Source organism: Streptomyces sp. NPDC107575, from assembly GCF_055657265.1.
The window spans coordinates 1,010,573-1,065,203 of record NZ_JBVKBG010000001.1; the positions used below are offsets into that span (position 1 = coordinate 1,010,573).

At 72.2% G+C, this 54,631-nt stretch carries 55 protein-coding genes and 2 pseudogenes (2 of these 57 cut by a window edge); 19 read left to right on the forward strand and 38 right to left on the reverse strand.

Translation table 11 applies throughout. The features are described from left to right. Positions 1–1,000, reverse strand: partial view of a xylulokinase gene (xylB, locus tag ACZ7L4_RS04680; RefSeq protein WP_472099661.1) — the 5' portion only. The gene continues 464 nt to the left of window position 1, outside the view; only the first 1,000 of its 1,464 coding nucleotides appear in the window; its start codon is at positions 998–1,000; its stop codon lies off the left edge, out of view. A gap of 140 nt (positions 1,001–1,140) precedes the next feature. Here xylB and xylA point away from each other — a divergent pair, with 140 nt between their 5' ends. Beyond that, positions 1,141–2,307, forward strand: a complete 1,167-nt coding sequence (gene xylA / locus ACZ7L4_RS04685) for a xylose isomerase (RefSeq protein ID WP_472099663.1) — start codon at positions 1,141–1,143, stop codon at positions 2,305–2,307. A 105-nt stretch (positions 2,308–2,412) separates the two neighbouring features. Then, entirely contained in the window at positions 2,413–2,802 is a 390-nt protein-coding gene (locus ACZ7L4_RS04690) for a hypothetical protein (protein ID WP_472099665.1), read from the forward strand. Positions 2,803–2,823: 21 nt separating this feature from the next. On the opposite strand, the gene ACZ7L4_RS04695 is transcribed toward ACZ7L4_RS04690, so the two are convergent. From ACZ7L4_RS04695 to ACZ7L4_RS04715, 5 genes are all read right to left on the reverse strand, one after another. Further along, on the reverse strand, positions 2,824–4,176 hold the full coding sequence (locus tag ACZ7L4_RS04695; protein WP_472099666.1) for an esterase-like activity of phytase family protein: 1,353 nt from the start codon (positions 4,174–4,176) through the stop codon (positions 2,824–2,826). An 89-nt stretch (positions 4,177–4,265) separates the two neighbouring features. Continuing rightward, positions 4,266–4,835: a DUF1097 domain-containing protein gene (locus ACZ7L4_RS04700; RefSeq protein ID WP_472099667.1), complete on the reverse strand. Its 570-nt coding sequence runs from the start codon at positions 4,833–4,835 to the stop codon at positions 4,266–4,268. A 1-nt stretch (position 4,836) separates the two neighbouring features. After that, on the reverse strand, positions 4,837–6,120 hold the full coding sequence (locus ACZ7L4_RS04705; RefSeq protein ID WP_472099669.1) for an amidohydrolase family protein: 1,284 nt from the start codon (positions 6,118–6,120) through the stop codon (positions 4,837–4,839). An 83-nt stretch (positions 6,121–6,203) separates the two neighbouring features. Then, positions 6,204–7,337 carry an acetamidase/formamidase family protein gene (locus tag ACZ7L4_RS04710; RefSeq protein WP_472099671.1) on the reverse strand — a complete coding sequence of 378 codons (1,134 nt, stop codon included), beginning with the start codon at positions 7,335–7,337 and terminating at the stop codon, positions 6,204–6,206. A gap of 93 nt (positions 7,338–7,430) precedes the next feature. Next, positions 7,431–8,441: a carbamate kinase gene (locus tag ACZ7L4_RS04715; RefSeq protein WP_472099673.1), complete on the reverse strand. Its 1,011-nt coding sequence runs from the start codon at positions 8,439–8,441 to the stop codon at positions 7,431–7,433. Positions 8,442–8,730: 289 nt separating this feature from the next. Between ACZ7L4_RS04715 and ACZ7L4_RS04720 the strand changes: the two genes are divergently transcribed. Next, positions 8,731–10,299 (forward strand): PucR family transcriptional regulator, encoded by a 1,569-nt coding sequence (locus ACZ7L4_RS04720; RefSeq protein WP_472099674.1) that lies wholly within the window; start codon positions 8,731–8,733, stop codon positions 10,297–10,299. Here the strand turns inward: ACZ7L4_RS04720 and ACZ7L4_RS04725 are convergent. Next, on the reverse strand, positions 10,280–11,650 hold the full coding sequence (locus ACZ7L4_RS04725) for a purine-cytosine permease family protein (protein WP_472099676.1): 1,371 nt from the start codon (positions 11,648–11,650) through the stop codon (positions 10,280–10,282). The two genes, ACZ7L4_RS04720 and ACZ7L4_RS04725, sit on opposite strands and share 20 nt — an antisense overlap. Positions 11,651–11,897: 247 nt before the next feature. Between ACZ7L4_RS04725 and ACZ7L4_RS04730 the strand changes: the two genes are divergently transcribed. From ACZ7L4_RS04730 to ACZ7L4_RS04740, 3 genes are all read left to right on the forward strand, one after another. Further along, the gene (locus ACZ7L4_RS04730) at positions 11,898–13,487 is read left to right on the forward strand and encodes an acyl-CoA synthetase FdrA (RefSeq protein WP_472099678.1); all 1,590 of its coding nucleotides are present in this window, start codon (positions 11,898–11,900) and stop codon (positions 13,485–13,487) included. A gap of 94 nt (positions 13,488–13,581) precedes the next feature. Next, complete coding sequence (locus ACZ7L4_RS04735) at positions 13,582–15,057, forward strand: YlbE family protein (protein WP_472099679.1); 1,476 nt, start codon at positions 13,582–13,584, stop codon at positions 15,055–15,057. Between the two features lie 23 nt (positions 15,058–15,080). Next, a complete protein-coding gene (locus ACZ7L4_RS04740) occupies positions 15,081–15,896 on the forward strand; it encodes an oxamate carbamoyltransferase subunit AllH family protein (protein ID WP_472099680.1) in 816 nt (271 codons plus the stop codon). On the opposite strand, the gene ACZ7L4_RS04745 is transcribed toward ACZ7L4_RS04740, so the two are convergent. Both ACZ7L4_RS04745 and ACZ7L4_RS04750 read right to left on the reverse strand, forming a co-directional pair. Next, on the reverse strand, positions 15,871–17,265 hold the full coding sequence (locus ACZ7L4_RS04745; RefSeq protein WP_472099682.1) for an NADP-dependent succinic semialdehyde dehydrogenase: 1,395 nt from the start codon (positions 17,263–17,265) through the stop codon (positions 15,871–15,873). The genes ACZ7L4_RS04740 and ACZ7L4_RS04745 overlap by 26 nt on opposite strands. A gap of 121 nt (positions 17,266–17,386) precedes the next feature. Next, positions 17,387–17,818 carry an ArsI/CadI family heavy metal resistance metalloenzyme gene (locus ACZ7L4_RS04750; protein ID WP_472099683.1) on the reverse strand — a complete coding sequence of 144 codons (432 nt, stop codon included), beginning with the start codon at positions 17,816–17,818 and terminating at the stop codon, positions 17,387–17,389. 79 nt (positions 17,819–17,897) lie between these two features. Between ACZ7L4_RS04750 and ACZ7L4_RS04755 the strand changes: the two genes are divergently transcribed. The 3 genes and pseudogenes from ACZ7L4_RS04755 to ACZ7L4_RS04765 all read left to right on the forward strand — a co-directional run bounded on the left by ACZ7L4_RS04755 (position 17,898) and on the right by ACZ7L4_RS04765 (position 19,819). Continuing rightward, entirely contained in the window at positions 17,898–18,305 is a 408-nt protein-coding gene (locus ACZ7L4_RS04755) for an ArsR/SmtB family transcription factor (RefSeq protein ID WP_472099685.1), read from the forward strand. A gap of 2 nt (positions 18,306–18,307) precedes the next feature. Next, positions 18,308–19,357: pseudogene (gene arsB, locus ACZ7L4_RS04760) on the forward strand (ACR3 family arsenite efflux transporter); the annotation flags it as partial. Positions 19,358–19,423: 66 nt separating this feature from the next. Continuing rightward, positions 19,424–19,819, forward strand: a complete 396-nt coding sequence (locus tag ACZ7L4_RS04765) for an arsenate reductase ArsC (RefSeq protein WP_472100396.1) — start codon at positions 19,424–19,426, stop codon at positions 19,817–19,819. 31 nt (positions 19,820–19,850) lie between these two features. On the opposite strand, the gene ACZ7L4_RS04770 is transcribed toward ACZ7L4_RS04765, so the two are convergent. From ACZ7L4_RS04770 to ACZ7L4_RS04825, 12 genes and pseudogenes are all read right to left on the reverse strand, one after another. Continuing rightward, entirely contained in the window at positions 19,851–20,330 is a 480-nt protein-coding gene (locus ACZ7L4_RS04770; RefSeq protein WP_472099686.1) for an NUDIX hydrolase, read from the reverse strand. Next, positions 20,323–20,982: a response regulator gene (locus ACZ7L4_RS04775; RefSeq protein ID WP_472100398.1), complete on the reverse strand. Its 660-nt coding sequence runs from the start codon at positions 20,980–20,982 to the stop codon at positions 20,323–20,325. Before ACZ7L4_RS04775 ends, ACZ7L4_RS04770 begins: the two co-directional genes overlap by 8 nt. A 72-nt stretch (positions 20,983–21,054) precedes the next feature. After that, a complete protein-coding gene (locus ACZ7L4_RS04780; protein ID WP_472099688.1) occupies positions 21,055–22,356 on the reverse strand; it encodes a sensor histidine kinase in 1,302 nt (433 codons plus the stop codon). After that, positions 22,349–23,149: an ABC transporter permease gene (locus ACZ7L4_RS04785; protein WP_472099690.1), complete on the reverse strand. Its 801-nt coding sequence runs from the start codon at positions 23,147–23,149 to the stop codon at positions 22,349–22,351. The genes ACZ7L4_RS04780 and ACZ7L4_RS04785 overlap by 8 nt, the downstream gene beginning before the upstream one ends. 79 nt (positions 23,150–23,228) lie before the next feature. Further along, positions 23,229–23,871 (reverse strand): annotated as a pseudogene (locus tag ACZ7L4_RS04790) (ABC transporter ATP-binding protein); the annotation flags it as partial. Between the two features lie 176 nt (positions 23,872–24,047). After that, positions 24,048–24,575: a GAF domain-containing protein gene (locus tag ACZ7L4_RS04795; RefSeq protein ID WP_472099692.1), complete on the reverse strand. Its 528-nt coding sequence runs from the start codon at positions 24,573–24,575 to the stop codon at positions 24,048–24,050. 129 nt (positions 24,576–24,704) lie between these two features. After that, positions 24,705–26,261, reverse strand: coding sequence for an MFS transporter (locus tag ACZ7L4_RS04800; RefSeq protein WP_472099693.1), 1,557 nt, complete (start codon positions 26,259–26,261; stop codon positions 24,705–24,707). A gap of 167 nt (positions 26,262–26,428) precedes the next feature. Then, entirely contained in the window at positions 26,429–27,709 is a 1,281-nt protein-coding gene (locus ACZ7L4_RS04805) for a cation:proton antiporter (protein WP_472099695.1), read from the reverse strand. A gap of 4 nt (positions 27,710–27,713) precedes the next feature. Continuing rightward, complete coding sequence (locus tag ACZ7L4_RS04810) at positions 27,714–28,199, reverse strand: cation:proton antiporter regulatory subunit (protein WP_326022440.1); 486 nt, start codon at positions 28,197–28,199, stop codon at positions 27,714–27,716. 112 nt (positions 28,200–28,311) lie between these two features. Beyond that, a complete protein-coding gene (locus tag ACZ7L4_RS04815) occupies positions 28,312–29,847 on the reverse strand; it encodes an ATP-dependent DNA ligase (protein ID WP_472099697.1) in 1,536 nt (511 codons plus the stop codon). A gap of 85 nt (positions 29,848–29,932) precedes the next feature. Next, the gene (locus ACZ7L4_RS04820) at positions 29,933–30,430 is read right to left on the reverse strand and encodes a glutathione peroxidase (protein ID WP_472099699.1); all 498 of its coding nucleotides are present in this window, start codon (positions 30,428–30,430) and stop codon (positions 29,933–29,935) included. 68 nt (positions 30,431–30,498) lie between these two features. Then, complete coding sequence (locus ACZ7L4_RS04825; RefSeq protein WP_472099701.1) at positions 30,499–30,795, reverse strand: hypothetical protein; 297 nt, start codon at positions 30,793–30,795, stop codon at positions 30,499–30,501. Between the two features lie 155 nt (positions 30,796–30,950). Between ACZ7L4_RS04825 and ACZ7L4_RS04830 the strand changes: the two genes are divergently transcribed. The 4 genes from ACZ7L4_RS04830 to ACZ7L4_RS04845 all read left to right on the forward strand — a co-directional run bounded on the left by ACZ7L4_RS04830 (position 30,951) and on the right by ACZ7L4_RS04845 (position 32,537). Then, positions 30,951–31,208 carry a hypothetical protein gene (locus tag ACZ7L4_RS04830; protein WP_472099703.1) on the forward strand — a complete coding sequence of 86 codons (258 nt, stop codon included), beginning with the start codon at positions 30,951–30,953 and terminating at the stop codon, positions 31,206–31,208. Positions 31,209–31,288: 80 nt separating this feature from the next. Beyond that, positions 31,289–31,483: a hypothetical protein gene (locus tag ACZ7L4_RS04835; protein ID WP_266718192.1), complete on the forward strand. Its 195-nt coding sequence runs from the start codon at positions 31,289–31,291 to the stop codon at positions 31,481–31,483. A gap of 68 nt (positions 31,484–31,551) precedes the next feature. Further along, positions 31,552–31,716 carry a hypothetical protein gene (locus ACZ7L4_RS04840; RefSeq protein WP_472099705.1) on the forward strand — a complete coding sequence of 55 codons (165 nt, stop codon included), beginning with the start codon at positions 31,552–31,554 and terminating at the stop codon, positions 31,714–31,716. 191 nt (positions 31,717–31,907) lie between these two features. Further along, positions 31,908–32,537 carry a DedA family protein gene (locus tag ACZ7L4_RS04845; RefSeq protein WP_472099707.1) on the forward strand — a complete coding sequence of 210 codons (630 nt, stop codon included), beginning with the start codon at positions 31,908–31,910 and terminating at the stop codon, positions 32,535–32,537. Here the strand turns inward: ACZ7L4_RS04845 and ACZ7L4_RS04850 are convergent. Next, positions 32,471–33,253 (reverse strand): alpha/beta fold hydrolase, encoded by a 783-nt coding sequence (locus tag ACZ7L4_RS04850; protein ID WP_472099708.1) that lies wholly within the window; start codon positions 33,251–33,253, stop codon positions 32,471–32,473. The two genes, ACZ7L4_RS04845 and ACZ7L4_RS04850, sit on opposite strands and share 67 nt — an antisense overlap. 75 nt (positions 33,254–33,328) lie before the next feature. Between ACZ7L4_RS04850 and ACZ7L4_RS04855 the strand changes: the two genes are divergently transcribed. Then, positions 33,329–33,793: a MarR family winged helix-turn-helix transcriptional regulator gene (locus tag ACZ7L4_RS04855; protein WP_472099710.1), complete on the forward strand. Its 465-nt coding sequence runs from the start codon at positions 33,329–33,331 to the stop codon at positions 33,791–33,793. A gap of 59 nt (positions 33,794–33,852) precedes the next feature. On the opposite strand, the gene ACZ7L4_RS04860 is transcribed toward ACZ7L4_RS04855, so the two are convergent. Continuing rightward, positions 33,853–34,644: an ABC transporter permease gene (locus tag ACZ7L4_RS04860; protein ID WP_472099712.1), complete on the reverse strand. Its 792-nt coding sequence runs from the start codon at positions 34,642–34,644 to the stop codon at positions 33,853–33,855. A 120-nt stretch (positions 34,645–34,764) separates the two neighbouring features. On the opposite strand from ACZ7L4_RS04860, the gene ACZ7L4_RS04865 reads away from it, so the two are divergent. Together ACZ7L4_RS04865 and ACZ7L4_RS04870 are read left to right on the forward strand one after the other, a co-directional pair. Then, positions 34,765–35,850: an S-(hydroxymethyl)mycothiol dehydrogenase gene (locus ACZ7L4_RS04865; RefSeq protein WP_385769088.1), complete on the forward strand. Its 1,086-nt coding sequence runs from the start codon at positions 34,765–34,767 to the stop codon at positions 35,848–35,850. Further along, positions 35,850–36,488, forward strand: a complete 639-nt coding sequence (locus ACZ7L4_RS04870; RefSeq protein WP_472099714.1) for an MBL fold metallo-hydrolase — start codon at positions 35,850–35,852, stop codon at positions 36,486–36,488. Before ACZ7L4_RS04865 ends, ACZ7L4_RS04870 begins: the two co-directional genes overlap by 1 nt. A gap of 53 nt (positions 36,489–36,541) precedes the next feature. Here ACZ7L4_RS04870 and ACZ7L4_RS04875 read toward each other — a convergent pair whose 3' ends face one another. The 3 genes from ACZ7L4_RS04875 to ACZ7L4_RS04885 all read right to left on the reverse strand — a co-directional run bounded on the left by ACZ7L4_RS04875 (position 36,542) and on the right by ACZ7L4_RS04885 (position 39,065). Then, entirely contained in the window at positions 36,542–36,943 is a 402-nt protein-coding gene (locus ACZ7L4_RS04875; RefSeq protein WP_472099715.1) for an ATP-binding protein, read from the reverse strand. 130 nt (positions 36,944–37,073) lie between these two features. After that, a complete protein-coding gene (locus ACZ7L4_RS04880; protein ID WP_472099717.1) occupies positions 37,074–37,379 on the reverse strand; it encodes a hypothetical protein in 306 nt (101 codons plus the stop codon). A gap of 108 nt (positions 37,380–37,487) precedes the next feature. Beyond that, entirely contained in the window at positions 37,488–39,065 is a 1,578-nt protein-coding gene (locus ACZ7L4_RS04885) for an FMN-binding glutamate synthase family protein (RefSeq protein ID WP_472099719.1), read from the reverse strand. Between the two features lie 127 nt (positions 39,066–39,192). Here ACZ7L4_RS04885 and ACZ7L4_RS04890 point away from each other — a divergent pair, with 127 nt between their 5' ends. Continuing rightward, a complete protein-coding gene (locus ACZ7L4_RS04890) occupies positions 39,193–39,888 on the forward strand; it encodes a DUF2470 domain-containing protein (protein ID WP_450815810.1) in 696 nt (231 codons plus the stop codon). Here ACZ7L4_RS04890 and ACZ7L4_RS04895 read toward each other — a convergent pair. From ACZ7L4_RS04895 to ACZ7L4_RS04925, 7 genes are all read right to left on the reverse strand, one after another. Further along, positions 39,869–40,936, reverse strand: coding sequence for an acyltransferase family protein (locus tag ACZ7L4_RS04895; RefSeq protein WP_472099721.1), 1,068 nt, complete (start codon positions 40,934–40,936; stop codon positions 39,869–39,871). The genes ACZ7L4_RS04890 and ACZ7L4_RS04895 overlap by 20 nt on opposite strands. Before the next feature lie 112 nt (positions 40,937–41,048). Further along, positions 41,049–41,840, reverse strand: coding sequence for an SDR family NAD(P)-dependent oxidoreductase (locus tag ACZ7L4_RS04900; RefSeq protein WP_472099723.1), 792 nt, complete (start codon positions 41,838–41,840; stop codon positions 41,049–41,051). A gap of 8 nt (positions 41,841–41,848) precedes the next feature. Continuing rightward, positions 41,849–42,517: a TetR/AcrR family transcriptional regulator gene (locus ACZ7L4_RS04905; RefSeq protein WP_472099725.1), complete on the reverse strand. Its 669-nt coding sequence runs from the start codon at positions 42,515–42,517 to the stop codon at positions 41,849–41,851. Between the two features lie 81 nt (positions 42,518–42,598). Next, positions 42,599–43,639, reverse strand: coding sequence for a beta-ketoacyl-[acyl-carrier-protein] synthase family protein (locus ACZ7L4_RS04910; RefSeq protein ID WP_472099727.1), 1,041 nt, complete (start codon positions 43,637–43,639; stop codon positions 42,599–42,601). A 98-nt stretch (positions 43,640–43,737) separates the two neighbouring features. Next, entirely contained in the window at positions 43,738–44,559 is an 822-nt protein-coding gene (locus tag ACZ7L4_RS04915) for a helix-turn-helix transcriptional regulator (RefSeq protein ID WP_450815801.1), read from the reverse strand. Positions 44,560–44,989: 430 nt separating this feature from the next. Next, positions 44,990–46,183: a DUF4032 domain-containing protein gene (locus ACZ7L4_RS04920; protein WP_472099729.1), complete on the reverse strand. Its 1,194-nt coding sequence runs from the start codon at positions 46,181–46,183 to the stop codon at positions 44,990–44,992. 37 nt (positions 46,184–46,220) lie between these two features. Next, positions 46,221–47,168: a Gfo/Idh/MocA family protein gene (locus tag ACZ7L4_RS04925; RefSeq protein ID WP_472099731.1), complete on the reverse strand. Its 948-nt coding sequence runs from the start codon at positions 47,166–47,168 to the stop codon at positions 46,221–46,223. Between the two features lie 166 nt (positions 47,169–47,334). Between ACZ7L4_RS04925 and ACZ7L4_RS04930 the strand changes: the two genes are divergently transcribed. Together ACZ7L4_RS04930 and ACZ7L4_RS04935 are read left to right on the forward strand one after the other, a co-directional pair. Then, complete coding sequence (locus ACZ7L4_RS04930) at positions 47,335–48,789, forward strand: MFS transporter (RefSeq protein ID WP_472099733.1); 1,455 nt, start codon at positions 47,335–47,337, stop codon at positions 48,787–48,789. Positions 48,790–48,793: 4 nt separating this feature from the next. Then, positions 48,794–49,414 (forward strand): TetR/AcrR family transcriptional regulator, encoded by a 621-nt coding sequence (locus tag ACZ7L4_RS04935; protein WP_472099735.1) that lies wholly within the window; start codon positions 48,794–48,796, stop codon positions 49,412–49,414. Here the strand turns inward: ACZ7L4_RS04935 and ACZ7L4_RS04940 are convergent. The 5 genes in view from ACZ7L4_RS04940 to ACZ7L4_RS04960 are tightly spaced (at most 29 nt apart) and all read right to left on the reverse strand, a layout consistent with a single transcriptional unit that may run on beyond the window. Further along, the gene (locus tag ACZ7L4_RS04940) at positions 49,402–51,279 is read right to left on the reverse strand and encodes a DUF2264 domain-containing protein (RefSeq protein WP_472100399.1); all 1,878 of its coding nucleotides are present in this window, start codon (positions 51,277–51,279) and stop codon (positions 49,402–49,404) included. The two genes, ACZ7L4_RS04935 and ACZ7L4_RS04940, sit on opposite strands and share 13 nt — an antisense overlap. A 2-nt stretch (positions 51,280–51,281) precedes the next feature. Next, complete coding sequence (locus ACZ7L4_RS04945) at positions 51,282–52,262, reverse strand: hydroxyacid dehydrogenase (RefSeq protein ID WP_472100400.1); 981 nt, start codon at positions 52,260–52,262, stop codon at positions 51,282–51,284. Positions 52,263–52,285: 23 nt separating this feature from the next. After that, positions 52,286–53,149, reverse strand: coding sequence for a carbohydrate ABC transporter permease (locus tag ACZ7L4_RS04950; protein WP_472099736.1), 864 nt, complete (start codon positions 53,147–53,149; stop codon positions 52,286–52,288). Beyond that, a complete protein-coding gene (locus ACZ7L4_RS04955; RefSeq protein WP_472099738.1) occupies positions 53,146–54,129 on the reverse strand; it encodes a carbohydrate ABC transporter permease in 984 nt (327 codons plus the stop codon). The genes ACZ7L4_RS04950 and ACZ7L4_RS04955 overlap by 4 nt, the downstream gene beginning before the upstream one ends. Positions 54,130–54,158: 29 nt before the next feature. Further along, positions 54,159–54,631, reverse strand: the 3' end of a protein-coding gene (locus ACZ7L4_RS04960) for an ABC transporter substrate-binding protein (protein ID WP_472099740.1). 871 nt of this gene lie beyond the right edge of the window; only the last 473 of its 1,344 coding nucleotides appear in the window; the start codon falls outside the window, past its right edge; it ends in the stop codon at positions 54,159–54,161.

The window sequence follows — 54,631 nt, forward strand, 5'->3', positions numbered from 1 at the left end:
TCCGCTCGCCGTCCAGGTACGGGAGGATCGTCGCCGTGCCGCCCGGCTCGACCGCCTCCCGGTCCAGGCCGAGGAGCGCCGCGATCCGGTCCACCGCGAGCGTGCAGTTCAGCGTGCACGCAAGGGGCAGCCAATCGCCGCGCGCGTCCGCGAATCCGGCGACGGTGCCGGACGGGTCGCTCGGCCGGTTGCGCGACACCGCGTACACCGTGCCCGAAGTGCCCAGGCTCAGTACGGGAGTTCCCGGCAGCAGGCCGAGGCCGAGCGCGGCGGCCGCGTTGTCACCGGTACCGGCCGCCACCAACGTGCCCTTGGCAAACGGAAGTTCACTGTCCCCGGCGTGCACCGTGCCCGCGACCTCGCCCGGCCCCACGACCCTCGGCAGCAGCGCCGGGTCGAGCCCGACCCGCCCCAGCACGTCCTCGTCGTACGCCTCGGTCGACGATGCCCACCACCCCGTACCTGACGCGTCGCCCCGGTCCGTCGTGCCGTCACCGGTCAGCCGGCCGGTGAGGTAGTCGTGCGGCAGCCGCACCGCGGCCGTGGCGCGCACCGCCTCCGGCTCGTGCTCCGCGAGCCACGCCCACTTCGAAATCGTGAACGACGCGCCCGGCACGCTGCCGAACCGCTCCGCCCACGCCTTCGGCCCGCCCAGCTCGTCCACCAGGCGGGCCGCCTGCGGGGCGGAACGCACGTCGTTCCACAGCAGCGCGGGCCGTACGGGCCGCCCCCGCGCGTCCAGCGTGACCAGGCCGTGCTGCTGCCCGCCGACCGCGACCGCCGAGGCGCGCCGGGCCGCGTCGCCGCACTGGGCCAGCGCCTCGCGCAGCGCCCGGTACCACTCCTCGGGATCGCTCTCGCGGCCCGCGCCGGAGGTCACGGTGTGCGGCGCCTGCCCGCTCGCCACGGTCGCGCCCGTCGCGACATCGACGACCAGGACCTTCGTGGACTGCGTGGAACTGTCGACCCCTACGACGAGGGGTCCTTCGGCAGCGGACATGCGGCTCTCCCGAAATCTCGTGAAATCTCGCGGTACGAAAACGAATCTGTATCTGTGATGCGGTCGGCTCTTCCCAGCGGCGTCCCCGCATACTAATTTGTAAAGCGCCATGACGAAATAGTCGGCGAGGGAGCCGCAAGATGACGTACCAGCCCACCCCTGACGACAAGTTCACCTTCGGTCTGTGGACCGTCGGCTGGCAGGGCCGCGACCCGTTCGGCGACGCCACCCGGTCGGCGCTCGACCCGGTGGAGTCCGTGCAGCGCCTGTCCGAGCTCGGCGCCCACGGCGTGACCTTCCACGACGACGACCTGATCCCCTTCGGCGCCTCCGAGTCCGAGCGCGCATCGCACATCAAGCGGTTCCGCGAGGCCCTCGACGCCACCGGGATGGTCGTCCCGATGGCCACCACGAACCTGTTCACGCACCCGGTCTTCAAGGACGGCGGCTTCACCGCCAACGACCGCGACGTGCGCCGCTACGCCCTGCGCAAGGTCATCCGCAACATCGACCTCGCCGCCGAGCTCGGTGCCCAGACCTACGTCGCGTGGGGCGGCCGCGAGGGCGCCGAGTCCGGCGGCGCCAAGGACGTCCGTGACGCCCTCGACCGCATGAAGGAGGCCTTCGACCTCCTCGGCGAGTACGTCACCGAGCAGGGCTACGACATCAAGTTCGCCATCGAGCCCAAGCCGAACGAGCCGCGCGGCGACATCCTGCTGCCCACCGTCGGCCACGCGCTCGCGTTCATCGAGCGCCTGGAGCGGCCCGAGCTGTACGGCGTGAACCCCGAGGTCGGCCACGAGCAGATGGCGGGCCTCAACTTCCCGCACGGCATCGCCCAGGCCCTGTGGGCGGGCAAGCTCTTCCACATCGACCTCAACGGCCAGTCCGGCATCAAGTACGACCAGGACCTGCGCTTCGGCGCCGGCGACCTGCGCGCCGCGTTCTGGCTCGTCGACCTCCTGGAGCAGGCCGGTTACGAGGGGCCGCGGCACTTCGACTTCAAGCCGCCGCGGACCGAGGACTTCGACGGTGTGTGGGCCTCGGCCGCGGGCTGCATGCGCAACTACCTGATCCTCAAGGACCGGGCCGCCGCCTTCCGCGACGACGCCGAGGTCCAGGCCGCCCTGGCCGCCTCCCGCCTGGACGAGCTCGCCAAGCCGACCGCCGCCGACGGCCTGGCCGGGCTGCTCGCCGACAAGAGCGCCTTCGAGGAGTTCGACGTGAACGCCGCCGCCGAGCGCGGCATGGCCTTCGAGCGCCTCGACCAGCTGGCGATGGACCACCTGCTGGGCGTGCACGCCTGATCCCGAACCCGTAGGAGAGGGCGGACCGACCGGACGTACGCCGTCCGGTCGGTCAACTTGCCCCAGGGGCTCGCGCGCCGGGGTCGATGCGGCAATTCTGGAGGGGTGTCCTTACCGCCGATGCCGCCGCAGCCGCCTCCGCCGCCGAGCGACGCGCCACCGCCCGGCGGCTTCGGCGCGCCGCCGCCCGAGGGGCCGCGCCGCCCGGACCGGCGCATGTTCCTGGTGATCGCGACGCTCGTCGCTCTCGTGGTGATCGTGGGCGCCGTCGTCCTCGTGGCGACCCGCGACAGCTCCTCCGGCGGCGACGAGAAGTCGCCCGACAAGAGCAGTGAACGGGCCACGCCCTCACCCTCGTTGAGCATCCCCAGCGAGATTCCGTCCGAGCTGCCCAGCAAGCTGCCGAGCGAGCTCCCCAGCGGACTGCCGAGCGAGCTCCCCTCGGAGCTGCCCAGCGAACTTCCGAGCGAGTTGCCCAGCGCGCTGGGCGGGTGATCCACCGGTGGGGACGTGCGCCTACAGGGCGCCCTTCGGCAGCTTCACCTGCGTCACCTTCGTTTCGACGCCACTGTCGACGAGCCGCCCGTCCGCGTCGAACGCCCCGGCGCCGTCGGTCATCCCGAAGTCGTTGTCGTTGATCAGGGCGAGCGTGTCGCGGCCCGCGATCGCGATGCCCTCGATCTTGTCCGGGACGCCGTCGACCTTGTTCAGGTCCACCACGAGACGCTTGTCGAGGACCGGGACGCCCTGCGCCGCCGGATCGGCCAGCTGCTCGAGGGACGGGGACGTGGCGTCGTCGTCCCAGCGCCCGCCCAGGATGTCGGCGCCGCGCGTGAGCCGTACCTCCTGAAGGCGGGCCGCCTTGTCGGTGCGCTCCTCCACGAGCAGCCGGTCGCCGCCGACCGCGACGACGGAGGAGATCTTCAGCTCGGAGGGGTCGTCCTCGCCCGGGTCCACGACGTCCACCGGGTCGAAGCGGTAGGCGTACTCCGCGGTGACCGACTGGCTCTTCGGCGAGAACCGCAGCAGGCGCGTCGTCCGGGAGGCCTCGCCCGCGTCCTCGTCCGGCAGCGACAGCGGGCTCTGCACCGCGAGGACCAGGTCACCGCCCGGCAGTTGGGCGAGCCCCTCGAAGCCCCGGTTGACCTTGCGATGCAGCAGCACGGACGGCAGCGACTCGACGACCCGGTAGTCCGCGCCCTGCAGATCGAGTCCCTTGGGCACGTGCCGGGCGAGGACCCGGCCGGCCGCGGACACGTGCACGAGCGAGGGGCCGTACTCGTCGACGAGCCAGAAGCTGCCGTCCGCGGCGCGCACGATGCCCTCGGTGTCGAGACCGTTCGGGTTGTACGCGAGCGGACTCTTGGCGTCGTACGTGTACGGCTTCTCGTCGCGGGCCTCCTGGTTCGACAGGCCGGTGACGGGCTTGCCGGACCGCGTGGTGAGCGGAATCGCGTCGAGGACCTTCACCTGGTCGCCGGTGACACGGATCTTCACGATGGCCGGGTCGAAGCCGGGCACGGGGAACGTGCGGCGCTTCGTGCCGTCCACTTTGATCTGGCCGTTCGGGCCGCGGTCGGTCACCGTCCAGAACTCGCCCTTGCGGCCCGCCGGGTAGAGGTCCGAGCCGATGCCGCCGAGGTCCACGCCCCGGTCGTCGCCGACGCTGCCCGGCAGCAGCGTATTGCTGAACGTGCCGAGGGGTATGTCCCCGAGCGTCGCGCTGCCGGTGACCTCGGCCGCGCCGGATCCGGTGGGCGCGCCGGTCGCGGCCGGGGCCAGCCCGATCGCCACGAGCGCGGCAAGGGGGACCCCCGCCGCGACGGAACGTCCGAGGATGCGACGTGTACCGGGGACGAGCGGGGACATGGGGCCTCCTGCGGCGCTGTGAAGGTGTACAGCGCACACGGTCGGCCCCCGCCCCGAACGCGGAGTGACACCCGGGTGAACAGGGCGGCTCAGGAAGGCGACTTGATCTCCACCGGGAAGGTCAGCGCGTTCGACAGCCAGGCGTACACCGGCCCGAGCGCGTTCATGGCGACCACGCACACCCAGGCCGCCCACGGGTTGCCCGCGTCGAAGCCGAACCCGCCGAAGAACGTCGCGAAGTAGCTGGCGAACCCGAAGAACATGCCGGGGATGAGAGAGAAGAACCGCACCCGTCCCGTGTACATGAGCGCGCTGTTCAGGACGAGGATGCACAGCGCCCCGAACGCGTTCCTGGCCAGCTGGCTCTCCCCGAACGCCGTGCCTGCGTTCGTCTCCAGAAGCACGATGAGCAGCGCGTACGTGGAGCCCACCGGCATCGCGCACCACATCTTGCGCGCGCCGGCGAGGCTCGGGCCGCCCATCAGGAACATGCCCGCCCACGAGATGAAGATCGCCCAGGGCGGCAGATGCAGCGCGGTGCCGCCCACGAACGCGGTCGTCGCGGCGAGCACCGATGCCACGATCTCGTGCGGAATCCGCTCCCGCGTCACGGGAGTCACCGGAGCGGCCGTGCTCGTTCCTGTCGTCGCCTCGGCCATGTCAGGCCACCTCACTCTGGACGAGGGAATTGTCGAGTTCAGAGGTGACCGTCGAACGGGCCACCACCCGTCCCGACTTGATGACGGCGGTCCGCGCGGGACGGTCCAGGAGCAGCGTGGCGTGGTCGTGGGTGTCCAGGACGACGAGGTCGGCGACGGCCCCCTCCCGCACCCCGTAGTCCGCCTCCGGAACGCCGATCACGCGCGCGGCGTCGTACGTCACCATGCGCAGCACCCGGCGCAGATCGGCGGGGCCCGACAGATGCGCGATGCGGGCGAGCAGCAGCGCGGTCTCCAGGACGTCCCCGGTGCCGTACGGGGTGAAGGCGTTGCGGATGTTGTTGGTGGCGCAGGCGGTGAGGACGTCCGCGTCCCAGAGTTCGCGCACGGGGGCGAGGCCCCGGCGCGGCGCCGTGTCGTCGCCGCGACCGCCGAGGAAGAGGTCCGTGGCGGGCAGCGGCACGACCGCGACACCGGCCGCCGCCAGTGCGGCGAGGGTGGCGCTCCGCTCGGCGGGCGGGCGCCCGGCCAGCGAGGTCGCGTGGCCGAGCGTCACCCGCCCCTGCAGGCCGCGTTCGGCGGTGCGGGCGGCGATGAACTCGGCGAGTGCGAAGCGGCTGTCGCCGTGGTCGTCGCCGAAGTCCGCGTGCATGTCGGCCGGGACGCCGTACTCCGCCGCGAGGTCGAGGACCAGTTCGACGTGCCGGTGGCAGTCGGCGAGGGACGCCTCGTTGTACGTACAACCCCCGACGACATCGGCGCCCGCATCGAGCGCCTCGCGGAGCAGCTTCTCCGTGCCGGGCGCCTTGAGGATGCCTTCCTGGGGGAAGGCGACGACCTGGAGGGTGACCAGGGCCGCCCACTTCTCGCGCAGCTCCAGCAGGACGTTGAGCCCGGTCAGGCCCGCGACCGGGTCGACGTCGGGGTGGGCGCGGATCGTGGTGGTGCCGTTCAGGACGCACATGCGCAGGACCCGCTCGGCACGCGCGCGTACCTCGTCGTGGGTGAACCCGGCCTTGAGCTGTGCGGTGATCCTGATGGCGTCCGCGAGGGAACCGGTGCCCTCCGGCGTCAGTCCGTCGAGCAGTGCCTTGTCCGGGTGCAGATGTGCCTCGATCAGGCCGGGGACGACGACGCGGCCCGCGCAGTCGAGGACCTCGGCGCCGGCCTCGTCCGGCGGAGCGAGACCGGGGCCGATGGCCTCGATCCGTCCGCCGCGGACGCGGATGTCGGTCGGGTCGGGGGAGTCCTCCACACGCGTGTGGCGCAGCAGCAGAGCGGTCACGGTGGTTCTCCTTCGGTCGAGAGATGCGTGACGGGCGGGTGCGGGTGCGGTGCGTGCGGGCGCGACCTGGGGCGGATCGGTGGTTACGTCTCGGCGGGGAAGTCCGCCTTGCGGATCAGGCAGTGGACGCCCTTGATCTGGTCGACCACCTGCGAGACCTCGAAGTCGGCCGCCGCGCTGAGATACGCGTACGCGGTGGCCCGGTCCATGCCGGTGCGCGCGGTGAGGAAGGCGAGGGCGTTGCGCACGGCCTTGCGCATCGCCTCGTCGAGGTCGGCGTCGAGCCCGAACGGGATCCAGTGCGTACGGGTCTCGGCGAACGGCTCCGCGAGCAGCCCGGTCACCCGGCGCGCCGCCTCGCCGCGCACCACGGACAACTGGACGGTGGCCCGCAGCGGCGCCTCCAGGGCGGTGAGCGCCACCTCGCCGTTGCCCTGCGCGAAGTGCGGGTCACCCGCGTAGAACCCCGCGCCCTCGGTCCGTACGGGCAGGTACAGGCTCGATCCGCAGGTCAGGTGCTTGATGTCGAGGTTGCCGCCGAAGGGACCCGGCGGCACCGAACTCAGGGTGTCCGGGCTGTCGTCCGTCACGCCCATGATCCCGACGAACGGGCCGAGCGGGAAGCGGGCGCTGAGCGTCGGTGTGCAGCGCAGCACGCCGAACTCGGCGCCGTCCCCGTCGCGCTCGACCGTGCAGAACGAGGAGACCGTGCCTTCCCGGGCGCGCCTGGTGTCGGGTCCGGTGAACTCGATGTCGGGGTCCGGGAGTTCGTCGGGAAGGGAGCCTCGGGTGTGCCGGTTGGAGACGATGCCGTAGTGCGTACGCCGGTGCAGGCTCAGGGTGCGCACGCACAGCAGGTCACCGGGGCGTGCGCCGCGCACCGCGACGGGACCCGTGACGATGTGCGGGCCGATCAGGCCCTCCAGCTCGCGGCCGAGGTCGGAGGCCGCTATCTCCTGCGCGTCGCGCGGTACTTGGTGGGCCGGCACTCCGTAGCCGCCGAAGAACTCCACCGGGTCGCGTCCCTGGTCCGGCAGGATCCCCTCGTGGGAGACGAGGTCGAGCGTGACCGTGTCGCCGTCGTCGACCTTCAGCACCGGGGCGCTGTCCGCGCGGGGGAGCACGCCCCAGCGGGCGGTGTCGGGCGTGGTGGCCAGGTGGTGGCGGCCGTCGACGGGCATGGCGTCGGGGGAGGGGGCGGCGGAGGTCAGCGTCATATGAGGTCCTTCGGCCGAGAGGGGTGGGCGGAGGGAGGGGGAGAAGCGCCAGGAGAGGGAGTCTGCGGCAGGGGCGATCTTGCTTGCGGCGTGTTACGGCTCCGAAGCCGTCGTGTTGCGATTGCCGTTGACCGACCGGTCAGTGCGGACCTGCGGGACGATGCGCGTGCCCGTCGTGCCGCGCAGCGCCTCGTTCAGCGCGCCCGGCGACGTGATCAGCACACGGTGGCCGCCTGATGCGAGGAAGTCCAGGGCCGAGCGCACCTTCGGCCCCATGCTGCCCTCGGGGAACTGGCCCGCCGCCAGATGCTCACGGGCCTGCGCCGCGTCCATCCGGTCGAGGTCGCGATGGTGCGGGGTGCCCCAGTCGAGGGCGATCCGCTCGACGCCGGTCGTCACGATCAGCTCGTCCGCGCCGAGCGCCGAGGCGAGCAGCGCGGACGTCGCGTCCTTGTCGACGACCGCCTCCACGCCGAGCAGTGCCCCGTCCGGGCCCCGGGTGACGGGGATGCCGCCGCCCCCGCCCGCCACCACGACGTGCCCGGCGTCCAACAGGGCGGCGATGGCGTCCAGTTCGACCACGGCCTGCGGCACGGGCGAGGGGACGACGCGCCGCCAGCCGCGCCCCGCGTCGTCGGCGACGGCCCACCCGTGCCGGGCGGCGAGCCGCTCCGCCTCCGCGCGCTCGTAGTGGGAGCCGATGGGCTTGGTGGGCCGGGCGAACGCCGGGTCGTCCGGGTCGACGACGGTGTGCGTGAGCAGCGCCACCGGCCGGGAGCCGGACGGCAGGGCGTCGGACAGGCCGCGCACGAGGATGTAGCCGATGCTGCCCTGCGAGTCGGCGACGCACATGTCGAGGTCCAGCAGCGGGAGTTCGGGGGCCAGTTCGGCGGCGAGGTCGGCGCGCCGCTTGATGAAGCCGACCTGCGGCCCGTTGCCGTGGGTGACGACGACGCGGTGGCCCGCACGCACGAGTTCGGCCACCGGGCGCGCCAACTGCCGGGCGGCGGCGAACTGTTCCGCGATGGTGGCGCGCGGGCCGCCGTTGAGGAGCGCGTTGCCGCCGATGGCGAGGACCGTGACAGGGGCGGCCGGACGTGTCACGGCCGGCGGCCGTACAGGGGAAGCGGCTGGTGGGGGCGCGGTTCCTGGAGGCATGTCAGGACGATAGGAACGGTGGCCGCGGGGGTCATGGGCAGCCGGTGCCAGCGTGTGCGCGGGGGCGTTGACGCTCGCTGACAGTGCTTCAGGGGCTGCCGGGTGGGGGTGGCCCGAGCCGCCGTCACAGCATCGAAGGCGTAGCGAAGACGCGGCGAAGACGTACCGAAGAATCGTATACAACCTTGTGTCACGAGCGTTTACAGCCCCCGCAGCGGCGCCCATAGTGAGCTGCGTGACCCCTGCTGCGCGCACCGTGTCGGCACCTCGCCCCGCCGGCACCGCGGCCCTGACCGTGGCCCAGGCGCTGGAGCTGCCCGCGCTCGCGGGCGCTCGTCTGGCGGCCGGAGGTGCGGGCGCGCGGCGTGGCATCAGAGTCGCCAACATCATGGAAGTGCCGGACATCATCCGCTGGATGCGCGGCGGCGAATTCCTGCTCACCACCGCCTACGCCGTGCGCGACGACGAGCAGGCGCTCACCGGCCTGGTGCCCGAGCTCGCCGCCCGCGGGCTCGCGGCCCTCGGCGTGAAGGTCGGGCCCTATCTGCCGAGGCTGCCCGCCCCGATGCTGCGCCGCGCCGACGAACTGGGCTTTCCCATCGTCGAGTTGCCCGGCGACGTCATGCTCAACGACATCCTCTCCGAGGTCATCGGCACCGTACTGAATCGGCAGGCGCTCAGCCTGGAGCGCTCGCAGGCAGTGCGCGACCGGCTCTCGCAGGCCGTCCTCGGGGGCGGCTCCTACGGCGAACTCGTCGTCCTGCTGGCGGCCGAGACCGGCTGCGCCGCGGCGATCCGAGGACCGGACGGCGCCCTCCTCGCGGCGGCGGGAGACGTGCCCGACGGTGTCCCGGCGTCCGTGACCCGGCCGATCGCCGTCGGCCACCGCAGCGGCGGCGAGGTCGCCCTGTGGGCCGGGCCCGGCTGCGTACCCGACGAGGAGTGGGGCACCGCGGCGGACCATGTGGCGAGCCTGGCCGGGATGCTCGCCGTACAGGAACGTGTGCTGGCCGAGCGCGAACGCCGGTACCGCACACTGCTGTTGACCGAACTCGTCTCCCATCCGCCGCGCGACCGCGCCGAGTCGGCGCGCCGGGCCGCGGCGCTCGGCTGGGACCTGGAGCGGCCGCGCGCCGCCGTCGTCGTCGAGGCCGCGGCGACGCCCGACAGCGGCGACGTACGCCTCACCGAGGAACGCCTGCTCGCCGCGGCCCGCACCGCCCTCGGCGCCCACACACCGGCCTGGGGTACCCCGGGCGGCCTCACCGCGCTGGTGGCCCCCGACGGCGGCGAACTGCGCCGCCGCTGCGAGGAGTTGCGCCGCGCGGTCGCCGCCGCGTGCCCGGGGCGGGCCGTCGCCGTCGCGGCGGGCACGGTCCGCGCCGACTTCGCCGAGCTGCACCTCAGTCACAGCGAGGCACTCAGCGCTCTCGCCCTCGGCCGTGAACTGGAGGGCCCGGTACGGTCGTTCGTCCGGCTCCACGAGGAGAGCGGCGTGTACCGGCTGCTCGACCAGCTCCCCGCGGGCGAACTCCAGGCGCTCGTCGACGACGCCCTCGGGCCACTGCTGCACTACGACGCCGGGCACGACGGCAGCCTCGTGCACAGCCTCACCGTGTATCTGCGCCACGACCGCAACGGCGTCGAGGCCGCCGAGGAACTCCACGTGCACTACAACACCCTGCGCTACCGCCTCAAGCAGATCGAACGGCTCACCGGCGCACCGGACAAGGACCCGATGCGCCGGCTCCAGACGGAACTCGCCGTCCACGCCCACCGGTTGCTCAGCGCGCGCTCTCACTGAGGCCGGCGGTTCGCGCCCCGAAGCCTGTGGTGGCCGGGCCCCGGCGGAGCAGCCGCGGAACCGAGAACAGCAGATACAGCAGCGCCCCCGTCAGCGGCAGCACATGCCACAGCTCGTCCTCCAGCACGAACCCCAGGACGAGATTGATGCCGAGCCCCGCCGCGAACGCCGCCACCGCACGCCAGTTGACGGCCGCCACCGCAGCCTCGGACAGGTCGTAACTGCCGCGCCGCACAAGGAAGTAGTCGGCGAGCAGAATCCCCGGGATCAGCGGGATGGCATAGCCGAGATAGCCGAGGTACGTGAGGAAGGCGTCGAGGATCCCGGCGGTCAGTCCGTAGTACGCGAGCCCGCACGCGAGCAGCCCCGCGACCACGTTCACCGCGATGCGCGGCACGTCGAACGCCGACCGTCCCGCCAGCGACGCCGCGTACATGTTGTTGACCTCGTGCGGAAAGCCCTGCACGAAGATGGCGACGGTGGCGAGCGCCCCCACCCCGACGACGCCGAACGCCGCGCCCATGTCGGACTCGCCGACGCCGAGGCCCAGCAGGATCCCGAGCAGGTTGAAGCCGAGGTTGCCGACGATGAACTCGGCGATGGTGGTCGTCCACACGGCGGTGTCGCTGCGCGCGAACCGGGTGATGTCCGGGGTCACGGTCGCCCCCGTCATCCACTTGTTGATCCCGAGGGCGAACAGGCCGAGCGCCGTGGCCTCCCCGGCCCGCACCGGCTCACTGCCGACGACGGCACCGAGCCCGCCCGCGTGCTGCACTGTCGCCACGACCGCGACCAGCACCGTCGCGAGCATGAGCGGCACACTGATCCGGCCCACCCAGGTCAGCCCCTTGCTGAACCCGGCGATCGACACGGCCGTGTACGCCGCGCTGAGCACCACGCAGTACACGAGGCCCAGCCACGGGTGCTGCCCGCCGGGCAGCACCCCGGCCGTGATGCCCGTGCTGTAGCCCACGAACCCGGCGGACAGCAGTGCGATCACGAACGAAGGGATCCGGCTGCCGCCGCGCCCGAACGCGGCCCGCAGCCCGAGCGCCGTGGTGATCCGCTCCCGGCGGCCGATCAGTCCGCACAGGATCGATACCGCGCTGACCACGAGGGACGAGCCGAGCGCGATCAACAGGGCGGTCCAGAACGGGAAGAACAGACCGAGCGACATTCCGTAGAGGAGGTCCGTCGCCGAGACCGTGAACCCCATCCGCACCAGCATGATCGACAGGGTGGGGCGCGCGCTGCCCGGTGGCAGCCGTTCGTCGGCGAAGTCCTCGGTGGCGGCGGCGGCCCGCCGGGCGCGATCCCGGGGGTCAGGAGTGGAGGGCGGGGGGACGGGCATGAGGGACACCTTTCGGTTGCCTGCTTCGGGTGCGCCGACGCCGGGGCCGTCGGCGCTTCTCGTACGTCCATGTGGAGGCCGTCGGCGTCGGTGAGCGGTCCGACGGGGCACGGCTGCGGGTGTCCCCGACCATGCTGGTGCGCGGCCGGCGGCCCGGTCACTGTCAGCCGCTGCCGGTGATCCACGCCCGCGCGCTGGCACCGCTCGCCGAAGACCGCGACCGGGTGGCGGTCGTAGCGTCGATGCCATGGAGCCCACCCCGCCCGCCACCGACGGCGACCCCGCCCCGGACACCCTCACGTCGAACTCCGTGCGGTGCGACGCCTACGCCGACTCCGTCGCCCTGATGCGCGCGGCGCAGCACCTCACCGGGCTGCCCGGCATCACGGCCGCCAGCCTCGTCATGGCGACCGAACCCAATCTGCGGCTGCTCGCCGACGCCCAACTCCTCACCGAGGAAGGGCGATCCGCACGCCCTGCCGACCTGATCGTCGCGCTGCGCGGCACCGCCGACGCCATCGAGCAGGCGTTGAGCGAAGTGCCCGCACTGCTCGAACAACCCGCCGCCTCCGAGAGCTCCGAGCCCGACACCTGGGTGCCGCGCGCCCTCGGCGAGGCGGACCCGGCGACCGCCCTCGCGCTGATCTCGACCCCCGGTCCGTACGCGGCGGCCGAAGCGCTCAAGGCGCTGCGCCGCGGCATGCACGCCTTCGTCTTCAGCGACAACGTCCCCGTCGACCAGGAGATCCGCATCAAGGAGGAGGCCCACCGGCTCGGACTGCTCGCCATGGGCCCCGACTGCGGCACCGGCGTCCTGGACGGCGTCCCGCTCGGCTTCGCCAACGTCCTGCGCCCCGGCCGCATCGGCCTGATCGGCGCCTCGGGGACCGGACTTCAGCAGGTGTCATGTCTGCTGGACGCGGCAGGCGAAGGGGTCCGGCAGATGATCGGGACCGGCGGCCGGGACCTCAGCGCGGAGGTCGGCGCGCGCACCACGCTCGACGCGCTCGACCTGCTGGCCGCCGACCCCGGCTGCGAGGTGATCGTGCTGGTGTCGAAGCCGCCCGCCCCCGAGGTGGCCGAGCGGGTGATCGCCCGCGCAGGGCGCGCGGGCAAGCCGGTCGTCGCCGCGTTCCTCGGCACCGAGAGCCTCGCAGCGGTCGGTGAGCCGGCGGGCGCCGCGCGGCCCGTCACCGTCGTCGGTACATTGCGCGACGCGGCCCGGGAGGTGGTGCGAACACTCGGCGGGGCGGCGGTGTCACCGTGGACGCCTCCGACGGTGACACCCGGCCCCGGCCCGTACCTGCGAGCCCTGTACGCGGGCGGCACCTTCGCCTATGAGGCACGGCAGTTGCTGCCCGACGCCGCCACGGAGGCCGACCCGTACGTGCCCGGCCGCGCGATCGATCTGCCGGAGCGGCACCTCGTGCTCGACCTCGGCGACGACGCCTACACCGCGGGCCGCCCGCACCCGATGATCGACCCGACGGTGCGCGCGGCCCACCTTCGCGCCGCGCTGTCCGATCCGGACACCGCGGTGGTCGTCCTGGACGTCGTCCTCGGGCACGGCGCGGGGGCGGATCCCGCCGGGGCGCTCGGGGCCGAACTGGAGCGGGTGGGGGAGCGGGGGAGGCCTCCGGTCATCGCCTTCGTCGTGGGTACGGACGGCGACCCGCAGGACGTGGACGCGGTGCGGGCAAGCCTGGAGAAGGCGGGGGCGCTGTTGGCGCCGACCAGTACGGATGCGGCCGAGTGGGCGGTGTCGCTGTTGACCCGGAACGGTGAACCGCGCCTGGCGGCCGGTGAGTTGATGCCGACGGGCAGGGCCGGGCGGTGACCGTGCCGCCGCATCCGTGGCGCACCGCCACGCCGAGACGCTCTGCCCAGCAGGGCGCAGCCGCCCGCCCCAACTCCCGTTCAGGAGGCCGCACATGACCCCGCACCTCGCTCCCGACCTGCTCCGCGCCGGTGACACGCCGCCCCGCATCGCCGCCGTCGGTGTCGCCGACTTCGCCGACGTGCCACGTACCGCCGGAGCACAGGTGACCGGCCTCGACTGGCGGCCCCCAGCGGGAGGCGACCCCGCACTCGCCTGGAAGCTCGCCGAACTCACCGGCCACGACGCCGTCGAGGCCGCCAACCGGGCCGCCGTCGACCGGCTGCTCGCGGTGCGCCCCGTGTGGCGCGACGTGCGCACCGCCCGCGACGTCCTGCCGGTCCTCGACGACCGGGCCACCGGCGAACGCGTCCTGCTGCACGCCGGGCCGCCCGTCGACTGGGACGACATGTGCGGCCCGATGCGTGCCGGTGTCATCGGCGCCGCGCTGCTCGAAGGGTGGGCCGACAGCCCGGACGAAGCCGAACGCCTCGCGGACGCGGGCGCGTTGCGCTTCGAGCCGTGTCACCACCATGAGGCCGTCGGGCCCATGGGCGGCATCACCTCCCCGTCGATGCCCGTGCTCGTCGTCGAGGACCCGGCCACCGGGTGGCGCGCCTACGCCAACCTCAACGAGGGCGCGGGCCGCTGCCTGCGCTACGGGGCGCTCGGCGACGACGTGATGGACCGGCTGCGCTGGATGGCCGACGTGCTCGCCCCCGCCCTGCGCGCCGCCCTCGCCGACCGGCCCGACGGCGTGGACCTGCGCTCCGTCGTTGCCCAGGCGCTCCAGATGGGCGACGAGTGCCACAGCCGCAACACCGCGGCCTCGGCGCTGCTGCTGCGGGAACTCGCCGCGCCGCTGGCCCGCGTACCGAACGGGCCTGATGTGCTCGACTTCCTCGCCGACAACCACTACTGGTTCCTCAACTTCTCGATGGCCGCCGCCAAACTCGCCACCTCCGCCGCACACGGCATCGCCCACTCCACGCTCGTCACGGCGTTCGCCCGCAACGGCGTCGAGGTCGGCATCCGCGTCAGCGGCCTCGGCGACGCCTGGTTCACGGCGCCCGCCGCCGAGGTGCGGGGCCTGTACTTCGCCGGATACGGGCCCGAGGACGCCAACCCCGACATCGGCGACAGCGCCATCACGGAGACCAACGGCCTCGGCGGCTTCGCCCTCGCCGCGGCTCCCGCCATCACCGGCTTCGTCGGCGGCACCGTGCAGGAGGCGCTGCGCACGAGCCGTGACATGGCCCGCATCACGCTGGCCCGGCACGAGGCGTATCGCCTGCCGGCGCTCGGCGGGATCGGGTCGCCGGTCGGCATCGACGTACGGGCGGTCCTCGACACGGGCATCGAACCGGTCGTCACGACGGGCATCGCGCATCGTGAACCCGGCATCGGGCAGATCGGGGCGGGGCTGGCGCATGCGCCGTTGGAGTGCTTCAGGAAGGCGCTGGAGGCGTTCGGGGTGCCGGGGCCGGTGCCGGCCGCTTCGTTCGGGGTGCCCGCCGCTTCCAGGCCGTGAGCCCCGCCTGCCTTCCCTGCACGGTGAGCACTCTCGCCCGAGACGTCCTGGCCGGGCCGCCCCGCCCGGCCAGGGTCCTCGCCGTCGCCCGGCAGGCGCTGTATCTGCTGCCGTGCGGGGATGACACCCCGCTCGCCGTGATCGCGCCGGGGGCCGTGCGCGTGCCGACGGCCGTCGTCCTGCCGCGGGCGGCGGGGGAGCGCCCGTTCGGCGGCGCGGCGGTCGGCGGCGCGGGTCGGGTCGGGGGTGGCCACCTCGCCGTCGGCGACGTGCGTCTGGCCGCGCGCGACACCTGGCAGCCACCTCGCGCCCAGGACACCCCACCGGGCCCGGCCCTGGAACGCCTCTCTGCGCTGCGACCGCCCCGCCCGTTGACCTCCGAGATCCGCCACGCCGCGTCGGCACTTGTGCACGCCCTGGCGCACGGGGGCCGCGACGATCAACCCCGGGCCGCCGACGGCCTGTTGGGCCTGGGCCCCGGAGCCACCCCGTCCGGCGACGACCACCTGTGCGGTCTCCTGCTCGTCGCCCGCCTGCCGGAGCGGTCACCGCAGTGGCTGCCCGTCCTCCTCGACACCGCCCAACGGGCCGCTACGCGCACCGCGCCCGTGTCCGCCGCGCTCCTGCGGCACGCCGCCGACGGGCACTGCGTTCCTCAGGTGGCGGCCGTGCTGCACGCGGCGGCGACCGGCGCGGACCTGACCGCACCGGTCGCCGACCTGCTCGCCGTCGGGCACACGTCCGGCAGCGACCTGCTGCACGGACTGTGCGCGGGGGCCCGGATCGCCCTCGCGCGGCGCCCGAGCCTCGCCCTCAGGCCCCGATCCACACCGTGGTGATGTTGCAGAACTCCTTGATGCCGTGGTCCGACAGCTCGCGCCCGTAGCCGGAGCGCTTCGCGCCGCCGAAGGGGAGGGCCGGGTGCGAGGCCGTCATGCCGTTGACGAAGACGCCGCCCGCCTGGCTGTCGCGGACGAAGCGCTCGATGTCGTCCTCGTCGCGGGTCCACAGGTTCGAACTCAGGCCGAAGGGCGTGTCGTTGGCGACGGCGATCGCCTCGTCCAGGTCCGCCACCCGGTACAGGGTCGCCACCGGGCCGAACGTCTCCTCCTGGTGGATACGCATCTCGGGCGTCACGTCGGCGATGACCGTCGGCTCGTAGAACCAGCCGCGGTCCGCGAAGTCCTTGGGCCGCTGCCCGCCGCACAGCACGGTCGCGCCGCTCTCCACGGCGTCGTCGACCAGCTCCTCCAGATCGTTGCGCCCCTGCTCACTGGAGAGCGGGCCCACGTCCGTGTCCTCGTCGAGCGGATCGCCCACCCGCAACTCCCGCATCCCGGCCACGAACGCGTCGCGGAACTCCTCGAACACCGACTCGTGCACGATGAACCGCTTGGCCGCGATGCACGACTGCCCGTTGTTCTGCACGCGCGCGGTGACAGCCGTCTTGGCGGCCTTCGCCACGTCCGCCGACGGCAGCACCACGTACGGGTCGCTGCCGCCCAGCTCCAGAACCGTCTTCTTCACCTCGTCGCCCGCGATCGACGCCACGGATCGGCCGGCCGGTTCACTGCCGGTGAGCGTCGCCGCCTCCACCCGCTCGTCGCGCAGAATGCCCTCGACGGCACCCGAGCCGATGAGCAGCGTCTGGAAACAGCCCTCGGGGAAGCCGGCCCGCCGGAACAGATCCTCCAGGTAGAGAGCCGTCTGCGGCACGTTCGACGCGTGCTTGAGCAGGCCGACGTTTCCTGCCATCAGGGCGGGTGCCGCGAACCGTACGACTTGCCACAGCGGGAAGTTCCACGGCATCACCGCGAGCACCGGACCGAGCGGCCGGTAACGCACGTGCGCCCGCGCCGCGCCCGAATCCTTCACGTCCGACTCCGCCGGCTGCTCGTCCGCGAGCAGCTCCGCCGCGTGCTCCGCGTACCAGCGCATCGTCTTCACGCACTTCAACGCCTCGGCGCGGGCCGCCGCGACCGGCTTGCCCATCTCCGTCGTCATCACCTTGGCGATGTCCGGCGCGTCCGCCTCCAACAGGTCGGCGGCCCGCTGCAGCAGCCTCGCCCGGTCGAAGAACGTCGTCGTCCGGTACGAGTCGAAGGCGCTGGCCGCGAGGGCGAGCCTGCGCTCGATCTCCTCCGGGGACAGGGCCTCGTACGTCTTGAGGGTCTCGCCGTTCGCCGGGTTGACCGTCGCGATGGGCATGCTGCCGACCTCCTCTGCGCGGTTCCTTCGACCTTCCCGCGCGCCGCGCACGTGCGCAACGCGGGCTGCGGGGGAGCGGCGGGTACCCGCGGACGGGCCGGTCAGACGTCGACTTGTCGGTTCACTGCCCGCAGACGCACCCCGCCTCCGCGTTCTTGTTCTTGCTCTCGCTCTTGCCGAGGGTGTCGGCGTCGGCCTTGACGACGTACACCTCCCAGGGCTCCCGGCCGGGGCCGTGGACCCACACCTTGTCCTGGAGGGCGTAGCAACAGGAGGTGTCGTTCTCCTCGAACGTCGCGAGGCCGGCGTCCTTGAGCCGGCCCGTGGCCGCGCTGACCTGGTCCGTCGACTCGACCTCGACTCCGAGGTGGTCGAGGCGCGTCTCCTGCCCGGGCTCGCCCTCGATCAGGACGAGCTTCAGCGGAGGCTCGGCGATGGCGAAGTTGGCGTAGCCCTGGCGGCGCTTGGCGGGTTCGGTGCCGAACAGCTTCGAGTAGAAGGTGATCGATGCTTCCAGGTCGCTGACCCGAAGGGCGAGCTGTGCACGGGACATGGTGATGCTCCCATCGAGTTGTATTGACGTCTGTCGATGCAAGATTGCGCCTTGGATCGATGACTGTCAACATAGAGGCATGTCGAATCAAGAGCTGGTGGTGCTGGGGCAGACCGGTGACGCCGACGCGTGCTGCCCCGGGTTGCTGACCGCCCCACTGGACGAGGAACAGTCCGTCGAGTTGGCGAAGGTCTTCAAGGCGCTCGGTGATCCGGTGCGTCTGCGGCTGCTGTCGATGATCGCCTCGCAGGCGGGCGGCGAGGTCTGCGTCTGCGACCTGACCCCGGCCTTCGACCTCTCGCAGCCGACCATCTCGCACCACCTCAAGCTGCTGCGGCAGGCCGGACTGATCGACTGCGAGCGGCGCGGAACCTGGGTCTACTACTGGCTGCTGCCCGAGATGACCGACCGCCTGGCGGGCGTCCTGACCCGCCCCGCCGGCACCCCGCTGCCGGGCTGCGGCGAGACGGCCGGTGCCGCCTCGTGAGCATGGACGCACCCGAACAGAGCGTGGCCGGGCGGCTGTCCTTCCTGGACCGCTATCTGGCCCTGTGGATTCTCGCCGCGATGGCTCTCGGCCTGGGCCTCGGCCGTCTGGTCCCGGGCCTCGGCGACGCACTCGCGACGGTCACCGTCAGCGGGGTGTCCCTGCCGATCGCGCTCGGCCTGCTCGTGATGATGTACCCGGTGCTCGCCAAGGTCCGCTACGACCGCCTCGACACCGTGACCCGCGACCGGCGCATGCTGCTGCCCTCGCTGCTGCTGAACTGGATCGTCGGCCCGGCCCTCATGTTCGCCCTGGCCTGGCTGTTCCTTCCGGATCTGCCCGAGTACCGCACGGGCCTGATCATCGTCGGCCTCGCGCGCTGCATCGCCATGGTCATCATCTGGAACGACCTGGCCTGCGGGCACCGCGAAGCGGCGGCCGTCCTGGTCGCCCTCAACTCGGTCTTCCAGGTGATCGCGTTCTCCGCGCTCGGCTGGTTCTACCTCCAGGTCCTGCCCGGCTGGCTCGGTCTGGAACAGACCAGCCTCGACGTGTCGGTGTGGGAGATCGCCCGCAGCGTGCTCATCTTCCTGGGCATCCCGCTCGCGGCCGGCTACCTGACCCGCCGCATCGGCGAGAGGACCAAGGGTCGCGCCTGGTACGTGGCGAAACTGATCCCGCGCATCGGCCCCTTCGCCCTGTACGGACTGCTGTTCACCATCGTCATCCTCTTCGCGCTCCAGGGCGACGCCATCACGAGTCGGCCGGTGGACGTGGTCCGTATCGCCCTGCCGCTACTGGTCTACTTCGCGCTCATGTGGGCCGGGTCGATGGTGCTGGGCAGGGCCGTCGGCCTCGACTACCCGCGCGCCACCACGCTCGCCTTCACCGCTGCGGGCAACAACTTCGAGCTGGCCATCGCGGTGTCCATCGCCACCTTCGGCGCCTCCTCCGGCCAGGCGCTCGCCGGAGTCGTCGGCCCGCTCATCGAGGTGCCGGTGCTGATCGGCCTCGTCTACGTCGCGCTGTGGGCACGCCGCTACTTCCCGGCCCTACCGGTGCCGCCGCCGTACCGCAGGAAGAGGCATCCCGTGTCTGACACTCCGCAGCGGCCCTCGGTGCTGTTCGTCTGCGTCCACAACGCCGGACGTTCGCAGATGGCGGCCGCCTTCCTCACCCACCTCGCCGGAGACCGCGTGCAGGTCCGCTCGGCGGGCTCGGCCCCGGCCGACACGGTCAACCCGGCCGTCGTCGACGCGCTCGCCGAGGCCGGCATCGACATCTCCGCCGAGGTCCCCAAGGTCCTCACGGTCGACGCCGTCCAGGCCTCGGACGTCGTCATCACCATGGGCTGCGGCGACACCTGCCCGGTCTTCCCCGGCAAGCGCTACCTGGACTGGCACCTCCCGGACCCGGCGGGCCAGGGCGTCGACGCCGTGCGCCCCATCCGCGACGAGATCGAGCGCCGTGTCCGCACGCTGATCGACGAGCTGGCGACGGCGGCGGAGGCCTGACGATCCAACGGTCCGGCAGCTCGGCGCCGGCTCACGACACCTCCGCCGCCAACCGGTCCAGGAACACCGCCTGCGCCTTCACGATCCGGGTGCGCGCCGCGTCCAGGGCGAACCACGCCACCCGGTCCAGCTCGGGGAACTCCGCTGTACGACCGGAACCGCGCGGCCACTCCATCGTGAACGTGCCCGGCACCATCTCCGCCGGATCCAGATCCGCCTCCACCGCCCACACCGTCACGTGCTTGCCCCCGGACTGCACCGTCTCGCCCAGTGGCAGCGCGGTGCCCTCCGGCGGCGGCAGGCCCAGCTCCTCCTGGAACTCGCGCCGCGCCGCCTCCCACGGCGTCTCGCCCCCTTCGTACTCGCCCTTCGGCACACCCCACGCGCCCGCGTCCTTGCGCGCCCAGAACGGTCCGCCCATGTGACCGAGCAGCACTTCGACCTCCTCCGACGCCCGCCGGAAGAGAAGCAGGCCCGCGCTGCGCTTCGTTCGCCTCGTCCCGTCAGCCATGCGTCAAGTCTCGGTGCAGGAACCGGATGACCGCGAGCACACGGCGATTGTGATCCTCCGACACCGGCAGCCCCAGCTTCCCGAAGACCGCCGCGACGTGCTTCTCGACCGTGCCCGCCGACACATGCAGCGACTCCGCGATCGCCGCGTTCGACCGGCCCTCCGCCATCAGCTCCCACACATCGCGCTCGCGCTCCGTGAGCGAGCTCAGCTCCTCTGCCGCCCGGCCCGCCCCGGCGAGCTGGGTCACCACCTCCGGGTCGAGCGCGGTGCCGCCCGCCGCGACCCGGGCGAGCGCGTCCGTGAACTCCGCGACGTTCGCCACCCGTTCCTTGAGCAGATACCCGACGCCCGCCGAGCCCTCGGCGAGCAGCCGCGTCGCGTACTTCGTCTCCACGTACTGCGAGAACAGCAGCACACCCGTCCCCGGATGCTCGCGCCGGATGTCGATCGCCGCCCGCAGCCCGTCGTCGGTGTGCATCGGCGGCATCCGGATGTCGACCACCGTCACGTCCGGCCGGTGCTCCGCCACGGCCGCCCGCAGCGCGTCCGCGTCACTCACCGCCGCCACCACCTCGTGCCCCCGCATGGACAGCATCTGCGCCAGCAACTCCCGCAGCACAGCGGCGTCCTCGGCGATGACCACTCGCATCGCCGGAACCGTCTCCTGCTGACTCCCCGCGTTCATCCCGCTCCCTCGTCCATGATCCGCACCCGCCCGAACCTACGTGTGCACCGGCAGCGACACCGTCACCACGGTCGGCCCGCCCTCGGGACTCGTCACCTCGAGCGACCCGTCCACCGTCCGCGCCCGCTGCACCAGACCCGCCAGCCCGCCGCCCGGCTCCAAGCGTGCGCCGCCCTTCCCGTCGTCCGTCACCCGCAGCCGCAAGGTGCCGTCCCCCGCGGCCACCTCCACTCCGCAGCGCCGCGCCCCGCTGTGTTTTATCGCGTTGGCCAGCAGCTCCGCCACGCAGAAGTAGGCCAGGCTCTCCATCGCCGGCGCCGGCCGCTCCGGCAGATCCACGCTGACGTCCACCGGCAGCGTGCTGCGCGCCGCGAGCGTGCCCAGCGCATCGCCGAGCCCGCCGTCGAGCGCGGCCGGATGCAGGCCCCGCGAGAGGTCGCGCAGCTCCGTGAGGGCCTCCGTCGCGTTGTCCCGCGCCGTCTCCACCAAGCGGTGCAGCTCCGGCCGGTCCCGGTCGTCCAACTGCTCGCGCACCATGTCCAGGCTCATCGCGAGCGCCACCAGGCGGACCTGCGCCCCGTCGTGCAGATCCCGCTCGATGCGGCGCAGCCGCTCATTGGCCTCCTCCACCGCCAGCGCCCGCTTCTCCTCCAGATCGCGGACCCGGTCGGCCAGCTCGCCGGGCCCGAGCAGCGCCGGCATCAGCGTGCGATCCACCCTGACGACGACCCGCGTCAGCCACGGCGCGACCACCACGATCAGCACACCCCGCAGCGCGACACCGAACGCCCCGGCCAGCGAGTGCACCTGCGGCTGTCCGCCCCACGGCAGCGGCGTCACCAGCGTCAGATCCTCCGGCGTGAACGCCCACCGCACCGGCGCCGCGATGTTCACCGCCCCGATCACCCACCACATCACCCCGTACAGGCCCACCGTCGCCAACGGCAGCTTCACCAGCGTGTACGCGACCGCCCGCCACGCCGCCCCGTCCCGCAGCCGCGCCTCCACGCGCGCGAGCGTCCCGCCCTCGGCCGAGGGCGGACCCGGCGCCGCCACCCGCTCGCCGAGCAGCGCGCCCGCAAGGCGCCGGTGCAGCGCGCCGAGGCCGCGGGCGAGACCGAGCCCGGCCAGCAGGAACACCGCGCCGAGCACCGCCCCCACCACCGTCAGCGTCAGCGCCGACCCCAGGGCCAGCGCGACCACCACGAGCAGGAACCCCGCGAGCGCGGGGACGTAGGACAGGAGGCAGTACGCCGCCTCCGCCCACGCCCGCCGCGTCACACAGGCCGTCAGCGCCGCGCGCACGGTCGGCAGGCCGACGACGGGGAAGTCAGGCATCGCGGCGCGCCAGCATCCGGTCGCCCACGGCGAGGAACGCCGCCGTGTACAGACACAGCACCCCGAACCCGGCCCACGGCGACAGCATCCCGTCGACCGGCACCGTCACCGCCAGCGAGTTGCCCGCGATCATCGTCGGGAAGAACTTCGCGACCGCCGTACCCGTGGTCCCGGCCAGGAGTGCGGGCAGCACATACGTGATGCCGACCAGGACACCTATCGCGCTCGCCGTGTGCCGGGTGATCGCCCCGATGCCAAGGCCCATCAGGCCGACCATCGCCAGATACGCACCCGACATCAGCACGGCGCGCAGCACGGCGGGGTCACCGAGCGAGGGCTGCGGCACACCGGGGGAGAGCGCCGCGGTCCCCGCGAGGAACGTCACGAACGTGACCACCTCGCCGATCAGCAGCGCGAGCCCACCGAACACCGCCGCCTTCGCCGCCAGCGCGAGCCGCCGGTCCGGCACGGCCGCCAGCGTCGAGCGGATGGTCCCCGACGAGTACTCGCCGGACATCACCAGGACACCCAGCACGCCGATGATGAGCTGCCCGAGGGCGACGCCCGCCAGGACGTTGTTCGTCGGGTCGAAGGCCGCCACCTTCGAAGCACCTTGCGGTGCCTTGGTGTTGGCCATCGTCACGACCCCCATGGCGATCATGCCGACCACCGTCAGGAGCAGCGCGTACACCGTCGACCGCAGGCCCCGCAGCTTGATCCACTCCATCCGGGAGGCCTGCCGGAAGCCGTAGTGCCCCGCCGGGACGGGCGGCGCACAGGTCATGGCACTCATCGGGCTCCTCCTGCCTGGTACACGGCCGCGCTCCCGGTGAGCGCGAAGAACGACTCCTCCAACGACCGGCCGCCTGCCGTGAGTTCGGCGACCGAGGTGTCCGCGAGCAGCCGACCCTGGCCGATCACCAGCAGATGGTCGGCCGTCAGGGCCATCTCGCTGATCAGATGGCTCGACAGCAGGACCGTACGTCCCTCGGCGGCCAGTGAGCGCAGCAACTCCCGTATCCAGCGCACGCCTTCGGGGTCCAGCCCGTTCACCGGCTCGTCGAACAGCAGCACCGCCGGATCGCCGAGGAGCGCCGAAGCGATCCCCAGGCGCTGTGCCATGCCGAGCGAGAACGATCCCGCCCGCTTGTGCGCGACCGAGGCCAGGCCGACGGTCTCGAGGACCGCGTCCACCCGCGCCGGATCGATGCCGCCGCCCGCGGCCAGCGCCGAGAGATGGCCGCGCGCGCTGCGACCCGGATGGAACGTGCGGGCCTCGAGGAGCGCGCCGACCCGGCGCAGCGGCCAGTCCAGCTCCGCGTACGGGCGGCCGTCGATCGTGACGTGCCCCGCGTCCGGCCGGTCAAGACCCATGATCATGCGCATGGTCGTGGACTTCCCCGACCCGTTCGGCCCGAGGAAGCCCGTGACGCTCCCGGGGCGCACCCGAAAGCTCAGGTCCTCCACGGCGACCGTCTCGCCGTACCGCTTGGTGAGACCCCTGGCCTCGATCATCACGACTCCCTCTGCCAGCGCGCTCTGCCGTCGCGTCCTTCGTGTGACATCCACGCTAGGAATCCGGACGAGCAGCCGGAACGAGGTTGTCCTCCGACCTGTCTGGGGGAAATCCCCCAGGCCACGCCCACGGGGGGAGAGGTACCGGGGCGGGGCGCTGCTCTGCACCCGACCGCTCAGCCCCGCCCCCGCGGCACGACCCCCAACGCCGTCGCGTCCGCGAGATGCTGCCCCAGACGCAGCTGCAGCGGCCCGAGCGGACCCGACCGCTCCGACAGCAGGCTCAGCGACCCCACCGCACGACCCGAGGCCCGCAGCGGCACCGCCACCACACACGCGAAGCCGAGACTGCGCGCCATCGCCGTGTACGACGGCCAATTGGCGCGCGCGTACGGATGCGCGAGCGGCACGCCCTTGATGGCCGTTGCGGAGTCGCGGCAGTCCAGGCCGGGCCCCTCGCCCCACGTCAGCGCGGCCTGCTCCAGGCGCAGGCCGCGCGGGTCGGACGCCGCGACCTCGACCCGCGCCGCGGGCGGATCCAGCACGGCCACCGCCGACTCCACCCCGAGCAGCGACACACAGCTGCCGACGAGGGCGCCGAGGGCCTGCGCACCACCCCGTACGGCGGCGTCCGCCACTTCCACGAACGCCGTCGCCAGCCGCTCGCTGTCCACCTGGTACGCCTCGTACGGCACGCCACGCATGACGGCCCCCTCGCCCCTGTCTCGTCCGCCCCGCACGGCGCAGCCACCCGCCCCGCAACCTGCCCGCGGGCCGGACTGTGCTCAGGGGGTATGCCCGGTGAATGGGCACCGCGAACCGAAGCGGCGCGCTCACATGTGCGTGGCACCCTCGCCGGACATCACCTTCGGCGCCCCCGGCCGGTACAGGAGCAGCGTCACGACGAAGCCGAGGCCGAAGAACGCCGCCGACCACCAGTAGGCGGTCGAGTAGCTCTCGATCGCGGCCTGCGCGCGCACCAGGGGTGTGGGCCGCTTGCCGACGAGGTAGCTGGTCGCGGCGGTCGTGGCCAGCGTGTTCAGCAGGGCCGTGCCGATCGAGCCGCCCACCTGCTGACTGGTGTTGACCATCGCGGAGGCGACTCCCGCGTCGTGCGTCGCGACGCCGGAGGTGGCGAGGTTCATGGCCGTCGCGAAGATCATGCCCATGCCGAGGCCCATCACCATCGTCGGCGGCAGCACATGGCCGGCGTACGTGCTGTCGATGTCGAGGAAGGTCAGCCAGATCATCGCCCCCACCGCCAGGGCCATGCCCAGCGGGACGATCGGCTTCGGCCCGTACTTCGGTGCGAGGGAGTTCTGCGTGATCATCGACGAGAAGATCATGCAGGCGACCATCGGCAGGAACGCGACACCGGTCTGCACCGGCGAGAACTCCAGGATCTGCTGCAGGTAGTACGTCAGGAAGAGGAACACGCCGAACATGCCGGCACCGGCGATGAACATCGCCAGGTACGACGCGCCGCGGTCCCGGTCCAGGGGCACGCGCAGCGGCAGCAGCGGATGCGCGGCCCGCGTCTCGAACCGGGCGAACGCGGCCAGCAGGATCACGCCGATCACCAGGAAGCCCCACGTCAGGAAGTCGCCCCAGTCGTGCGTCTCCGCGTTCGAGAACCCGTACACGATGCAGAACAGGCCCGCCGACACCAGGATCGTGCCGGGCACATCCAGCTTCGGCCGGTCCACCGGGCGTCCGCCGTGCAGCAGGCGCAGGCCGCCCAGGAACGCGAAGGCGGCGAAGATCAGGTTCACGAACAGGCACCAGCGCCAGTCCAGGTACTCGGTCAGCACACCGCCCAGCAGCAGGCCCACCGCGCCGCCCGCACCGGCGATGGCGCCGTAGATGCCGAAGGCCTTGGCCCGCTCCTTGGGGTCGGTGAACGTCGTCGTCAGCAAGGAGAGCGCGGCAGGCGCGAGCAGCGCGCCGAACGCGCCCTGCAGGGCACGCGCCGCGACGAGCATCTCGAAACTGCTCGCGGCGCCGCCCAGCGCGGAGGCCACCGCGAACCCGACCAGGCCCGTGAGGAAGACGGCCTTGCGGCCGACCAGGTCGGCGATCCGCCCGCCGAGCAGCAGCAGGCTGCCGAACGCCAGGGAGTACGCGGTCACGATCCACTGCCGGTTGCCGTCGGAGAACCCGAGGTCCTTCTGGGCCGACGGCAGCGCGATGTTCACGATGGTGGCGTCGAGGACGACCATCAGCTGTGCCAGGCCGATCACGGCCAGGATCAGCCACCGGTGCTCATGCTTGCCCCCGCCCGCGTACGGAGTGGATCCGTCGTCGGGAGGGGCGCTCTGTACACCGGGATCGATACCGGCTCCGGTACCGGGTTCGGCGCCCGCCGGGGGCGTGTCGGGTGAGCGATCCATCGTGGCCTCCAAACCACCGGACCCCCCGATCGACTTCGCCCACCACGCTAAGCGCCCTGCTCATGACGGGCGACTGGAGAGAGAACGGGGCCGTTCCCCGTACCTGGAGAACGGCCCCGTCGGGTGCCGATTGCCGGCGGCGTGCGCCGGATGTCAGTGGCGGCTCGTCAGCGGCTGTGCTCGTCCACGGCCGCCGGCTTCTCGTCCGGCGCCTCGCCCGGCTTGTCCGCCGGTGCGGACTGCTCGGCCGCACGCGGCTCGGGAACCGTGCCCGCGCCCGCGGCCACCGCCGTGCGCTGCGGGAACAGCCGCTGCGCGAGGGGCTGCACGAACCGCGCGGTCAGCGGGCCCACGATCACCAGGATCAGCACGTACGCGGTGGCCAGCGGGCCGAGCCGCGGCTCGATGCCGGACGTGACGGCGAGACCGGCGATCACGATGGAGAACTCGCCGCGCGCGACCAGCGCGCCACCGGCCCGCCAGCGCCCCTTGACGGAGATCCCGGCGCGGCGCGCCGCCCAGTACCCGGACGCGATCTTCGTGCAGGCCGTCACCACGGCGAGCAGCAGCGCGGGCAGCAGCACCGGCGGAATGCTCGCCGGGTCGGTGTGCAGGCCGAAGAAGACGAAGAAGACGGCCGCGAACAGGTCGCGCAGCGGGGACAGCAGCGTATGCGTGTTCTCGGCGACCTCACCGGACAGCGCGATGCCCACGAGGAACGCGCCCACGGCGGCGGACACCTGGAGCTGCTGCGCGAGGCCCGCGACCAGAATGGTCAGGCCGAGCACCACGAGGAGCAGCTTCTCCGGGTCGTCGCTGGAGACGAACTTCGAGATGTGCCGTCCGTAGCGGACCGCGATGAACAGCACCAGACCCGCGGCGCCGAGCGCGATGGCGAGCGTGAGCCCGCCGGCCGCCCAGCCGACCCCGGCGAGCAGCGCCGTGATGATGGGCAGATACACGGCCATCGCCAGGTCCTCGAGCACCAGGATGCTGAGGATCACCGGCGTCTCGCGGTTGCCGAGGCGGCCCAGGTCCCCGAGCACCTTGGCGATCACGCCCGAGGACGAGATCCAGGTGACGCCCGCGAGCACCACGGCCGCCACCGGACCCCAGCCCATGAGCAGGGCGGCGATGGCACCGGGCAGCGCGTTGAACGTCATGTCGACGAGGCCGGCCGGATACTGCGTCTTCAGGTTGGTGACGAGATCGCTGGCCGTGTACTCGAGACCGAGCATCAACAGCAGCAGGATCACGCCTATTTCGGAGCCGATGGCGACGAACTCCTCGCTGGCGCCGAGCGGCAGCAGACCGCCCTCGCCGAACGCGAGTCCTGCCAGGAGATACAGCGGGATCGGTGAGAACCGCAGCCGCCCCGCGAGCCGCCCGAGCAGCCCGAGCGCCAGCGTGATGGCACCGAATTCGATCAGAAAGACAGCACTGTGCATACGGTCACTCCCGACCCAGAATCGTGGCCGCCGCGTCGACGCCCTCCCGCGTACCGATCACGATGACCGTGTCGCCGCCCGCGAGCCGGAAGTCCGGCGTCGGCGACGGAATCGCGTCGGCGCGGCGCAGCACGGCCACGATCGACGCACCGGTATCGGTCCGCATCTTCGTCTCGCCGAGCAGCCGCCCGTTCCAGATCGAGGTCCCCGGCACCTCGATGCGCTCGGCGACCAGGCCCAGGTCGGTGGTGTGCAACAGGTTCGGGCTGTGGTGCGAGGGCGTCAACGCGTCGATGAGATACGCCGCTTCCCCCGACGTCAGCTTCAGCGACAGGTCGCAGGCGTCAGGGTCGTCCGCCCGGTACGCGCTGAGGGTGCGGCCCCCGTCCCGATGGGCGACGACCGACAGCTGGCGCTGCTCGCGGGTCGTGAGGTCGTAGCGGTAGCCGATCCCCGGCAATGGTGTCCTGCTCAGGCGTGAAGCGGGCACGTCTCTCCCCTTGTCCGTGCGTGGCCGCTGTCCCGGCGGCCAATAGGTGGCAGATGCAACTTTAGATGGATGTCCGTCACCCTATACGCGCCAAGCTTTGGCAAAGAAACGGTCAGACGTCGAGCGACGGATGCGCGGCGAGCAGCGCCTCCACCGTGTCCGCCTGCCCGACCGTTTTGTCCTCCCGATACCGCACTACGCGCGCGAAGCGGAGCGTCACGCCCGCCGGGTAGCGCGTCGAGCGCTGCAGCCCGTCGTAGGCGATCTCCACGACCAACTCGGGCCGGACGGTGACGACATGGCCGTCGTCGCTGACGGCGAGTTCGAGCAGCCGCTCCGTCTGCCAGGTCAGCAGCGCGTCGGTGAGCCCCTTGAACGTCTTGCCGAGCATCGCGTACGTACCATCGGCGGCGCGCGCGCCCAGGTGCAGATTGGACAGCTTTCCGGTGCGCCGCCCGTGACCCCACTCGGCGGCGAGCACGACCAGGTCCAGCGTGTGCACGGGCTTGACCTTCAGCCAGGATGCGCCCCGGCGGCCCGCGCTGTACGGAGCCTCGAGACCCTTGAGCACGACGCCTTCGTGGCCGCGGGCGAGGGTGTCGGCGAAGAACGCCTCGGCGGCGTCCGCGCCGTCGTCCTCGACCACCAGGCGCCGCACCCGCATCGGCTCCGGCACGAGCCTGGCCAGCTGCTCGTGCCGCCGGGCGAACGGCAGGTCCAGCAGATCCCGCCCGTCGGCGTACAGCACATCGAAGAACACAGGGGAGACCGGCAGCGCCTCCGCGGCCCGTGCGACATCCACCCGTGACCCGACCCGCCCCGCGACATCCTGGAACGCCCGCGGCCGCCCGTCCTCGCCGATCGCGATGACCTCCCCGTCGAGGATGAACCGCTCGCCGTCGAACTCCCGGACGGCGTCGGTCACTTCGGGCAGCCGGTCGGTGATGTCATCAAGGGTCCGGGTGTACACGCGGACGACATCGCCGTCCCGGTGCACCTGTACGCGAATGCCGTCGAGCTTCTCCTCCACGGCGCAGGTGCCCAACTTGTCGATCGCCTCGCCGACGCCTGCGGCACTGTGCGCGAGCATCGGCAGCACGGGCCGGCCGACGGTGAGCCGAAAGTCGTCGAGCGCCTCGGGCCCACGGGCGAGGAGCGCCTGCGCGACGTCCTGCAGCCCACCGGCCAGCATCACGGCACGCCGTACGTCCGCGGGGGCGGCGCCGGTCGCCTGCGCGAGCCCCTCGGTCGCCACGGCGTCCAGGGCACCCTGCCGCACCTCACCGGTCACGAGCCCGAACAGAAACCGCTGCTCGCTCTCGGTGGCGGCCCCCATCAGCTCCCCGACGAGCCGTTTCCGCTCGGCCTGCGACCCGGCGCCGGAGACGTCCCCGAGCTCGGTCATCAGCGCGTCGACGTCCTGCACGGTGAGCCGGGGCTCCGGCGCCGCCTCGACCCGCTCGCTCAGCACCCGCCAGCCGACCCCGAGCCGCCCCTGGGGCAGCCGCCCCGCGAGATACGGGATGACGATCGGCACGTCGTCCGGATCGGCGTCCCGGAACAGCTCGGCGAGCAGCGCGATCTTCCGCGACCGCGCGGAGGCGGCGGCGACATCCTGGGACACCTGAGCGAGCCGGGCGAACAGCATGTAGCCATGGTGCTACGGGGGGAGTGGAGGCGCAGCGGGACGGGCACGGGCCGGGGGCCTGCGCGCCCCGGCCCGCTCTCAGTCCTCAGCTCTCCGTAGACAGCTCCCGCTCGATGGCCGCCACGACCTCCGGCGCGTCCGGCGTCGTCTGCGGCGAGAAGCGGGCGACGACGTCACCGGAGCGGCCGACGAGGAACTTCTCGAAGTTCCACCGGATGTCGCCGGTGTGGCCCTCGGCGTCCGCCGTGTCCACGAGGTTCGTGTACAGCGCGTGCCGCGCCTCGCCGTTGACGTCGACCTTCTCCGTCATCGGGAACGTCACACCGTACGTCGCCGAGCAGAACTCGGAGATCTCGTCGGCGGTACCGGGCTCCTGCCCCATGAACTGGTTGCACGGCACACCGAGCACGGTGAACCCGCGCGCCGCGTACTGCTTCTGGAGCTCCTCCAGGGCGGTGTACTGCGGCGTGAGCCCGCACTTGGAGGCAACGTTGACGATCAGGACGGCCTTGCCCTGGTACTGCGCGAGGTCGGCGGCGCCGCCCTGAAGGTTGTCGATCTGCACTGCGTCGTAAATGGTCATGCTGCGGAGCGTACGCCGCGGCTCTGACAGCCACGTGACCGCGCCCCGGCTCCAGCTGTGACGGTGCCTCAGAGGACGAAGACGCTCTGCGCGGTCTCGGTGCGGTACGTCTCGCCGGGGTAGACCAGCCACTCGACCTGGCCGGTGCAGGAGGGGCCCGAGTGCACCTCCGCGATGGCGTCGGTGTTGTTGGTGATCGAGGACGGGAACCGGTCCACGGGGTAGCAGCCGCTCGGGTTCTCGTGCGCCACGCCGTTGACCTCCAGCATGCCCTCGGCGGCGAAAGTGGAGGTGGGAACGGACAGGGCGACGAGAGCAGCTGCCGCGGTGGTGCCGAGCGCGGTGGTGATGCGACGAAGGTTCATGATCGAGACAACGGCCGGTGAACGCATTGGTCACGCGCCGACCGGAGCGGCCTGAGAGGACGTCAAATGCCGTCCCCGGCACGCCCACGAGGGTGCGGTGCGGACATAGGATCGTGTTCAGGACCCGCCCGACGGAGTGGAGTTGACCGGCCGTGATGCCCCCGCGCTGCGAGGTCTGCCGCGCGTCCCCCAGGGACCAGGACTACGACACCTTCACGCTCGTCTACTTCCGTCCGATCGCGCCGCCTCTCGGACATGAGGGTCACCCCGAGAACGCCCTGTGGTTCTGCAAGGACCACGTCCGGCACACCGTGGGCAAGACCCACATGAGCGCGATCCTGGCCATGGTCCACATACGCGCGGCGGTCCGGCGCAACGCACCGAACCCGTGGCCGCTCAGCGGCATGCCTTGAGGCTCACAGGGCGACACGCGTCACCCGTACCCCGTGTGTCAGCTTGCGCGGGAAATCGAACACGCGCTCTAATCGGTCTCATGCGGAACACGATCACTGAGGACCTGGTGCAGACACAGCGGGAGTGGGACGCGACCTACCGGCAGCTTGCCGATCGGCCCGGTCGTACCGCTCTGCGGCGGCGTCTGCTGTATCTGTCCAGGGTGCTGGCGGGGGAGAAGCTCACCCCGGCGCAGAAGGCGGAGCTGCGCCGGCGGGCGCGGGGGCGGGCGTGACGCCGCGCCTGATAGTCGTGCACCGGCCGTCGGCGTCGAGCGGAGGGCGGCGGGTCACTGTCGGAGGCGTGGACTTCGGGCTCGCCCGTGACGACCACGATCTGGTCGAGTTCCTGCGTCGCGCAGGGCTGGATGATGCCGAGCAACTGGTGGCCGGGGATGCGGCGATCATTCAGTGGCGTGGCGGGCCTGCGCATGAGTACGAGGGCGAGGACGAGGGTGGCGGGGGATAGCCCCAGTCCGGATACGGTGGGCTGCCCCAGGGTGCGGGGCGTGTTGCGGTGGCATCGTGGTGGGCTCGATGCATCGGCGGTTCGGGCTGCGAGGATGCGCCGGTGAGTCCCTTAGGGGGAGCTCCCAGAGGTTTCCCCGAGATACGCCAACTCCTCTCGTTTTGTTTACCTTTCTGCCGTTATCTGTAGGTATGCCCGACTACCTGATGTACGGCCTGCTCGTCCTGTGCGTCATGCCCCCGCTGGTGCCGAACACGTGGCTGCTCGTCGGTGCCGGGGCCATGGCGGCGGACGGGCGTCTCCACATCGTGGTCGTACTGCTGGTGGTGTCGGGTGCCGCCGTTCTCGGTGATCTGCTGGTGTACCGGGCCGCGCGGCGTTTCGGTGCACCGATACTGAGGCGCAAGCGGCGGCGTGCCGCGCTGCTCGACTGGGCTTCCGTGCGGGTGCGGCGGCACGGGGTTCCGTTTGTCGTGGGGATCCGGTTTCTGCCCACCGGGAGATTCGTGGGCGCTGTCGCGGCCGGGCTTGTCGGCTTCCGGTTGAGCCGGTTTCTTGTTGCCTCGGGGGTCGCCGAGGGCGTCTGGGCCTCGTACTCGACCGGTGTCGGTGTGCTCGGTGGGGTCGCCGCCGGTGGGCCGTTCACCGGTGCGCTGCTGGGAATGGCCATCTCGGGAAGTGTGGCGAGCCTCGCCGCGGGTGTGCGGTGGCTCGCCGTGCGGCGCGCGCGGCGGAGGGAGGCGGTGCGTCGGCGTCACATGGAGAGCAAGGCCTCTGCCAGCGCCTCGTTGAAGGCGTCCGGGTGTTCCATGTTGGGGTAGTGCGCGGACTCGGGGATCGACACCGCGCGGCCGTCCGCGACGCTGCCGGTCAGGCGTTCCGCCATGCCGATGTGGTCGGGGGAGTCCAGGGCGCCGTTGATGGCGCGGACCGGGATCGTGAGCTCGGCGGCGCGGGCCCAGGTGTCCTGGATCGGGACGCTCCAGTCGGGCTCCTCGGCGGTGTGCTTCGACATCGTGCTCCACGTCATGGCGCGCAGCCGCTCGACGACCTGGGGGTCGAGGTCGTCGAGCGTACGGTGCGGGCCCGACGCGAAAGTGGTGAACGCCTCGACCGCGGCGGCCACGTCGCCCGCGGCCATCGCCGACTGCCAGGTGGTCCAGAGTCCGGTCGTCCAGGGGTCCGTGAAGTACGGCTCGCTGGTGCCGGCGCCGCTGGTGACCACGCCGCCGACCAGTTCCGGGTGCTCCAGCGCGGTGTCGATCGCCAGGCCGGCGCCCATCGAGACGCCCACGAGGGTCGCCGGGCCGGTGTCCAAGTGGCGCAGTAGCGCGGCGAGATCGTCCGTGTGCCGGAACGGGCCCGTGGCGTTGGGGGACCGGCCGTGGCCGCGGGCGTCGGGTGCGATGACGCGGTGATCCGATGCCAGGTGCGGGATCTGGTCGTCCCACATGTGGTTGTCGAGGAAACCGCCGTGCAGCAGAACCAGAGGGCGGCCGGTGCCTTTGCCTTCGTCGATCCAGAAGAGGTCGGACATGACAACCAGGGTGTCATGTGGGCCGTGCCCATCACAAGTGAAATGACAACTGAGGTGTCATGTCATGATGGGCGGGTGAGTGACACGACTGGCCGTGGCCCGGTGCCCGCGCACGTGGCGGACCGGCTTTCCGAGGTGTTCGACCTCGTGGGGCCGCTGTACCGGCGCGCGTACGTGAAGGTCGAGCGGGACGTCGCCGCCGAAGGGCTGTCGGTGGGCGTGCGCGCCGTGCTCAGCATGCTGCACGGGCGGGGCCCCATGACGGTTCCGCAGATGGGGCGGTTCCAGGCGCTGAGTCGGCAGTTCGTGCAGCGGATGGTGAACGACGCCGCCGCGCGCGGGCTCGTCGAGGCCGTCCCTAACCCCGCCCACAAGAGGTCCTCCCTGATCCGGTTGACCGAGGAGGGGGACACCGTCATCGGCGCCGTGCTCGACCGTGAACGGGAAGCCCTGCGAGGGGTCGACGGCGATCTCACCGAGGCCGACATCGACACCTGCCTGCGCGTCCTGTCCAGCCTCCTGGCCGTCATGGACGACTAGGCCGTCATGGACGACTGACCGCTCCCACGCCCCGGGCAGGACGCTCCCCCGACCACCGGTCAATCAACCGCCCCCGCCCGGTGCAGCCGTCCCCGCGCCACCAGCTCCACCGTCGTCGCCACCGCGATCGCCTGTACGGCCAGCAGCGCCACCAGAACGAAGAGTTGCACCGCCCCGGCGGTCACCGGTGACGCGCCGCCCAGGAGCATGCCGACGAAGGCGCCCGGGAGCGTGACCAGGCCCACCGTCCGCGTCTGGTCGAGCCCGGGCAGGAGGGCGTCGGAGGCAGCCGGGCGGGCGATCTCCAGGCGGGCCTCGTGGGGGAGCAGGCCGAGGGCCAGACATGCCTCGACCTCGCCCTTGCGCGCGGTCAGCTCGTCGAGGGCGCGGCGGCCCGCCAGCACGGTGCCCGTGAGCGCGCCGCCGATGAGGATGCCGGACACCGGGATCACGGCGATGCCGCGGAGCGGGAGCAGGCCGCAGGCGATCAGCGCCGCGACGAGCGGGGCCACCGGCGCCGCGATCGGCAGGGCGGCCCAGATCCACGTCCGGTTCGGGGTGAGGCGGCGGCCCGCCGTGCGCGCCGCGACCGCCAGCATGAGCAACAGGAAGGCCAGCAGCGCCGCACCATGCCGCACCACCCAGCCGATCAGGAGCGACACCACCGCCAGTTGCACCGCCGCCCGGATCCCCGCGACCGCGATGTCGCGCGCCCGGCGGCGCGACCCGTCCGGGGACAGGCGGTACACCGCCGTGATCGCTGCCGCGATCACCAGGAGAACGACGAGCACCGCCGCGAGAGTTCCGTTGACGGGAAGGAGGCCGGCCGCCGCCAGGGTTCGAACGCGCACGGGAACACAGTAGAGCGCCCCGACCTGGGCACCGGTGCTGTTCTCCGCTCCACTGGTGAGCGAGGATGGGCGGGTAACAAGGCGTGAAGTTGCCGCGATTGAGAAAGAGGGCTGACCGTCATGGCACAGCAGGTGCAGGGCGTGATCGCGCGGGCCAAGGGTGCCCCCGTGGAGATCGCGACGATCACGGTGCCGGACCCGGGTCCGGGCGAGGCCGTCGTGAAGATCCAGGCGTGCGGGGTCTGCCACACCGATCTGCACTACCGGGAGGGCGGGATCAACGACGAGTTCCCGTTCCTGCTCGGTCACGAGGCGGCGGGTGTCGTCGAATCGGTGGGTGACGGGGTGAGCGAGGTGGCCCCCGGTGACTTCGTGATTCTCAACTGGCGTGCGGTGTGCGGGCAGTGCCGTGCCTGTCAGCGCGGGCGCGCCCAGTACTGCTTCAACACCCACAATGCGAAGCAGAAGATGACCCTGGCCGACGGCACGGAGCTGTCGCCGGCGCTGGGCATCGGGGCCTTCGCCGAGAAGACCCTGGTGGCTGCCGGGCAGTGCACCAAGGTGGACCCGGCCGCATCCCCTGCCGCCGCGGGCCTGCTGGGCTGCGGTGTGATGGCCGGGCTCGGTGCCGCGATCAACACGGGCAACGTGGGGCGCGGCGACTCCGTCGCCGTCATCGGCTGCGGCGGCGTGGGCAATGCCTCCGTCGTCGGTGCCCGCCTTGCCGGTGCCGCGAAGATCATCGCCGTCGACATCGACGACAAGAAGCTCGCCACCGCGCGCGAGCTGGGCGCCACCCACACCGTCAACTCCCGCTCCACCGACCCGATCGAGGCCGTGCGTCAGCTGACCGGCGGCTTCGGCGCGGACGTCGTCATCGAGGCGGTCGGCCGCCCGGAGACGTACGAGCAGGCCTTCTACGCGCGCGATCTGGCGGGCACGGTCGTTCTCGTCGGCGTGCCGACCCCGGAGATGAAGCTCGAACTGCCGCTGCTTGACGTGTTCGGGCGCGGCGGCGCGCTCAAGTCGTCCTGGTACGGCGACTGTCTGCCCTCGCGGGACTTCCCGATGCTGATCGACCTGTATCTGCAGGGGCGGCTCGACCTGGACGCGTTCGTGACCGAGACGATCGCCCTGGACGACGTGGAGAAGGCGTTCGAGCGGATGCACCACGGCGACGTGCTGCGTTCGGTGGTGGTGTTCTGATGAGCGACAACACGGCACGCGTGGACCATCTCGTCACCTCCGGCACGTTCTCCCTCGACGGGGGCACGTGGGACGTCGACAACAACGTGTGGATCGTCGGGGACGACCGCGAGGCGATCGTCATCGACGCCGCCCACGACGCGGACGCCATCGCCGAGGCCCTCGGCGGGCGGAAGCTCGTCGCGATCGTGTGCACGCACGCGCACGACGACCACATCGACGCCGCGCCCGCGCTCGCCGCGCGCACCGGGGCGCCGATCCTGCTGCACCCGGCCGACACCGAGCTGTGGAAGCGCACGCACCCGGACCGGGTGCCGGACGGGGAGCTGGCAGACGGGCAGAAGATCGGCGTCGCCGGCGTGGAGCTGACGGTGCTGCACACGCCGGGGCACTGCCACGGCGCGGTCAGCCTGTACGCTCCCGCGCTCGGCACGGTGTTCACCGGGGACACCCTCTTCCAGGGCGGCCCCGGCGCGACCGGGCGGACCTTCAGCGACTTCCCGACCATCGTGGAGTCGATCAAGGACCGGCTGCTCACGCTGCCGGGCGAGACCGTGGTGCGCACCGGACACGGTGACAGCACGACGATCGGCGCGGAGGCGCCGAGCCTCGACGAGTGGATCGCCCGCGGGCACTGATCACCGGTCCCGGCCGGGGCGGCGACGCGCCGTCGTCCCGGCCGGGGCGTGGTTCAGCAGGGCGTCAGTACCGCGAGCACCGTCTTGCCGCCCCTCGGGTCGGGCCGCACGCTCCAGCGGCGGGCGAGCGCCTGGACCAGTGCGATGCCCCGCCCCGACTCGGCCGTCCACGACTCCGGCACGAGACGGGGGAGCCCGGGCGCGTCGTCGTGCACGGCCACGGTCAGCTCACCCGACTGCAGGCACAGGCTCATCCGGCAGCTGTGGCTCTGCGCCTCGGTCGCGTTGGCGACCAGCTCCGACACCACCAGCTCGGCGTCCGTCGCCCCCTCGCCCGTACGTCCGGCGAGAAACCTTCGGGTCAGCCGCCGGGCCCAGCGGGCGGCGCCCGAACCCTGCGGCATCAGGAACTCCACGCGCGCGGCACGCCGGTCGGCGTCCCTCGACGCACGCATGACAATCACTTCCTCTCGTGATGGATCGTGCGGGGGTCGTTCCTCGGTGACGGTCCCCCTTCCCGCGGCGCCGCGGCGTCACGCCTGCCCCTTGGCATCGGGTGCCCCGCACCGGCCGGTTCACGCCGTGTCAGCCGCTTTCGGTGGGGTGCGGGTGCGCCAGAGTGTCGAGGAACCGGTCGATGGCGGGGGAGGAGGGGGAGGCCGTCCCGTCGGCGCAGTGGGAGCGCTCCACCTGTGGTATCGGCAATTTGCCCAGATGTGGGGCGCGGGCTTCCAGGGCCCGCATCAAATGGAGCCGCTCCAGGGCCCGTTCGGCGGCTGAGGAGCGTACGTACTCGACCAGGGTCACGCCCAGATGGTCCGCATGACTGCGTACCGCGGCGTACTCATCCGGCGTGAACAGCTCCCGTAGGAGCGCAGTACTACCGTCCATGTCGGCATGATGCCGCCCTGCGTCGCGCCGCGCGGGCGGTTGGCATATTCACCCCCCGTTCGCGTGGAGTTGGCGTTGTTCGATGGCGCCCGCGGGGGTGGAGCGCACTCAGAAGTGGTCGGCGTCCGCGGCCGCCCAGTCCGCGGCCCACGTCGCGGGCGGCTGCTTCGTCAACTGGCCCGGCTCCAGCCAGTCGTGGAGGTGCGCGTAGGAGACCGGCATGTCCGCCGTGGTGCGCCGCATGAGCTGGTCGGGGCGCAGCTCGCGCGGATCGCGCACGCCCATCGCCGCCATGATCTGCGCCGCGCTGCGCACGGTCGACTGCTGGTAATGGCGTACGCGTTCGGCCTTGTCGGCGACGTCCAGGGCGCGCACGCGCCGCGGATCCTGCGTCGTGACACCCACCGGGCAGGTGTTGGTGTGGCAGCGCTGGGCCTGGATGCAGCCGACCGCGAACATCATGGCGCGCGCCGCGTTCGTGAAGTCGGCGCCCTGGACGAGGCGTTTGACGATGTCGGCGCCGGTGGCGACCTTGCCGCTGGCCCCGACGCGGACGTGCTCGCGCAGCCCCGTGCCGACGAGCGCGTTGTGGACCGTGATCAGCCCCTCGGTGAGCGGGGTGCCGAGATGGTCGGCGAACTCCAGGGGCGCCGCGCCCGTGCCGCCCTCCGAACCGTCCACGATCACGAAGTCGGGCGTCACGCCCTCCGCGACCATCGCCTTGCACACGGCGAGGAACTGCGAGCGCGAGCCCACGCACAGCTTGAACCCGACCGGCTTGCCGCCCGCGAGCTGCCGCAACTCGGCCAGGAACAGCACCATTTGGCGCGGTGTCTCGAACTCCCGGTGGTACGGCGGCGACACCACCGTCTGCCCCTCCGGCACGTCCCGTACGCGGGCGATCTCCGCGTTGACCTTGCCGCCCGGCAGCACGCCGCCGATGCCCGGCTTCGCGCCCTGCGACAGCTTCAGGGAGACGCACTTGACGTGCTCGTGCGCCGCCTTGTCGGCGAATTCGTCGCGGTCGAAGCGGCCCTCGCTCGTGCGGCAGCCGAAGTAGCCGGTGCCGATCTCCCACACCAGGTCGCCGTCGTGCGCCAGGTGGTGGTCGGACAGGCCGCCCTCGCCCGTGTCGTGGGCGAAGCCGCCCAGGGCCGCGCCCTTGTTGAGCGCGCGGATCGCGTGGCTCGACAGGGCGCCGAAGCTCATCGCCGATACGTTGAGCAGCGCCATGTCGTAGGGCCGGGTGCAGCCGGGGCCGCCGATGCGGACGGTGGTCGGCCGCTCGGGCGGGTCGACGGGGCGCAGTGACGGCACCAGGAATTCATGACCGGAGGCGTACACGTCGCGCTCGGTGCCGAACGGCTCCTCGGCCTCCACCGCCTTCGCCCGCTCGTACACGATGCTGCGCACGTCCCTGTCGTAGGGCCGGCCGTCGTAGTTGCGCTCGACGAAGTACTGCTGCATCTCGGGGCGCAGGGACTCCATCAGGAAGCGCAGATGCCCGAGGACCGGATAGTTGCGCAGCACGGAGTGGCGCGACTGGGTCAGGTCCCACACGCCGAGCGCCGCGAGGGCCAGGAGCGGGGCCGCGGCGAACCACCACCACGCGGAGAGCAGCAGGGACAGGGCCAGGGCGGTGGCCGCTCCGGCGACGGCGACGAAGAACACGACGAATCTGCGCACCCGTCGAGTCAATCGCACCGGGCGGCTCGCGTCATCGGACGACACAGCAACACGGAGCGAGGGTGGGGTGGACCGTCGGCGATCACCTCCGATAAGTTAGGCAAGGCTTACCTAATGGAGGTTCGGGATGGGTGTCCGACAGATCGCTGCCGCCGTGCCCAGCACGGCGGCCCACGCACGCTCCGTGCTCGCCGCCGCATGGACCTGCGGCGTCACCACCGATGTGGGGCAGGACGACCTCGTCGGGGCGCATCGCGTCGCCGACGACGGCACGGTCCGCATCGCGCCGCCGCCCGACAGCGTGCTGGCCGCCGCCGTGCTCTGCTCACCGCACGGACGGCCCACCACGCTCCTGGAGTTCGCCGACGCGGCGCCCGTCCCCGTACGCGACCGGGTGCGCGCTCGCGTGTGGCTGTCGGGCGAGCTGGTCCCGGACGGCGAGGAGCTGGTGCTGCGGCCCGAACGGGCGGTCCTGCAGACCCGGGCGGGGCGCACCGGCATCGAGCTCGACGAACTCGCCGCCGCCGCGCCCGATCCGCTCGCGCTCGCCGAGCCCCGTCTGCTCACCCATCTCGCCGACGCCCACCCCGAGGCCGTCGAGCAGCTCACCCGGCTCATCGCCCCCGACAGCCTGCACGGCGTCGTCCGCGTCCAGCCGCTCGCCGTGGACCGGCACGGGCTGACGCTGCGTCTGGAGCGGATGCGCGGCCAGGCCGATGTGCGGCTCGCCTTCCACCGGCCCGCCGACGACCTGGGCTCGCTCACCGAGCGCATGCAGCACCTGCTCGCCTCGGCGCAGACGGTCAGCCGCCGCCGGAGGTGACCTTCTCCCGGGCGGTCGCCTGTTCGGGCAGGGACCGTCGGCCTGTCGGCGGCCGGAACGCCCAGTCCATGCGGGGCTCGACGACGTAGCGGAACACCCGCCGCACCGGTTCCGTGCACAGTGCGGTGACGAGCCCGACCGCGGCCGCCGTCACGGCCAGCTCGCCGAGCGGGCTGTGCAGCCACGGGTGGGCGTACCAGTCCCAGAACCGGGAGAACTTGATGACGAAACCGTGCAGCAGATACGCGTAGATCGTCCCCGTGCCCAGCGCCGTGAACCACAATTTGCGGCCCGGCACCCAGGCCAGGAAACACGTCGTCAGCGCGAGCGCGAGGACGAACAGGGCGGGCGTCGCGACCAGGCCCGCCCACCCGGGCACACCCCGTCCCTGCACGCTGCCCCGGTGATAAAACCAGCCCGCGTCGAACCAGGGGGCCACCCAATACGCGGCGAGCAGGGCCGCGCCCGTGACGCCCAGAGCCGCCCAGCGCACGCGCCACGTCCGCACGCGCGCGAAGTGCTCGGGCCGCAGCACCAGGCCCACCACGAAGAACGGCAGGAACTGCAGGACCCGTTGGAGCGCCAGGTCGCCGCCCGCGCCGGGCCACATCGACACGGCCGTGCCCACGGCCAGCGACACGAGCACGGGATGGCGGAGTTGCAGCCACAGCGGCGTCGAGAGCCGCCAGACGAACAGGGCCACCAGGAACCACATCAGATACCAGGGGTCCAGCAGGCTGATCGGATACCCCGGATCGTCCTGCGCCCACCGGTAGAACAGCGTGTACGCCACCTCGAAGACGAGGTAGGGCACGACGACGCCGGTCACCAGGCGCCGCAGGCGGTGCGGCGCCATGTCGAAGCTGCGGGAGAAGTACCCCGACACCAGGGCGAACGCCGGCATGTGGAAGGCGTAGACGGTGAGATACACCGCCGTCACCGCGCGGGAGCCGTAGGTCAGCGGCTCCCACGCGTGCCCGCAGGCCACGAGGACGATCGTCAGGAACTTGACGTTGTCGAAGTACGACTCGCGTGCCTGCGGTGCCATCGTGTTCGCCGCGCCCTCCACCTCGGAACGGTCGGGGTCCCCTGCCCGGTACCCCTCGCAGACCGTTCCACGAGTGGAGGTGTGACACAAGTGGCGTATGCGGCGTGGCGGATCAGACCGCCGTGTATGCGCCGTCCACGAGGTGGTAGCTGCCCGCGATGAACGAGGCGCGGTCCGAGAGCAGGAAGACGATCAGCTCGGCGACCTCCTCGGAGGTGCCCAGGCGGCCCGCCGGGTGCAGCGAGACGAGCCCGTCGTGGGCGGCCTTGTCCATCTCCTTGAGGAGCGGGGTCTCGATGAAGCCCGGGCCGACCGCGTTGACGCGGATGCCCTGCGCGGCGTACTCGGCGGCGGCCGTCTTCGTCAGGCCGACCACGCCGTGCTTGGCGGCGACGTACGCGGGGGAGCCGGCGAAGCCGACCGAACCGAGGATCGAGGCGACGTTCACGATGGCGCCGCCGTTGCCCGCGGCCTGGATGGCGGGGATCTCGTAGCGCATGGAGTAGAAGACGCCGTCGAGGTTCGTGCGCACCACGCGGTTGTACACGTCGATGTCGTACTCGCCCGTGGGGGCGCTCGCGCCGCCGATGCCCGCGTTGTTCACGGCCAGGTCGAGCCCGCCGAAGGTGTCGACGGCGAACCGGACGGACGCCTCGACGGAGGCCGGGTCGGTCACGTCGACGGCGACCGCGGCGGCCTTCAGGCCCTCCGCCTTCAGCGTCTCGGCGGCCTCCTGGGCGCCCTTCTCGTTGTAGTCCGCGATGACGACGTTGGCGCCGCCGCGGCCCAGGCGGCGGGCGGTGGCCAGGCCGATGCCGGAGGCGGAGCCGGTGACGAGCGCGGTCTTCCCGGCGAACTCGGCGGCGTAGTCGGTCACGTTGCCGGTGGTGGGAGTGGTGCTCATGGTGCGATTCACTTTCTGGTAGCGACGTCGGGGACCGCCGCGGCGGCGGCCTCCTCGATGAGGGCGTCGTAGGCCCGCGCCACCAGTTCGGCGAGGTCTTCGGCGTCCGTGCCCGCGCCGCGCGCCCAGGTGCGCAGCGCGGCGGTCAGCACTCCGGCGGCGGCCCCGACGACGACCTCGGGACGCGGGTCCCGGGCCGGGTCGGTGCCGAGCCGGTCGGCGATGATGCGTACGGACTCGTCCTGGGCGTCCACCCGGATCCGTTCGTACGCGGCGAACAGGGCGGGCTCCGCGTCCACGACCGCGTACAGCTCGCGCAGCCGCGGACGGTGGTGCCAGCCCGGGGTCTCCCGGTCGGCGAGGTAGTCCGCGACCGCGCGCCGGTAGGCGAGCAGCGGGGGCTCGGCGGCGGGGCGGGCGCGCAGCGCCGTGTTGATCCCCGCGCCGTCGGCCCGCGTGAAGTCCAGGGCCGCGTCCTCCTTGCCGGCGAAGTGCCGGCTGAAGGTGCGGCGGGTGACGTCCGCGCGCTCGGCGATGGCCTCCACGGTCACGTCACCGAGCCCGCGCTCGAGCACCAGCTCGACGGCGGCCTCCGTGAGCGCCTCGCGGGTGCGGAGGGCCTTGGCCTGCCGGCGGTCGCCGGCGGGTCGGGTGCCGGTGGCCTCGTTCGCCTTCATGTCTTCGACGGTACACCCGAATGTCCCAATGGGACACGTGTCCCGGTGAGACATTTTCGCGAGTGGTTGCGGGCCGGGCCGTCAGGCGTGCCAGTGCCCGTGCAGCGCGGCGGTCGTGAAGCCGGGGCCGTACGCGACCATCGTTCCGCGGGCACCTGCGGAGGGCGGGTCCTGGTGCGTGCGTTCGAGGACACGGAGGACGCTGACGCCGCCCAGGTTGCCCTCGTCGGTGAGCGTGGCCGTGGCGTGGCGGGCATCGTGCGCGCTCAGACCCAGGGCCGCGGCCGTGTCCGCGATGATCCGCGGGCTGCCCGGGTGGATCACGGTGAAGTCGGTGGGGCGTGCGCCGAGCCAGCCGGTGACGCCCGGCAGGGTCTCGGTGAAGGCCGCGCGGCCCTGCTTCGTGGCGTCGAAGTGCAGTCCGTCCGCGGTGATCCGGCCGCCCAGCTGTCCCGCGGTGCCCGGCAGCACGTGCTCGTAGTCGTCCTCGCACGCGAAGCCGGGGCCGAGCGGCTCGTCGCTCACCACGGCCGCTCCGGCCGAGTCGCCGAACAGCGCCTTGTAGATCATCGCGTCGATGCCGGTGTCGCTGTGGTGGTAGACGGCGGAGATCACCTCGGCGGCGACCACGAGCACCTTGCTGCCCGGGCGGGCCGCCACCATGTCCGCCGCCCGGATCAGTGACTTGGTGCCGCCCGTGCAGGCCAGCGTCGTGTGGGCCAGGGAGCGGGCGGTCGGGCGCAGGCCGAGCCGCGTCATGAGGTGCACGTCCAGGTTGGGCGCGGCCCAGCCGGTGGAGTGCGTGGTGACGATGCCGTCCAGGTCCGTCGCTCTCAGGCCGGCCGCCGCGAGGGCCGAGGCGGCCGCCCGCTCGGCGAGTTCGGCCGCGTCCGCGAACGCGGTACGGGCCCGCTCCGCGATGCCCGCCGTACCCGCGACGGTCGGGGAGTCGAGGGGCCGGGCGAAGTAGCGGGTGCGCACGCCGCACCCCTGAACGGCGCGTACCGCGGCGGCGATCCGGGGGTGGCCCGGGTGGCGTGCGCGTATGTCGTCCGCGATCTCGTCGGTGGTCACCTTGTGGGCGCCGAGGACGGTGTGCGGCATCGAGACGTAGGCGGGCATGGGTGTCTCCCACGGGGCTGAAGTGGCTGTGGGGGGCCCGCTCAACCTACGTCGCCACGACACTTCTGCCACGGGCTGTGTGACGGAAGGGGCGGAATTCAGCCTGCGCGCAGAGCGGGCTTCCTGGGGTGCGCGCGGTGCACGCCCGGGTGGAACACCAGGATCATCAGGCGCGCGCCCGGCGTGGTGAGCGGCTGCGCCGCGCACATCGTCGCCCAGCCGGGGCCCAGGCGCGCGTGCAGCAGCGGCCGTTCGTCGCCGTCGGGGTGCATGGCCGAACCGCCCGAGCGGTAGATCGGGGCGGCCTCGGGATCGGCCAGTACCTCCTTCTCGATCTGGGCGAGCGTGTCGTCCTCGGGGCGCGCGGCGAGGGCGGCGCGCAGCTGGGGGAGCAGCAGCGGCGCCCACGCGCTCTGCCAGTCCACCAGCATGTGGCGGGCGTGCGGGTCGAGCAGCATCCAGCGCATGGTGTTCGCCGGGGGCCGGTGGTCGGGAAACAGCTCCGTGAACGCCCGGTTGCACGCCAGCAGGTCCCAGGACGAGTCGGAGACGTACGCGATGTGGTCGATGCCGTCGACCGCCTCCTGCCACACGCCGGGGATCTCCTTGCCCGACGTCGGGTACAGCGGTCCCGGCGGGTCCTGCAGCAGCGCATAGCGGCACAGCAGCACCCACTCCTGCTCGTTCAGCCCGAACAGCCGCGCCACATCGCGCAGCAGTTCCGCCGGGGCGTTCGGGTACGTGCCCGACTCCAGGCGGTGGTACGTGCCGAGGGTGCGGTGCAGGAGTTGGTCGACCTGGTGCTGGGAGAGGCCGGGGGCGCGGCGCCCTTGTCCCGTCGGTCTGCTGAAGCCGTGGGATTCGGGGGCTATGAGGGCGCGCCGTTCACGGAGCAGGGCGCGAAGCGCCGTCTTGTTCATGGTGGGTAATCCCTCGTTGTTCACGCCGAGTTGAGCGTGAGCAGTCTAAATAGTCCCAAGGTCTTTGGTAATAAACATTGCCCGAAGAAAACGATCAGACGGTGCGTCATGATGGGTGGAGTTGGGTTGCCCACCTGCTGGTTTCCTCGTTCGTGCGCATGTGGGCGCGGCGTTGCGGCACCTGTGCCGGGCCACTCGAAAATGGCTGAAATTTCCCGCTGCGGGTAACCCACAAGCCTCTGCGGCCGTTCACGCAGGTGCGAGTGGGGCCGGGCCACCAATTGCGTTCGATGTGGCCGGAAAATGCGTTGTGAGACGCAAACGCCCACGCTCGTCCGGGCGGCCGGTGGAGGTCACTGGCTGCGGTCGGTGCCGTCACTCGCCATCACGTAGCGGCCACGGCACCGGCCGCGCCCGGTCCCCGACCGTGTCACCGTCCGGTCTTGTGCACACTCCGCACGTAGTCGTCGGCCGCCGCGTCGAGGCCGATGTCGTGCTGGGCGCGCTCCGACAAGTACCAGCGATGCTCCAGGAGCTGGTGATACAGCTCCGCCGGGTCCATCGGCGTCGAGACCCGGTCACGCACGGCGCGCACCGTGGGGCGGAACACGTCACGGACCCAGCGGTGCGCGAGGACCTCGGGCCGCGCGTCGGCCGCGTCCTCCTGCGTCGCCATCCAGCTCTCCAGGTCGGCAAGGAGCCGCCGCGCCTGGTTCTCCTCGGCGTCCATGCCGGTCAGGCGCAGCAGTTGGCGCTGATGGTGGCCCGCGTCGACGACCTTCGGCACGAACGTGACGGTGTCGCCCTGCGGCGAGCGCGAGATCTGCATCTCGGCCACGTCGAAGCCCAGATCGTTGAGCCGGCGGATGCGGCGGTCCATGTAGTGGTGCTTGCCGGCCGGATACACCGACGTACGGGTCAGCTCGGTCCACAGGTTCGTGTACCGCTGCACGATCTCCGTGCCGAACCCGATCGGGTCGATCGAGGGGTGCAGCGCGCCCGACGCCTCCAGGTCGAGCATCTCGCCCGCGATGTTCACCCGCGCCAGATCGATGTCGTACTCCCGCTGCCCGTCGCTCAACCGCGGGTGCAGCTCGCCGGTCTCGGCGTCCACCAGGTACGCGGCGTACGCGCCCGCGTCCCGGCGGAAGAGGGTGTTGGACAGCGAGCAGTCGCCCCAGGCGAATCCGGAGAGATGCAGGCGTACGAGCAGCACGGCGAGCGCGTCCATCAGCCGGTGCACGGTCGTCGGCCGCAGCGTCGTCTCGAACATCGAGCGGTACGGCTGCGAACCGCCCAGGTGCCGGGTGATCAGGACCGGTTCGAGCGGGTTCCCCGCGGGGTCCTCGCGCCCCGTGACGACCGCGAGCGGGTCCACCGCCGGGATCCCCAACCGGTCGAGCGTGCGCAGCAGTTCGTACTCGCGCAGCGCGGGGCGCTCGGCCAGCTCCTTCACGGCGACGACCTCGTCGCCGGCGCGTGCGTAGCGCACCACGTGCCGCGAGATGCCGCGCGGAAGCGGCACCAGGTACTCCTCGGGCCACTCCTCCAGCGGGATGTGCCAGGGCAGGGCGAGCAGGAGCACCGGGTGCTCGGGGTTGGTTGCGCTGATCTCGAGCGGCATGACGACCAGGGTAAAGGGGGCCCGACGCCGCCTCGGCCTAGTGTTCGGGGACCAGTTCGGCGCGGCCCGAGGTCAGGGAGCGTTCGGCCGCCGCGAGGGTCTCCGTGAGCCGCAGGCCGAAGCGGGCGTCGCACGGGTGGGCCGTACCGCCGTGCGCCGCCTCCAACAGTGAGTCGACGGCGGCGGCGAGCGCCTCCGGGGCCGCACCGGGCACCGTCGGCATCGCCGACACGCCTTCTGTGCCCCGCAGTTCGACCGCGACGCCGCCCGCCGCCTGGGGCGTGGTCAGGCTGAGCGTCGCCGTGCTGGAGGTCCCGCCCGCGTGCCGGAGCACGAGATGCACCGTGTCGCCGGGGCCGCCGTGCGCGGCCACCGTCCGTACGTCCCCCAGGATCGGCAGCAGCACGGACAGGGCGTGCGGGCCCACGTCCCACAGCGCGCCCTTCTCGGCCCGCCAGGGCGTCGTGGCCCGCACCCGCGCGTCGTCGCCGGGGGTGTAGAGCGCGCCGTACCAGTCTCCGCGGCCCGTGAACCAGCCGTCCGTCCCGGCCTGTTCGGCGATCCAGGCAGCGGTGAGCGGCGCGTGCCGCAGCGTGCAGAAGACGATCGACGCTACGCCCGCCGCGTCGACCGCCCCGACGACGGCGCGGGCGGCCTCGGGGCGGGTCGCCAGCGGCTTGTCGAGGAGCAGATGACAGCCCGCCGCAGCGGCCCGCGCGGCGAGCGGCGCCTGGACGTCCGGCGGCACCGCGAACGCCACGACGTCGCTCGCCGCGAACAGGGCGTCCACATCGTCGTACGCCGTCGTGCCGTGCGCACCGGCGAGCTCGGCCGCCGCCTGTGGCCTGCGCCCCCAGACCCCGACGAGGTCGACGGCCTTGTGGGCCTCGAGGGTGGGGGCGTACGTCCGCTGGGCCCAGGAGCCGGTCCCGACGAGACCGAAGCGGGCGGGGCCGGAGGCGGTGGGCGGGGTGGAAGAGGTCATGAGCGGCAGTATCTGTCGGTCGGGCGCCTCATGCACAGGGGGCCCGGCCGAGCGGTGCAGACAGGACGTGCGGTTCGGTGAATACTGATTCACCGAACTGGTGAACCCCTGTTCACCCCGATCCCCCTCCTCGGGGATGCCACTGTCCCGTCGCGACCGGAGACCCATGAAACCTGCCCCGATATCGGCGACGCGCCCGCGCGAGCGGCTCGCCGTGCCCGTGCTCGCCTTCGGCGGCATCCTCATGGCGGTCATGCAGACCGTCGTCGTCCCGCTCCTGCCCGATCTGCCGCGGCTGACCGGCGCCTCGCCCGCCGCCGTGTCCTGGATGGTCACCGCGACCCTGCTCGCGGGCGCCGTCCTCACCCCGGTCCTCGGCCGGGCGGGCGACATGTACGGTAAGCGGCGCGTCCTGCTCGGGGCGCTCGCCCTGATGACGGCCGGATCGGTGCTGTGCGCGCTGACGTCCGACATCCGTCTCCTGATCGCCGCCCGCGCGCTGCAGGGCGCCGCGGCCGCCGTCGTGCCGCTGTCCATCAGCATCCTGCGCGACGAACTCCCGCCGCACCGCACCGGATCCGCCGTCGCCCTGATGAGCTCGACGGTCGGCATCGGCGCGGGTCTCGGCCTGCCGCTGGCCGCGCTCATCGTCCAGTACGCCAACTGGCACGTCATGTTCTGGGCGACCAGCGCCCTCGGCGCGCTCGGCCTCGGTCTCGCCTGGTGGGCCGTGCGCGAGTCACCGGTCCGCTCCCCGGGCCGCTTCGACGCGCTCGGCACACTGGGGCTCGCCGCAGGCCTCGTCTGCCTGCTGCTCGGCGTCTCGCAGGGCGGCCAGTGGGGCTGGGGGAGCCCCGTGGTGCTCGGCCTGTTCGCGGGCGCCGTCGTCGTCCTCGGCCTGTGGGCCTGGCAGCAACTGCGCACCGAGCGGCCCCTGGTCGACCTGCGCCTCGCCGTCGGCCGCCGAGTCGGCCTCCCGCACCTCGCGGCGCTGCTCACAGGCTTCGCCTTCTACGCCAACTCGCTCGTCACCGCACAACTCGTGCAGGCCCCCGTCGCCACCGGCTACGGGCTCGGCCTGTCCATCGTCGCCACCGGCCTGTGCATGCTGCCCAGCGGCGTCATCATGCTGCTGTTCTCGCCGGTCTCGGCCCGCATCTCCGCGGCGCGCGGCCCCCGGATCACGCTCGCGATCGGCGGCGTGGTCCTCGCCCTCGGCTACGCGGTCCGCATCGTCGACAGCACCGACCTGTGGGTGATCCTCGTCGGCGCCGCCGTCGTCTCGACCGGCACCACCCTCGCCTACTCCGCGCTGCCCACCCTGATCCTGCGCGCCGTCCCGGCCGGTGCCACGGCCTCCGCGAACGGCGTCAACGTCCTCATGCGCACCATCGGCCAGGCCGTCTCCAGCGCCGCCGTCGCCGCCGTGCTCGTCCACCACACGACCCGGGTCGAAGGCGCCCACGTACCGTCCCTGCCCGGCTATCAGCTGGCGTTCGCCATGGCGGGTACGGTCGCGCTCGTGGCCGTCGCGGTCGCCCTGGCCGTCCCTTCCGACCGCGCGGCAGGCCGTGCCGTCACGGGCGCACCGGCGCCGGTGCCCACCACGAAGGGAGCGTGAGGCGATGACCGCGGTCCCCGCCGGCGAGCAGCGGCCCGGCACAGGGCGGCGCGACGCGGAGGCGACCAAGGCCGCCATCGTCAGGGCGGCCCGGCACCTGCTGGCCCGGCACGCGCACGGCGACATCACCCTCAAGGCCGTCGCCGACCGGGCCGGGGTCAGCCCGCCGCTCGTCCTCAAGTACTTCGGCAGCAAGGACGCCCTCTTCTCGCGCGTCATGAACTTCGAGGCCGACGTGGAGTCCTTCCTCGACGCCCCGCCCGCGGACCTGGGCCGCCACATGGTCCGGCACGTCCTGACCGGCCAGGCCGAGCGGGGCAGCGACCCGATCCTGCGCATCGTCTTCGCCCCGCTCCACGGCGAGCAGGGAGACATCCTGCGCGCCAACTTCCGCGCCCAGGTCTGCGAACGGCTCGCGCGGCGCCTGCCCGGCGACGACGCGCCCCTGCGCGCCGAACTCGCCGTGTCCCTGCTGCTCGGCCTCGGCGTCATGTACGGCATCGCCCGCGGCCCGCACGTACGGGCCGCGGACATCGAGACGCTCGTCGACCGCTACGCCCCCGCCGTGGAGGCCCAACTGGCGCCGCCCGCTCAGCCGACGTCTCAGTCCTGTCAGTCCTGCTGAACCCGCAGCGGCTCGAACGCGACGGTGGTGCGCGCCCCGTCGGCCCAGCGCACCCTCAACTCGCCGTCCAGGACGTCGACGTCGGACACCGCGTCCGCGAGCGGCGCTCCCGGCTGCTCGGCGCCGAGTGAGGCCAGCGCCACGAGGACCGCCGTCCCCTCCACGTCCGCCGCGAGGTGCGGCACCCGCACCCACGGCTCGTACGCCGTGCCCTGCGGCGCGCGCACCTCGTCCCGCAGCTCCCAGCCGTGCAGGCCGACCAGCTCCGAGTGCAAGGCTTCCGTGGCCCAGCCGGTGAGGGTCACACGCGCCCCGTGCGGGGCGCCGATCACCCGGTGCACCCGCAGCTCGTACGCGCCGCGTGCCACGGTCACGCTCTCCACGCGAAGCCCCGGCACCATCGGCGGACCCGACGTGAACACCGGCCGGTGCCAGGACGCCGCCCAGCCCCAGCCCTCGCCCTGACCCGCCCCCAGCGGATGGATGCGGCGCCGCACGCTCCCGACGCCGCCGCACTCCAACGACAGCTGGTTGTCCGCCGCGTTGGCCGGGGACGTGGGCCCGGTGTGGGTGGAGTAGGCCTGGCGGCTGTAGAGGACGTCGACGGCGGACGCGTCCTCGCCCTCGAACGGGCGGACGTGGTCGCTGCCGTGATTGTGCAGCCGTACGATCCCGTCCGCCCGCGTCGACTGCACCAGCAGCCCCGGCGCGGGCAGCGCGAGCACCCGGTCGGGGCCCTCGCTCGGCGCCTCCTCCTCGGGCGCCGTCCACAGCGGATCGTCCTCTCCCGCAAGGAGCGCGACGAAGCCCTTCGACGCCCAGTACGGGGACGCCGGGCCCGAGTAGTTCTGCAGCGTCGCGTCGTGCGGGCCGTGCCAGCCGAGGCTCAGCAGCCCCTCGTCGGTGACCCCGCCACGGTCCAGGAAGTAGCGCAGGTTCCCGCTGATCAGACGGCGTGACGTCCCCGGGGACAGCGGCGTGTGCCCGGTGACCGCGCCGATGCCGACGGCCGCGGAGGCCGCGAACCGGTAGGTCAGCGAACGCCCGAAGTGGATCGGCGCCCCGTCGCCGCCGAAGAGCAGCGAGAAGCCCTCCAGGTGCTCGCGAAGCCGCGGCCCCATCCGCTGCGCAAGCGCGGAGTCGCCCTGCAGATGCGCGTGCAGCATCGGATACAGGTGCAGCGCCCACCCGTTGTAGTGGTCGAAGGCCCGCCCATCACCGTCGCGGTACCAGCCGTCGCCCTCGTACCAGGTCTCCATCAGCTCGAGGGCTCGCTGAATGGCGCGCGACGTCGCCGCGTCGGAGCGGCCGACGGACTCCAGGAACGAGGCCACCATGAAGGGGAACAGGTACCAGTTGTTCGGTGCCGGCGTGTGCGTGATCGCGCCGCGCAGCCACCTCTCCGCCCGGTCCTGCACGTCGCCGTCGAGCCGGTCCCACAGCCACGGCCGGGTCAGCGACAGACCGAGCGCCACCGAGGCGGACTCCACCATCGGCTGGCCCTGTATGTGGTGGTCGAGGATCAGCGGCCAGGACTCGGCGTCGTCGCGCCCCGGCGTGCGGGTGCCCGCGGCGAGGCCGCTCGCGTACCGGTCGAGCCAGCCGTGCGGATCCTTGCCCTGTGCGCCCGCGACCCGGAAGCCGGCCGCCAGGAACGTACGGGCATAGCCCTCCAGCCCGTCCGAGCGGACACCGGACCCCGAGGGCCGGCCCGGCAGGTCGAGCAGCGCGCCCTCGGGTGTCGCCCACCGCCAGGCGGCCCCGAGCAGCCCGTCGGCGACGGCCTCCCAGTGCGCCCGCGTGAAACCGGTGTAGGGGCTCAACTCGCGGTCTTCGGCGGGGAGGTCGAACGGGGTGGTGTTCATGCTCATGCGAGGAACGCCAGCCTTTCGCGTCGTACGGGATGGGCGAAACCGTCGCCCGCGGCCCAGCGCGTCACCTCGCCGACCGCGGTGTCGGCGAGGCGCTCCCACTCGCTGCCCTGGGAGCCGGCCAGATGCGGGGTGATCAGCGCGTCGGGGCAGTCCCACAGCGGGTGGTCCGCGGGCAGCACCTCCGGGTCCGTCACGTCGAGGACCGCGCGGATGCGGCCCGCGCGGACCACGTCGGTCAGGGCGTCCTGGTCGACGACGGCGCCCCGCGCGGTGTTGATGAGCGTGGCGCCCGGCCGCATCGAACTCAGCAACTCCCTGCTGACCAGCCCCGTCGTGGTGGCCAGCAGCGGCGTGTGCACGCTCAACAGGTCGCTGCGCGTGAAGAGTTCGGGCAGGCCCACCCGCACCACGCCGAGCTCCGCCGCGTCCTCATCGGAGACGTACGGGTCGTGCAGCAGCACCTCGAAGTCGAAGGGGCGCAGCAGTTCGATCACCCGGCGGCCGATGAGCGAGGCGGACAGGATGCCCACCGTGCGGCGGTAGTTGCCCACCTCGTGCGAGGTCAGCAGCCAGTCGCCGCGCTCGCGCAGGCGGCGGAACTCGCGGGCCCGCTCCAGGACGTGCTTGCCGTGCAGCAGGATCATCGCGAGGGTGTACTCGGCGACCGGCAGCGCGTTGGCCGCGGCCGCCGACGACACCGCGATGCCCCGCTCCCAGCAGGCGTCGGTGACATGCCCGCGCACCGAACCGGCGGAGTGCACCACGGCCTTCAGCGCGGGCGCCGCCGCCAGTACGTCGGCGTCGAGCGGCGGACAGCCCCAGCCCGTGACGAGCACCTCGACGTCGGCCAGCACCTCCTTGGCCCGCACCGTCGTCAGATCGTCGAGCACGGGCAGGGGCGCGAGGTCGCAGACCTTTGTGAGCGCGGCCATGGACCGCGGCGCGAAGACGGCCGCCGCGGCCTGGGGGGACATGGCCAGCGCCACGCGGGGCTTGCTCACTTGACCGCCCCCGCCGTGAGGCCGGACCGCCAGAACCGCTGGAGGAAGACGAACGCGAGGACGAGAGGAAGGACCGCGAGGAGCGAGCCCATGATCACCACCGGGTAGTACTCGGGCGAGACGGTCGCCTGGCTGTTCCATTGGAACAGGCCGAGGCTGACGGGATACAGATCCTGGTCCGACAGCATCACCATCGGCAGGAAGAAGTTGTTCCAGATCGTGGTGAGCTGGAAGAGGAAGACGGTCACCAGGCCGGGGCCCAGCATCCGCAGCGCGACCTTGAAGTACGTCGCCAGTTCGCTGGCGCCGTCGACGCGCGCGGCCTCCAGGACCTCGTTCGGTACATAGCCCTGCGCGAAGATCCGGCCGAGGTACACGCCGAACGGGTTGAACAGGACCGGGATGAACACCGACCAGAAGGTGTTCACGACGCCGGCAGCCGACGCGATCAGGTACAGCGGGAGCGCGAGCACCGTCTGCGGCACCATGACCGCCGCGAGCACCAGGCCGAACAGCTTCTCCTTGTGCCGGAAGTGGTACTTGTCGAAGGCGTAGCCCGCCGCGACGCTGATCAGCGCGCCGATCGCCGCGCCGAGCACCGCGTACAGCAGGCTGTTGCCGTACCAGCGGCTGTAGAGGCCGCCGTCCATCGCGAACAGGTCCTTGAGGTTCTGCACGAACGAGAAGTCGCTGAACGACAGGATGCTGCTGCTGAACAGCGCGTCGCGGGACTTGGCAGAGGCGAGGACCAGCCACAGGACCGGGAGCAGCGTGTAGAGGACGGAGATCGCGACGACGACGTTGACCGTCGCGCGCCCCAGCATCCGGGGGCGAAGGAGGGTGGAGTCGGTGGCGCTCATCGGGCGTCCTCCTCGGCCGAGTTGATGCGGTTGGTCCAGCGGGTGACCCCGTAGGAGACGGCGATGGTGATGATCAGCAGGATCACCGAGGCGGCGGCCGCGAGCGAGTAGTTGTTGCGGCTGAAGGCCGCGTCGTAGATGTACATGCTCGGCGAGAACCGGGTGTCGACCATCTGCGAGGACTGGTGCAGCAGCATGGGTTCGGTGAACAGCTGCAGCGCCCAGATCAGCGTGAACATCGCGACCATCACCACGGAGGAGCGCACCAGCGGCGTCTTCACCTGCAGCGCGGTGCGCACGGGCCCCGCGCCGTCCACGACGGACGCCTCCAGGACCTCGCGGGGGACCGCCTGCAGGGCCGCGTAGAAGATGACCATGTTGTAGCCGAGGTTCGACCACAGGGCGATGTTCACGATCGACGGCAGCGTGGTGTGCAGGCCGAGGAAGTCGATCTGGATGTCCGCCTTGCCGAGTGCCTCGACGACCGGGCTGATGCCGGGCGTGTAGAGGTACAGCCAGATCAGGGCGGCGATGATGCCGGGCACCGCGTGCGGCAGGAACAGGCCCAACTGGGCCCAGGACCGCAGCCGTACGACACCGGAGTCGAGCAGCAGCGCCAGGGCGAGCGAGCCGATCACCATCAGCGGGATGTAGATCACGCAGTACAGGCCGACCGTGCCGAGACCGCCCAGGAAGGTCGGGTCGGTGATCACGGCGGCGTACGAGCGCAGGCCCACGAAGACGCTGCGTTCGGGGCCGAAGCCGAGGCCCGGCTGGTCGTCGCTGAAGAAGCTCATCCACACCGCGGTGCCGACCGGGATGAGGAAGACGAGCGTGAGGAGGACGAAGAACGGCGCCATCAGGACGCCGGCCGCACCGCCGCGGCGGCGCTTGGCCGCCCGCTGTGCCTTGCGCGCGTCGTCCCTCACCTCCTGCGGGGCGGGCGGGGCCGTGGGGGCTTGGGCTGTAGTCGCGGTCATGGGTCACCTGCCTTTCGGGGTGCGGGCGGTCACGTGGATCGGGTGGTGGTCTTGAGGCCGAGCGCCTTCAGGTCGGGCATCGTGCCCTCCTGCGCGGCGCGCGCGGCGGACAGCAGGGTGCCGGAACCGGCGCCGGCGCGGGCGAAGGCGTCCTGCATGACATAGCCGGTCGCGGTCATGCGCGGACCCCAGACCCAGCCGTCGCGGATCTTGTGCGCCTCCTCCTCGAACAGCCGGTAGATGTCCTGGCCGCCGTAGTAGGCCTTGTCGAACCCCTTGCTGCCGACCGGGACCAGATCGCTCACGGCCGGGTACTGGCTGCTCGCGCCGCTGGACAGGCGGGCCTTGAGGGCGTCGGGGTGCGAGACCTGCCACTCGATGAACTCCATGGCGGCCTCGGGCTTCGTGCTGTCCTTCGTGATGGCGAACGTGGAGCCGCCGTGGGTGCCCAGGGACGGCTTGTCCGGTGTCCACTGGGGCAGCGGCGCGATGCGCCACAGGC

Excerpts from the sequence above, each read along its gene's own strand:
- xylA (WP_472099663.1), top strand. The coding sequence starts at position 1,141 with ATGACGTACCAGCCCACCCCTGACGACAAGTTCACCTTCGGTCTGTGG.
- ACZ7L4_RS04695 (WP_472099666.1), bottom strand. The coding sequence starts at position 4,176 with ATGTCCCCGCTCGTCCCCGGTACACGTCGCATCCTCGGACGTTCCGTC.
- ACZ7L4_RS04700 (WP_472099667.1), bottom strand. The coding sequence starts at position 4,835 with ATGGCCGAGGCGACGACAGGAACGAGCACGGCCGCTCCGGTGACTCCC.
- ACZ7L4_RS04710 (WP_472099671.1), bottom strand. The coding sequence starts at position 7,337 with ATGACGCTGACCTCCGCCGCCCCCTCCCCCGACGCCATGCCCGTCGAC.
- ACZ7L4_RS04725 (WP_472099676.1), bottom strand. The coding sequence starts at position 11,650 with ATGCCCGTCCCCCCGCCCTCCACTCCTGACCCCCGGGATCGCGCCCGG.
- ACZ7L4_RS04730 (WP_472099678.1), top strand. The coding sequence starts at position 11,898 with ATGGAGCCCACCCCGCCCGCCACCGACGGCGACCCCGCCCCGGACACC.
- ACZ7L4_RS04735 (WP_472099679.1), top strand. The coding sequence starts at position 13,582 with ATGACCCCGCACCTCGCTCCCGACCTGCTCCGCGCCGGTGACACGCCG.
- ACZ7L4_RS04745 (WP_472099682.1), bottom strand. The coding sequence starts at position 17,265 with ATGCCCATCGCGACGGTCAACCCGGCGAACGGCGAGACCCTCAAGACG.
- ACZ7L4_RS04750 (WP_472099683.1), bottom strand. The coding sequence starts at position 17,818 with ATGTCCCGTGCACAGCTCGCCCTTCGGGTCAGCGACCTGGAAGCATCG.
- ACZ7L4_RS04755 (WP_472099685.1), top strand. The coding sequence starts at position 17,898 with ATGTCGAATCAAGAGCTGGTGGTGCTGGGGCAGACCGGTGACGCCGAC.
- ACZ7L4_RS04770 (WP_472099686.1), bottom strand. The coding sequence starts at position 20,330 with ATGGCTGACGGGACGAGGCGAACGAAGCGCAGCGCGGGCCTGCTTCTC.
- ACZ7L4_RS04775 (WP_472100398.1), bottom strand. The coding sequence starts at position 20,982 with ATGCGAGTGGTCATCGCCGAGGACGCCGCTGTGCTGCGGGAGTTGCTG.
- ACZ7L4_RS04780 (WP_472099688.1), bottom strand. The coding sequence starts at position 22,356 with ATGCCTGACTTCCCCGTCGTCGGCCTGCCGACCGTGCGCGCGGCGCTG.
- ACZ7L4_RS04785 (WP_472099690.1), bottom strand. The coding sequence starts at position 23,149 with ATGAGTGCCATGACCTGTGCGCCGCCCGTCCCGGCGGGGCACTACGGC.
- ACZ7L4_RS04795 (WP_472099692.1), bottom strand. The coding sequence starts at position 24,575 with ATGCGTGGCGTGCCGTACGAGGCGTACCAGGTGGACAGCGAGCGGCTG.
- ACZ7L4_RS04800 (WP_472099693.1), bottom strand. The coding sequence starts at position 26,261 with ATGGATCGCTCACCCGACACGCCCCCGGCGGGCGCCGAACCCGGTACC.
- ACZ7L4_RS04805 (WP_472099695.1), bottom strand. The coding sequence starts at position 27,709 with ATGCACAGTGCTGTCTTTCTGATCGAATTCGGTGCCATCACGCTGGCG.
- ACZ7L4_RS04815 (WP_472099697.1), bottom strand. The coding sequence starts at position 29,847 with ATGCTGTTCGCCCGGCTCGCTCAGGTGTCCCAGGATGTCGCCGCCGCC.
- ACZ7L4_RS04820 (WP_472099699.1), bottom strand. The coding sequence starts at position 30,430 with ATGACCATTTACGACGCAGTGCAGATCGACAACCTTCAGGGCGGCGCC.
- ACZ7L4_RS04825 (WP_472099701.1), bottom strand. The coding sequence starts at position 30,795 with ATGAACCTTCGTCGCATCACCACCGCGCTCGGCACCACCGCGGCAGCT.
- ACZ7L4_RS04830 (WP_472099703.1), top strand. The coding sequence starts at position 30,951 with ATGCCCCCGCGCTGCGAGGTCTGCCGCGCGTCCCCCAGGGACCAGGAC.
- ACZ7L4_RS04835 (WP_266718192.1), top strand. The coding sequence starts at position 31,289 with ATGCGGAACACGATCACTGAGGACCTGGTGCAGACACAGCGGGAGTGG.
- ACZ7L4_RS04845 (WP_472099707.1), top strand. The coding sequence starts at position 31,908 with ATGCCCGACTACCTGATGTACGGCCTGCTCGTCCTGTGCGTCATGCCC.
- ACZ7L4_RS04850 (WP_472099708.1), bottom strand. The coding sequence starts at position 33,253 with ATGTCCGACCTCTTCTGGATCGACGAAGGCAAAGGCACCGGCCGCCCT.
- ACZ7L4_RS04865 (WP_385769088.1), top strand. The coding sequence starts at position 34,765 with ATGGCACAGCAGGTGCAGGGCGTGATCGCGCGGGCCAAGGGTGCCCCC.
- ACZ7L4_RS04870 (WP_472099714.1), top strand. The coding sequence starts at position 35,850 with ATGAGCGACAACACGGCACGCGTGGACCATCTCGTCACCTCCGGCACG.
- ACZ7L4_RS04875 (WP_472099715.1), bottom strand. The coding sequence starts at position 36,943 with ATGCGTGCGTCGAGGGACGCCGACCGGCGTGCCGCGCGCGTGGAGTTC.
- ACZ7L4_RS04880 (WP_472099717.1), bottom strand. The coding sequence starts at position 37,379 with ATGGACGGTAGTACTGCGCTCCTACGGGAGCTGTTCACGCCGGATGAG.
- ACZ7L4_RS04890 (WP_450815810.1), top strand. The coding sequence starts at position 39,193 with ATGGGTGTCCGACAGATCGCTGCCGCCGTGCCCAGCACGGCGGCCCAC.
- ACZ7L4_RS04895 (WP_472099721.1), bottom strand. The coding sequence starts at position 40,936 with ATGGCACCGCAGGCACGCGAGTCGTACTTCGACAACGTCAAGTTCCTG.
- ACZ7L4_RS04900 (WP_472099723.1), bottom strand. The coding sequence starts at position 41,840 with ATGAGCACCACTCCCACCACCGGCAACGTGACCGACTACGCCGCCGAG.
- ACZ7L4_RS04905 (WP_472099725.1), bottom strand. The coding sequence starts at position 42,517 with ATGAAGGCGAACGAGGCCACCGGCACCCGACCCGCCGGCGACCGCCGG.
- ACZ7L4_RS04910 (WP_472099727.1), bottom strand. The coding sequence starts at position 43,639 with ATGCCCGCCTACGTCTCGATGCCGCACACCGTCCTCGGCGCCCACAAG.
- ACZ7L4_RS04915 (WP_450815801.1), bottom strand. The coding sequence starts at position 44,559 with ATGAACAAGACGGCGCTTCGCGCCCTGCTCCGTGAACGGCGCGCCCTC.
- ACZ7L4_RS04920 (WP_472099729.1), bottom strand. The coding sequence starts at position 46,183 with ATGCCGCTCGAGATCAGCGCAACCAACCCCGAGCACCCGGTGCTCCTG.
- ACZ7L4_RS04925 (WP_472099731.1), bottom strand. The coding sequence starts at position 47,168 with ATGACCTCTTCCACCCCGCCCACCGCCTCCGGCCCCGCCCGCTTCGGT.
- ACZ7L4_RS04930 (WP_472099733.1), top strand. The coding sequence starts at position 47,335 with ATGAAACCTGCCCCGATATCGGCGACGCGCCCGCGCGAGCGGCTCGCC.
- ACZ7L4_RS04935 (WP_472099735.1), top strand. The coding sequence starts at position 48,794 with ATGACCGCGGTCCCCGCCGGCGAGCAGCGGCCCGGCACAGGGCGGCGC.
- ACZ7L4_RS04940 (WP_472100399.1), bottom strand. The coding sequence starts at position 51,279 with ATGAACACCACCCCGTTCGACCTCCCCGCCGAAGACCGCGAGTTGAGC.
- ACZ7L4_RS04945 (WP_472100400.1), bottom strand. The coding sequence starts at position 52,262 with ATGTCCCCCCAGGCCGCGGCGGCCGTCTTCGCGCCGCGGTCCATGGCC.
- ACZ7L4_RS04950 (WP_472099736.1), bottom strand. The coding sequence starts at position 53,149 with ATGAGCGCCACCGACTCCACCCTCCTTCGCCCCCGGATGCTGGGGCGC.
- ACZ7L4_RS04955 (WP_472099738.1), bottom strand. The coding sequence starts at position 54,129 with ATGACCGCGACTACAGCCCAAGCCCCCACGGCCCCGCCCGCCCCGCAG.